At 59.1% G+C, this 41234-nt stretch carries 48 protein-coding genes; 32 read left to right on the forward strand and 16 right to left on the reverse strand.

Going from position 1 to position 41234, the window contains the following annotated elements; genetic code table 11:
- Positions 1–395: 395 nt before the first annotated feature.
- Positions 396–1616: a CaiB/BaiF CoA transferase family protein gene (locus KGA97_RS17055; RefSeq protein WP_223415762.1), complete on the reverse strand. Its 1221-nt coding sequence runs from the start codon at positions 1614–1616 to the stop codon at positions 396–398.
- A gap of 13 nt (positions 1617–1629) precedes the next feature.
- The gene (locus KGA97_RS17060) at positions 1630–2811 is read right to left on the reverse strand and encodes an acyl-CoA dehydrogenase (protein ID WP_207285030.1); all 1182 of its coding nucleotides are present in this window, start codon (positions 2809–2811) and stop codon (positions 1630–1632) included.
- Between the two features lie 158 nt (positions 2812–2969).
- Here KGA97_RS17060 and KGA97_RS17065 point away from each other — a divergent pair, with 158 nt between their 5' ends.
- The 11 genes from KGA97_RS17065 (at position 2970) to KGA97_RS17115 (ending at position 13061) form a co-directional block, all read left to right on the forward strand.
- A complete protein-coding gene (locus KGA97_RS17065) occupies positions 2970–3869 on the forward strand; it encodes a LysR family transcriptional regulator (protein ID WP_192228097.1) in 900 nt (299 codons plus the stop codon).
- Positions 3870–4304: 435 nt separating this feature from the next.
- The gene (locus KGA97_RS17070) at positions 4305–5426 is read left to right on the forward strand and encodes a Re/Si-specific NAD(P)(+) transhydrogenase subunit alpha (protein WP_008027764.1); all 1122 of its coding nucleotides are present in this window, start codon (positions 4305–4307) and stop codon (positions 5424–5426) included.
- Positions 5427–5441: 15 nt separating this feature from the next.
- Entirely contained in the window at positions 5442–5765 is a 324-nt protein-coding gene (locus KGA97_RS17075; protein WP_003187010.1) for an NAD(P) transhydrogenase subunit alpha, read from the forward strand.
- Positions 5765–7198 (forward strand): NAD(P)(+) transhydrogenase (Re/Si-specific) subunit beta, encoded by a 1434-nt coding sequence (locus KGA97_RS17080; protein WP_223481139.1) that lies wholly within the window; start codon positions 5765–5767, stop codon positions 7196–7198. Before KGA97_RS17075 ends, KGA97_RS17080 begins: the two co-directional genes overlap by 1 nt.
- A gap of 180 nt (positions 7199–7378) precedes the next feature.
- Complete coding sequence (locus KGA97_RS17085) at positions 7379–8872, forward strand: acetyl-CoA hydrolase/transferase family protein (protein ID WP_223481140.1); 1494 nt, start codon at positions 7379–7381, stop codon at positions 8870–8872.
- A 319-nt stretch (positions 8873–9191) separates the two neighbouring features.
- Positions 9192–9407 carry a DUF1127 domain-containing protein gene (locus tag KGA97_RS17090; RefSeq protein ID WP_007947887.1) on the forward strand — a complete coding sequence of 72 codons (216 nt, stop codon included), beginning with the start codon at positions 9192–9194 and terminating at the stop codon, positions 9405–9407.
- Between the two features lie 257 nt (positions 9408–9664).
- Positions 9665–9874 (forward strand): DUF1127 domain-containing protein, encoded by a 210-nt coding sequence (locus KGA97_RS17095; RefSeq protein WP_207285029.1) that lies wholly within the window; start codon positions 9665–9667, stop codon positions 9872–9874.
- 144 nt (positions 9875–10018) lie between these two features.
- Positions 10019–10336, forward strand: coding sequence for a DUF2388 domain-containing protein (locus tag KGA97_RS17100; RefSeq protein WP_008044656.1), 318 nt, complete (start codon positions 10019–10021; stop codon positions 10334–10336).
- A 110-nt stretch (positions 10337–10446) separates the two neighbouring features.
- A complete protein-coding gene (locus KGA97_RS17105) occupies positions 10447–10755 on the forward strand; it encodes a DUF2388 domain-containing protein (protein ID WP_223434196.1) in 309 nt (102 codons plus the stop codon).
- Positions 10756–10782: 27 nt separating this feature from the next.
- Positions 10783–11103 carry a DUF2388 domain-containing protein gene (locus tag KGA97_RS17110; protein ID WP_008027752.1) on the forward strand — a complete coding sequence of 107 codons (321 nt, stop codon included), beginning with the start codon at positions 10783–10785 and terminating at the stop codon, positions 11101–11103.
- Entirely contained in the window at positions 11100–13061 is a 1962-nt protein-coding gene (locus tag KGA97_RS17115) for a DUF4105 domain-containing protein (protein WP_223481141.1), read from the forward strand. The genes KGA97_RS17110 and KGA97_RS17115 overlap by 4 nt, the downstream gene beginning before the upstream one ends.
- 125 nt (positions 13062–13186) lie before the next feature.
- Here KGA97_RS17115 and KGA97_RS17120 read toward each other — a convergent pair whose 3' ends face one another.
- The 3 genes from KGA97_RS17120 to trpB all read right to left on the reverse strand — a co-directional run bounded on the left by KGA97_RS17120 (position 13187) and on the right by trpB (position 15799).
- The gene (locus KGA97_RS17120; RefSeq protein WP_207285027.1) at positions 13187–13630 is read right to left on the reverse strand and encodes an anti-virulence regulator CigR family protein; all 444 of its coding nucleotides are present in this window, start codon (positions 13628–13630) and stop codon (positions 13187–13189) included.
- Positions 13631–13751: 121 nt separating this feature from the next.
- Positions 13752–14564, reverse strand: a complete 813-nt coding sequence (trpA, locus tag KGA97_RS17125; RefSeq protein ID WP_008027744.1) for a tryptophan synthase subunit alpha — start codon at positions 14562–14564, stop codon at positions 13752–13754.
- Positions 14564–15799, reverse strand: a complete 1236-nt coding sequence (gene trpB / locus KGA97_RS17130; protein ID WP_008027742.1) for a tryptophan synthase subunit beta — start codon at positions 15797–15799, stop codon at positions 14564–14566. The genes trpA and trpB overlap by 1 nt, the downstream gene beginning before the upstream one ends.
- A gap of 126 nt (positions 15800–15925) precedes the next feature.
- On the opposite strand from trpB, the gene KGA97_RS17135 reads away from it, so the two are divergent.
- Positions 15926–16819 carry a LysR family transcriptional regulator gene (locus KGA97_RS17135; protein ID WP_008027740.1) on the forward strand — a complete coding sequence of 298 codons (894 nt, stop codon included), beginning with the start codon at positions 15926–15928 and terminating at the stop codon, positions 16817–16819.
- Here the strand turns inward: KGA97_RS17135 and KGA97_RS17140 are convergent.
- Positions 16816–17142 carry a YqjD family protein gene (locus KGA97_RS17140; protein WP_008027738.1) on the reverse strand — a complete coding sequence of 109 codons (327 nt, stop codon included), beginning with the start codon at positions 17140–17142 and terminating at the stop codon, positions 16816–16818. The two genes, KGA97_RS17135 and KGA97_RS17140, sit on opposite strands and share 4 nt — an antisense overlap.
- A gap of 158 nt (positions 17143–17300) precedes the next feature.
- Here KGA97_RS17140 and KGA97_RS17145 point away from each other — a divergent pair, with 158 nt between their 5' ends.
- Both KGA97_RS17145 and KGA97_RS17150 read left to right on the forward strand, forming a co-directional pair.
- Positions 17301–17516, forward strand: a complete 216-nt coding sequence (locus KGA97_RS17145) for a dodecin (RefSeq protein WP_008027736.1) — start codon at positions 17301–17303, stop codon at positions 17514–17516.
- A 122-nt stretch (positions 17517–17638) separates the two neighbouring features.
- Positions 17639–17860: a DUF1161 domain-containing protein gene (locus KGA97_RS17150; RefSeq protein WP_008044661.1), complete on the forward strand. Its 222-nt coding sequence runs from the start codon at positions 17639–17641 to the stop codon at positions 17858–17860.
- 69 nt (positions 17861–17929) lie between these two features.
- Here the strand turns inward: KGA97_RS17150 and KGA97_RS17155 are convergent, their stop codons facing one another.
- Positions 17930–18931: an LLM class flavin-dependent oxidoreductase gene (locus KGA97_RS17155; protein ID WP_008027732.1), complete on the reverse strand. Its 1002-nt coding sequence runs from the start codon at positions 18929–18931 to the stop codon at positions 17930–17932.
- A gap of 243 nt (positions 18932–19174) precedes the next feature.
- Between KGA97_RS17155 and KGA97_RS17160 the strand changes: the two genes are divergently transcribed.
- Positions 19175–19603, forward strand: coding sequence for an OsmC family protein (locus KGA97_RS17160; protein ID WP_008044663.1), 429 nt, complete (start codon positions 19175–19177; stop codon positions 19601–19603).
- Positions 19604–19753: 150 nt separating this feature from the next.
- Complete coding sequence (locus tag KGA97_RS17165; protein WP_223481142.1) at positions 19754–19993, forward strand: DUF1161 domain-containing protein; 240 nt, start codon at positions 19754–19756, stop codon at positions 19991–19993.
- A 6-nt stretch (positions 19994–19999) separates the two neighbouring features.
- Here the strand turns inward: KGA97_RS17165 and KGA97_RS17170 are convergent, their stop codons facing one another.
- Both KGA97_RS17170 and KGA97_RS17175 read right to left on the reverse strand, forming a co-directional pair.
- Positions 20000–20422 (reverse strand): hypothetical protein, encoded by a 423-nt coding sequence (locus KGA97_RS17170; RefSeq protein ID WP_223481143.1) that lies wholly within the window; start codon positions 20420–20422, stop codon positions 20000–20002.
- Positions 20423–20462: 40 nt separating this feature from the next.
- Positions 20463–20885 (reverse strand): hypothetical protein, encoded by a 423-nt coding sequence (locus tag KGA97_RS17175; RefSeq protein ID WP_008027723.1) that lies wholly within the window; start codon positions 20883–20885, stop codon positions 20463–20465.
- 60 nt (positions 20886–20945) lie between these two features.
- Here KGA97_RS17175 and KGA97_RS17180 point away from each other — a divergent pair, with 60 nt between their 5' ends.
- Positions 20946–22037: an aminopeptidase gene (locus tag KGA97_RS17180; protein ID WP_223481144.1), complete on the forward strand. Its 1092-nt coding sequence runs from the start codon at positions 20946–20948 to the stop codon at positions 22035–22037.
- Between the two features lie 88 nt (positions 22038–22125).
- Here the strand turns inward: KGA97_RS17180 and KGA97_RS17185 are convergent, their stop codons facing one another.
- From KGA97_RS17185 to KGA97_RS17195, 3 genes are all read right to left on the reverse strand, one after another.
- Positions 22126–22584, reverse strand: coding sequence for an REP-associated tyrosine transposase (locus KGA97_RS17185; RefSeq protein WP_223481145.1), 459 nt, complete (start codon positions 22582–22584; stop codon positions 22126–22128).
- 173 nt (positions 22585–22757) lie between these two features.
- Positions 22758–23408: an HAD family hydrolase gene (locus tag KGA97_RS17190; protein WP_008044671.1), complete on the reverse strand. Its 651-nt coding sequence runs from the start codon at positions 23406–23408 to the stop codon at positions 22758–22760.
- A gap of 26 nt (positions 23409–23434) precedes the next feature.
- Positions 23435–23980 carry a gamma carbonic anhydrase family protein gene (locus KGA97_RS17195; protein ID WP_207285022.1) on the reverse strand — a complete coding sequence of 182 codons (546 nt, stop codon included), beginning with the start codon at positions 23978–23980 and terminating at the stop codon, positions 23435–23437.
- A gap of 62 nt (positions 23981–24042) precedes the next feature.
- On the opposite strand from KGA97_RS17195, the gene prlC reads away from it, so the two are divergent.
- Entirely contained in the window at positions 24043–26121 is a 2079-nt protein-coding gene (prlC, locus tag KGA97_RS17200; protein ID WP_177318198.1) for an oligopeptidase A, read from the forward strand.
- Positions 26118–26402 carry a YheV family putative zinc ribbon protein gene (locus KGA97_RS17205; RefSeq protein ID WP_008027712.1) on the forward strand — a complete coding sequence of 95 codons (285 nt, stop codon included), beginning with the start codon at positions 26118–26120 and terminating at the stop codon, positions 26400–26402. Before prlC ends, KGA97_RS17205 begins: the two co-directional genes overlap by 4 nt.
- A gap of 44 nt (positions 26403–26446) precedes the next feature.
- Here the strand turns inward: KGA97_RS17205 and KGA97_RS17210 are convergent, their stop codons facing one another.
- Entirely contained in the window at positions 26447–27088 is a 642-nt protein-coding gene (locus tag KGA97_RS17210) for a dual specificity protein phosphatase family protein (RefSeq protein ID WP_008027710.1), read from the reverse strand.
- 198 nt (positions 27089–27286) lie between these two features.
- On the reverse strand, positions 27287–27592 hold the full coding sequence (locus tag KGA97_RS17215) for a hypothetical protein (protein ID WP_223481146.1): 306 nt from the start codon (positions 27590–27592) through the stop codon (positions 27287–27289).
- A 231-nt stretch (positions 27593–27823) separates the two neighbouring features.
- Here KGA97_RS17215 and KGA97_RS17220 point away from each other — a divergent pair, with 231 nt between their 5' ends.
- The 3 genes from KGA97_RS17220 (at position 27824) to KGA97_RS17230 (ending at position 31474) form a co-directional block, all read left to right on the forward strand.
- Positions 27824–28882, forward strand: a complete 1059-nt coding sequence (locus tag KGA97_RS17220) for a PA0069 family radical SAM protein (RefSeq protein ID WP_008027708.1) — start codon at positions 27824–27826, stop codon at positions 28880–28882.
- A gap of 243 nt (positions 28883–29125) precedes the next feature.
- A complete protein-coding gene (locus KGA97_RS17225; protein WP_008027706.1) occupies positions 29126–29857 on the forward strand; it encodes a carbonic anhydrase in 732 nt (243 codons plus the stop codon).
- A gap of 90 nt (positions 29858–29947) precedes the next feature.
- A complete protein-coding gene (locus KGA97_RS17230) occupies positions 29948–31474 on the forward strand; it encodes a SulP family inorganic anion transporter (RefSeq protein ID WP_008027704.1) in 1527 nt (508 codons plus the stop codon).
- Between the two features lie 95 nt (positions 31475–31569).
- Here KGA97_RS17230 and KGA97_RS17235 read toward each other — a convergent pair whose 3' ends face one another.
- The gene (locus tag KGA97_RS17235; RefSeq protein WP_008027703.1) at positions 31570–32220 is read right to left on the reverse strand and encodes a hypothetical protein; all 651 of its coding nucleotides are present in this window, start codon (positions 32218–32220) and stop codon (positions 31570–31572) included.
- Between the two features lie 371 nt (positions 32221–32591).
- On the opposite strand from KGA97_RS17235, the gene coxB reads away from it, so the two are divergent.
- The 5 genes from coxB (at position 32592) to KGA97_RS17260 (ending at position 36985) form a co-directional block, all read left to right on the forward strand.
- The gene (gene coxB / locus KGA97_RS17240; RefSeq protein WP_008027701.1) at positions 32592–33719 is read left to right on the forward strand and encodes a cytochrome c oxidase subunit II; all 1128 of its coding nucleotides are present in this window, start codon (positions 32592–32594) and stop codon (positions 33717–33719) included.
- Between the two features lie 82 nt (positions 33720–33801).
- Positions 33802–35394 carry a cytochrome c oxidase subunit I gene (ctaD, locus tag KGA97_RS17245; protein WP_008044690.1) on the forward strand — a complete coding sequence of 531 codons (1593 nt, stop codon included), beginning with the start codon at positions 33802–33804 and terminating at the stop codon, positions 35392–35394.
- On the forward strand, positions 35391–35528 hold the full coding sequence (locus KGA97_RS17250; protein WP_223481147.1) for a hypothetical protein: 138 nt from the start codon (positions 35391–35393) through the stop codon (positions 35526–35528). The genes ctaD and KGA97_RS17250 overlap by 4 nt, the downstream gene beginning before the upstream one ends.
- Positions 35521–36072, forward strand: coding sequence for a cytochrome c oxidase assembly protein (locus KGA97_RS17255; RefSeq protein ID WP_008027696.1), 552 nt, complete (start codon positions 35521–35523; stop codon positions 36070–36072). Before KGA97_RS17250 ends, KGA97_RS17255 begins: the two co-directional genes overlap by 8 nt.
- Before the next feature lie 25 nt (positions 36073–36097).
- Entirely contained in the window at positions 36098–36985 is an 888-nt protein-coding gene (locus tag KGA97_RS17260; RefSeq protein ID WP_008027694.1) for a cytochrome c oxidase subunit 3, read from the forward strand.
- A 25-nt stretch (positions 36986–37010) separates the two neighbouring features.
- On the opposite strand, the gene KGA97_RS17265 is transcribed toward KGA97_RS17260, so the two are convergent.
- On the reverse strand, positions 37011–37214 hold the full coding sequence (locus tag KGA97_RS17265) for a twin transmembrane helix small protein (RefSeq protein ID WP_008027692.1): 204 nt from the start codon (positions 37212–37214) through the stop codon (positions 37011–37013).
- Positions 37215–37284: 70 nt separating this feature from the next.
- Here KGA97_RS17265 and KGA97_RS17270 point away from each other — a divergent pair, with 70 nt between their 5' ends.
- The 5 genes from KGA97_RS17270 to KGA97_RS17290 are packed head-to-tail and all read left to right on the forward strand — an operon-like array spanning position 37285 to position 41187.
- Positions 37285–38025, forward strand: coding sequence for an SURF1 family protein (locus KGA97_RS17270; RefSeq protein WP_223481148.1), 741 nt, complete (start codon positions 37285–37287; stop codon positions 38023–38025).
- Positions 37991–38584 (forward strand): hypothetical protein, encoded by a 594-nt coding sequence (locus tag KGA97_RS17275; RefSeq protein ID WP_008027689.1) that lies wholly within the window; start codon positions 37991–37993, stop codon positions 38582–38584. The genes KGA97_RS17270 and KGA97_RS17275 overlap by 35 nt, the downstream gene beginning before the upstream one ends.
- A gap of 10 nt (positions 38585–38594) precedes the next feature.
- The gene (locus KGA97_RS17280) at positions 38595–39668 is read left to right on the forward strand and encodes a COX15/CtaA family protein (protein ID WP_192417858.1); all 1074 of its coding nucleotides are present in this window, start codon (positions 38595–38597) and stop codon (positions 39666–39668) included.
- Positions 39656–40555, forward strand: coding sequence for a heme o synthase (gene cyoE, locus KGA97_RS17285; protein WP_008027686.1), 900 nt, complete (start codon positions 39656–39658; stop codon positions 40553–40555). The genes KGA97_RS17280 and cyoE overlap by 13 nt, the downstream gene beginning before the upstream one ends.
- Complete coding sequence (locus KGA97_RS17290) at positions 40552–41187, forward strand: SCO family protein (protein ID WP_008027684.1); 636 nt, start codon at positions 40552–40554, stop codon at positions 41185–41187. The genes cyoE and KGA97_RS17290 overlap by 4 nt, the downstream gene beginning before the upstream one ends.
- The last annotated feature ends 47 nt before the right edge of the window (positions 41188–41234 follow it).

Here is a 41234-nt window from a genome sequence, read left to right on the forward strand (position 1 = left end):
CAAAGTTTCCTTTGCAACTTCAACCACTTGCGCTTCCGATCTCTCGTTAGCGGGAGGCGAATTCTACAGCGTTACTCGCTGCTGTCAACACCTCTTTTTCTCCGCTTTCGACCGAGAAGATCGAACCATCAAAAGAGCCACACAACACCGCTCTTTCAACTCCTTCTGGGCTTCGATGAACTGAAGCAACTCGCTGCCGAAAACTGCGTAACTCTTTGTTTACCAAGGAGTTTTCCGTTTCGACTGCGCCGGAAGTGGGGCGAATTATAGACTTCCAGAATCTGCCGTCAACCCCTAATTTAGCCTTTCTATCAATAACTTGCAGAAAGCCTGAAAACAGCGCGCTTCCCTCTATATAGAAGAGCAAAACCACGCCCTCTATATAGAAGGACTCCTCAAAGCACTCCAGCGTCCTTTAATGCAGTCACCGCACAAGCGTCCAGGCCCAACACCCGCTGCAGCACCGCCATCGTATGCTCGCCCAATAAAGGAGGCGCATTGCGGTACTCCACCGGTGTCTCGGACAGACGAATCGGGCTCGCCACCTGCGGCACCATCCCTGCCAAGGCGTGAGGCAGCTCAATCGCCAAACCGCGCGCCTTTACCTGAGGGTCGGCAAACACCTGAGCCAGATCATTGATCGGACCACACGGTACGCCTGCCCGCTCCAACTGCGACACCCACTCAGCAGTGGTCTTGAACACCGTAGCCTGGCGAATCAACGGAATCAGCACCGCACGGTTCGCCACCCGCAGCTTGTTGGTGGCAAAGCGCGGATCATCCGCCCACTGCGGCTGCCCGGCCACTTCCGCAAACTTGCGGAACTGCCCATCGTTACCCACTGTGAGGATGAAATCGCCATCTGCTGTAGGAAAGTCCTGATACGGCACGATGTTCGGATGTGCATTACCCAGCCGCTTCGGCGCATTGCCTGTCGTCAGGTAGTTCATCGCCTGGTTAGCCAGACACGCCACCTGGACATCCAGCAACGCCATATCGATATGTTGACCACCACCGTCATGATCCCGATGCGCAAGCGCCGCGAGAATCGCCACAGTCGAGTAAAGCCCGGTCAAAATGTCCGTCAGCGCCACGCCGACTTTCACCGGCCCGGCACCATCATCACCTTCTGGTCGCCCCGTCAGACTCATCAGGCCGCCCAAGCCCTGGATCATGAAGTCATAACCCGCGCGCTTGGCGTAAGGACCCGTCTGACCAAATCCGGTGATCGAGCAGTAGATCAGATTCGGATTGGCCTCTTTGAGCGACTCATAATCCAATCCATAAGCCGCCAGACCACCGACCTTGAAGTTCTCGATCAGGATGTCTGACTTCGCCGCCAGCTCACGCACCAACTTCTGCCCCTCCGGGCGAGTGAAGTCGATGGTCACCGATTGCTTGTTGCGATTGGCCGACAAGTAATAGGCGGCCTCGCTGGTGTTCTCGCCATAGGCGTCCTTCAGAAAAGGAGGCCCCCAGGCGCGCGTGTCATCGCCATTGCCCGGACGCTCGACCTTGATCACCTCGGCGCCAAGGTCCGCCAGTATCTGACCGGACCACGGCCCGGCCAGCACCCGCGACAAATCCAGTACCCGTAGATGCGAAAGCGCGCCCATGGCCGTTCTCCTATTAATAGAACGCCTGGAGGCCAGTCTGCGCACGACCAAGGATCAGCGCGTGGACGTCATGCGTACCTTCATAGGTATTCACCACTTCCAGGTTGACCAAGTGACGCGCCACGCCGAATTCATCGGAGATACCGTTACCACCCAACATGTCACGCGCCATACGAGCAATATCCAGGGACTTGCCGCAAGAGTTGCGCTTCATCATCGACGTGATTTCGACCGCAGCGGTGCCTTCATCTTTCATGCGACCCAGACGCAGGCAGCCTTGCAGAGCCAAGGTGATTTCGGTCTGCATGTCAGCCAGTTTCTTCTGGATCAATTGAGTAGCAGCCAATGGACGACCGAACTGCTGACGATCCAGGGTGTATTGGCGAGCGGTGTGCCAGCAGAACTCGGCCGCGCCCAGCGCACCCCAGGAAATGCCATAACGTGCCGAGTTCAGGCAAGTAAACGGGCCTTTCAAACCACGGACGTCAGGGAAGATGTTCTCTTCAGGGACAAACACGTTGTCCATGACGATCTCACCAGTGATGGATGCACGCAGCCCCACTTTGCCGTGAATGGCCGGCGCGCTCAGGCCTTTCCAGCCTTTCTCCAGAACGAAGCCACGGATGTCGCCCTCGTCGTCCTTGCCCCAGACCACGAATACATCGGCGATCGGGCTGTTGGTGATCCACATCTTGCTGCCGGTCAGGCTGTAGCCGCCTTCCACTTTGCGTGCACGGGTAATCATCGCGCCCGGGTCGGAACCGTGGTTAGGCTCGGTCAGACCGAAACAGCCAATCCACTCGCCCGAGGCCAGTTTCGGCAGATACTTCTGCTTCTGGGCCTCAGTACCGAATTCATTGATCGGCACCATCACCAAAGAGGACTGCACGCTCATCATCGAGCGATAACCCGAATCGACGCGCTCAACTTCACGAGCAATCAGACCGTAGCTGACATAGTTCAGACCGCTGCCGCCATATTGCTCAGGGATAGTTGCACCCAGCAGGCCGACTTCACCCATTTCACGAAAGATCGCCGGGTCGGTCTTTTCATGACGGAAAGCTTCAAGAACACGTGGCGCGAGCTTCTGCTGAGCGAATTGCTCGGCAGTGTCGCGAATCATGCGCTCTTCTTCGGTGAGCTGTTGATCCAGCAGCAGGGGATCGATCCAGTTGAAGCTAACTTTACCGCCCATGAGTGTGTCCTCTCGAATCGGGTCAAATAATGTGGACTGATCCTAGGCCGGGTTCGGCGTTACGACAAACGAGGATTTTGCATACTGTTGTGCTAATTTCTCACTCCGAAACATCGCGAAGCAGTTTTTTGTACGATGTATTAGTGAGGTTGACGTACATGCGCAGGAAGATCCCCAGCACAACCGCTCTGGTCAGCTTTGAAGCAGCGGCACGCCACGAGAGCTTTACCAAGGCAGCCCAGGAACTTTCCCTCACTCAGGGAGCGATCTGCCGACAGATCGCCAGCCTTGAGGAGTTCTTGAGTGTGGAATTGTTCCGACGTTCGCGACGCGGAGTGAAGCTGACTGAAGCCGGGCTTTCCTACAGCCGTCGGGTAGCAACACAGCTGGACGCCGTAGAGCGCGACACCCTGTCAGTGATGGGCCAGCAGGGTACCAACGTGATTGAACTGGCGGTCGTGCCAACCTTCGGCACCCAGTGGCTGCTGCCAAGACTCAAGGACTTCCAGCAAAAACACCCCGAAGTGACAGTCAACCTCACTAACCGCACACGCCCGTTCCTGTTTGCCGACACAGACTTCGATGCCGCCATTTACTTTGGCGATGCAGACTGGTCAGGCACTGAATCCCACAGGCTGATGGGCGAAAATCCCATGCCTGTATGCAGCCCCAACCTACTGGGCAAAAGGACAAGCCTCACACCCGCTGAAATCGCCGAACTGCCCTTGCTGCAACAGACCACCCGCCCCTATGCCTGGCGCCAATGGTTCAACTCGCAAAACCTTAATATCCCGCGCGACATGACAGGGCCGCGCTACGAGCTATTCTCCATGCTTGCCCAAGCGGCGATGCATGACATGGGGATCGCCTTGATCCCGCCGTTCCTGATTCAGCGCGAACTGGCGGAGAAGCGGCTGGTGATTGCAAACGTTCAGGCACTGTCCAGCATCAAGGCGTATTACCTGATGATTCCTGATCGAAAGGTCGAATCTGCGTCTTTGAAGGCATTTCGCGACTGGCTGGTAAATCAGGCACAAAGCTACAGCCTAGAAGGATAAAGGCTCTGCGCTATTAGCTGACCCCGTAGTCAATAAACTGAAAGCCCTACAGATATAAGTATTTGTCGCATATTCGCAGACTGTACCTAGAAGCTGTACAAACGTCCCACAAGCGCCTGAAAACGTGGCCTTGAGCCGCTATTGGATGGCAATAACGCTGCATTCACCGTACCGATGTGTAATTTCTTGAATTTTGGCGAAAAACCTTACAAGGCACGGCCTGCAAGGGATTGAAGCGGTTGGTTGCGACATTCGGTCACGGGGTGACTTGTAGTTAATTTTCCGTCACCCGTCATAATCCCTTGAAGGGCACAAAGTTCGCCTGCAAAATGCCGCGCCCCGCCCTGATTTGGCGGGATCGTGCTGATCGGCCGCCCCAGCCGCACCATCCGAAGTGCCTGGGTTTACTCAATAAGATCACGCAGGAGATTTGACGTGCACATTGGTGTTCCTCTCGAAACCCAGACGGGTGAAACACGGGTTGCTGCAACCCCGGAAACCATCAAGAAGCTGATCGGCCAGGGTCATAAGGTCACTGTGCAAAGCGGCGCCGGCATTAACGCCAGCGTTGTCGACAGTGCTTATGAAGCGGCAGGCGCAACCATTGGCAGCGCCAACGATGCGTTTGGTGCCGAGCTGATTCTCAAGGTGGTCGCACCCAGCGACAGCGAACTCGCTCTGATCAAGAGCGGCACCGTTGTGGTGGGCATGCTCAACCCGTTCAGCAATGAAACCATCGCCAAACTGGCCGAGTGCGGAATCACCGCGTTTGCGCTGGAAGCCGCGCCACGCACCTCCCGCGCCCAGAGCCTGGATGTGCTGTCTTCGCAAGCCAACATCGCCGGCTATAAAGCCGTGTTGCTGGCCGCTCACCATTACCCTCGCTTCATGCCGATGCTGATGACCGCTGCGGGCACCGTGAAAGCGGCGCGCGTGCTGATTCTTGGCGCCGGGGTAGCCGGTTTGCAGGCGATCGCTACGGCGAAACGTCTGGGTGCGGTGATTGAAGCGTCTGACGTGCGACCTGCGGTTAAAGAGCAGATCGAATCCCTCGGTGCCAAATTCGTCGACGTGCCTTATGAGACCGATGAAGAGCGCGAATGCGCCGTCGGTGTCGGCGGTTACGCACGCCCAATGCCGGCGAGCTGGATGCAGCGTCAGGCCCTGGCCGTGCACGAGCGCGCCAAGCAGGCTGACATTGTCATCACCACGGCACTGATTCCGGGCCGCAAGGCACCGACGCTGTTGAGCGCGGAAACCGTGGCGCAGATGAAGCCTGGCTCGGTGGTCATCGACCTCGCCGCAGCCCAGGGCGGCAACTGCCCGCTGACCGTGGCCGATCAGGTTGTGGTCGAGAATGGCGTGACCATTTGCGGTCCTACCAATCTGGCCGGCGCAGTCGCGGCAGACGCTTCGGCCCTGTACGCACGCAACCTGCTGGACTTCCTGAAGCTGGTCTTCAACAAAGAAGGCCAGTTCGAAGTGAACCTAGAAGACGACATCGTCGCCGCGTGCCTGATGTGCCGCGACGGCCAAGTCATCCGCAAAAACGCCTAAGCAGGGATTCAGACGATGGAAGAGCTTATCTCCCCCGGTATCTACAACCTGATCATCTTCGTGCTGGCGATTTATGTCGGTTATCACGTGGTCTGGAACGTTACACCTGCGCTGCACACGCCGTTGATGGCGGTCACCAACGCCATTTCGGCGATCGTGATCGTCGGCGCCATGCTCGCCGCGGCGCTGACCGTTACGCCACTGGGCAAAACCATGGGCACGCTGGCCGTGGCCCTGGCGGCAGTGAACGTATTCGGTGGCTTCCTGGTGACCCGCAGGATGCTTGAGATGTTCAAGAAAAAAGCCCCGAAAGCCGTAAAAGAAGAGGCGCCTAAGTAATGAGCATGAACCTCGTAACGACGCTCTACTTGATCGCGTCCATCTGCTTCATCCAGGCCCTGAAAGGCCTGTCGCACCCGACCACGTCGCGTCGCGGCAACCTGTACGGCATGCTCGGCATGGCGTTGGCGATCCTCACCACCGTAGGCCTCATCTATAAGCTGGGCACTGAGCTGGCCACCGCCGGTATCGGTTACGTCATCGTCGGCCTGCTGGTCGGCGGCACCGCCGGCTCGATCATGGCCAAGCGCGTTGAAATGACCAAGATGCCGGAACTGGTCGCCTTCATGCACAGCATGATCGGTATGGCCGCGGTGTTCATCGCGATCGCCGCTGTTGTTGAGCCGCAATCGCTGGGCATCGTCAAGCAATTGGGTGATTCGATTCCTGCGGGCAACCGTCTGGAGCTGTTCCTGGGTGCTGCCATCGGTGCAATCACCTTCTCCGGTTCGGTGATCGCGTTCGGCAAGCTCTCGGGCAAGTACAAGTTCCGCCTGTTCCAGGGTGCACCGGTACAGTTCGGCGGCCAACACAAGCTGAACCTGCTGCTGGGTCTGGCGACACTGGCGCTGGGCATCACCTTCATGCTGACCGGCAATCTCAGTGCCTTCGCGCTGATGCTGGTGCTGGCCTTCGTGATGGGCGTCCTGATCATCATCCCGATTGGCGGCGCAGACATGCCGGTTGTAGTGTCGATGCTTAACAGTTACTCCGGTTGGGCAGCAGCGGGTATCGGCTTCTCGCTGAACAACTCGATGCTGATCATCGCGGGCTCGCTGGTAGGTTCGTCCGGTGCGATCCTCTCGTACATCATGTGCAAGGCGATGAACCGTTCCTTCTTTAATGTGCTGCTCGGTGGTTTCGGCAATACGGCCGATGCCGGCCCGGCTGGCGCCAAGGAAGCCCGCCCGGTGAAATCCGGTTCGGCCGACGACGCGACCTTCCTGCTGACCAACGCCGATACCGTGATCATCGTTCCAGGCTACGGCCTGGCGGTAGCACGGGCGCAGCACGCGCTGAAAGAGCTGACCGAGAAGCTGAGCCATCGTGGCGTGACCGTGAAATACGCGATCCACCCGGTGGCGGGTCGTATGCCTGGTCACATGAACGTACTGCTGGCCGAGGCTGAAGTGCCTTACGACCAGGTGTTCGAGATGGAAGACATCAACTCCGAGTTCGGTCAGGCCGACGTGGTGCTGGTGCTCGGCGCCAACGACGTGGTCAACCCGGCGGCGAAGAACGATCCGAAATCGCCGATTGCCGGGATGCCGATTCTCGAAGCGTTCAAGGCCAAGACGATCATCGTCAACAAACGTTCGATGGCCAGCGGTTATGCCGGCCTGGACAACGAACTGTTCTACCTCGACAAAACCATGATGGTCTTCGGCGACGCCAAGAAAGTCATCGAAGACATGGTCAAAGCCGTCGAGTAAAAACTGCTCCAGCGCAATACCCAAAACCTCAGCCTTTAGTAGGCTGGGGTTTTTTTATTCCCCGTGAAACCCGACCAAAGGCTCTAAATCAGGGGTCTGCATTCGACCATGGTAGCGGGAGGATTTTTTTTGAAATCACTAGACTGCACACCTTGCTTCCGTTGCCCGAGATAACAATCCATGTACCGTGATCGTATTCGCTTGCCTTCGTTGTTGGATAAGGTGATGAGCGCCGCTGACGCTGCCGCTCTGATTGAGGACGGCATGACCGTCGGCATGAGTGGTTTCACGCGCGCCGGCGAAGCCAAAGCCGTGCCTCATGCATTGGCCGAACGCGCCAAAGTCACCCCGCTGAAAATCACGCTGATGACCGGCGCCAGCCTGGGCAACGACCTTGATAAACAGCTCACCGAAGCCGGCGTCCTGTCGCGACGCATGCCGTTCCAGGTCGACAGCACATTGCGCAAGGCGATCAACGCCGGCGAAGTGATGTTTATTGACCAGCATCTTTCAGAAACCGTGGAGTCGCTGCGCAACCAGCAGCTGAAACTGCCGGACATCGCCGTCATCGAGGCCGTGGCGATCACTGAGCAAGGCCACATCGTGCCGACCACTTCGGTGGGCAACTCGGCCAGCTTCGCGATTTTCGCCAAACAGGTGATCGTCGAGATCAACCTGGCGCATAACCCGAACCTCGAGGGTTTGCACGACATCTATATCCCGACGTATCGCCCGACCCGCACGCCGATTCCGCTGGTGAAGGTCGACGATCGCATTGGCAGCACCGCCATTCCGATCCCGCCTGAAAAGATCGTCGCGATCGTCGTCACCAATCAGTCCGACTCGCCGTCGACGGTGCTGCCACCAGACGTTGATACCCAGGCCATTGCCGACCACCTGATCGACTTCTTCAAGCAGGAAGTGGCGGCTGGGCGCATGACTAACAAGCTCGGCCCATTGCAGGCCGGCATCGGCACCATTGCCAACTCGGTGATGTGCGGACTGATCGATTCTCCGTTCGAAGACCTGACCATGTATTCCGAGGTGTTGCAGGACTCGACCTTCGACCTGATCGACGCCGGCAAGCTGAGCTTTGCGTCTGGTAGTTCGATCACCTTGTCGAGCCGCCGCAACGCTGATGTGTTCGGCAACCTGGAGCGTTACAAGGACAAACTGGTCCTGCGTCCGCAGGAAATCTCCAACCACCCGGAAGTGGTGCGCCGCCTTGGGATCATCGGCATCAACACTGCGCTGGAGTTCGACCTGTACGGCAACGTCAACTCTACCCACGTCTGCGGCACGCGAATGATGAACGGCATCGGTGGCTCGGGCGACTTCGCGCGCAACGCGCACCTGGCGATCTTCGTCACCAAGTCGATTGCCAAGGGCGGCGCGATCTCCAGCGTGGTGCCGATGGTCAGCCACGTCGATCACACGGAACATGACGTCGACATCCTCGTGACCGAGGTCGGCCTGGCGGACTTGCGCGGGCTGGCACCGCGGGAGCGGGCTCGCGTCATCATCGATAACTGCGTACACCCGGACTATCGCCAGGCGCTGGATGACTACTTCACCGCCGCTTGCGCCATCGGCGGGCACACGCCACATATCCTGCGTGACGCCCTGAGCTGGCACATCAACCTGGAAGAAACCGGTCGAATGCTGACGGTGTAATTGATACAGATAGCCGCTGTCGCAAACACAGTTTCGACAGCGGACTATTGCCAGGCAGAAATGTGTTTAAAACTGTACTGCTGTACTGGTCATTTCCTACCGTAACGCCCTACCTTTTCGACCTGAATCACCAAAAACGCACCATAACAGTGCTGATAGGTACAGTTGCCTCAATTTAGACCAGTACACCACCCTTTAACAGTTAACTGGTCCCTCACAATACAGGTGAACTGTATCTAGAGAGACTGGCCAAACGAGAGGATCATTGGCATCAGTTAAACCACTACCTAATCCCGCCACAAGCGGAAGGATGAAAACCATGGAACGTACACTCAGTTCCGATCTGTTCTTCGAAGACACCGCTGCAAAAACCCAGGCTTCCATGCCTCTGCGCGTTATCGCCAACCTGATGCTGTGGCAGCGCCGCATCTCCAGCCGCCACCAACTGGCTCGCCTGGATTCGCGTCTGCTGGCTGACGCCGGGATTAGCGAAGCACAACGCTACGAAGAGCTGAGCAAGCCGTTCTGGCGCTAAGTTAGCGTCGCTGGCTCTGATCTTTAAGGTCAACCGCCAGCACCCGAATTGAACAAACAAGACCCGTCGTGGGAAACCACGACGGGTTTTGTCGTTTTGGGGTGATGAAATCCTCAAAACAATAAGTACACTCAACTACAGGTACAGTTTGATTTTATTCAAAACTGAACCAGTACAATTTCAAGCGTGTGTGTCTGTCTTGGCGAACCGGGCGGGATCATCATGAAATCCCGACCTGCCAGCAAAAGGACTGCACCATGGATCATCCACTGGATCTCCCCGCGACCACTTCGCAATCCAAGCCTCGGTTTACCTGGCTTGGAAGAGTGTTCAGAGGCCTCGCCAACAGCCTCGAAAGGGCCAGAACCCGGCGTTTACTGGCGCAACTCGACGGCAGGCAGCTGTCTGACCTGGGTATCAGTCATTCAGATCGTGTCAAAGAATTGGATAAGCCGTTCTGGCGCTGATGTCCGCCTGAACAGACGGGACTGTGCGAATCGACACCTACAGGCCTAATATCAAGCCAGAACGTGGCGATGACTGCGCGACAGGCGTCTGACTCAACAGACACCGCGCCACCTCTCAATCGGTTTACCAAAAGGAGTTACACCATGTCCCGTCTTCGTCTGCTCAGCGCTGCAGCCCTGCTTGCCGTGGCTGCCAATTCCCATGCCACCAGCTTCATCGTGACCACCGATGCCGTCGTCGGTGCACTCAAGGCTACGTCCGATGCCACTTCCGATGTCACCTCGTCCTTTCGCGATGACAAGATCGTACGCGCGGCCCGTGACGACGCCGCCAGCTTCGTCGCCAGCGAAGGCGCCATTCGTGGCGTGAAACTGGAAAGTGCACTCGACCACATTCGCCACCAGGCTCCTCAACTGAACGCGACTGACGCACAACTGGCTCAGGCCATCCTGACGATCTAACCAGGCGTCATCCATATCCGGGACACGCCCGACGTGTCCCGATGTTTCGGCGCTGGCTCTAAACCGGGCGTTGCGCTAGCCTTGGGACTCGCTTTCAACTGTCGAGTCTCATGCGTTTTCTTACCTGTCTGTTGATCACTCCGGTTCTCATGGCGGCCAGTTGGGCAAGCCAGGCCCATGCCTTCGACCTGACGACGCAAGGCGTCGTAGCTACGGGCTACGCCACAAGCATGGTGACCTCCGCACCCTTCGACCGTAAGCTTCTGTTCGCCGCCAGGGATGACGCCGCTTCATTTATCGCCAGTGACGGCCAACTGCGAGGCGCACAACTGGAGTCGGCCCTGATTTACCTGCGCCAGACCCAGCCAAAACTTCATGCAAGCGACCTTGAACTGGCACACGCTATTCTCGTCCAATAGTTATCCTCGTTCCTCCGGAGTCGTTCCATGCGTAGCCCGCTGATTGTCGCCACCCTTGGCCTGCTGCTGTTGGCCGATGTAACCCAGGCGCACACCCTGGTTGCCACCAGCAACATCCTCATCAACGCCACTCGCCGGACCCTTGATTTCACTTCCGATACCACGACGTCCATCCGTGACGCGAAAATCGTTCGAGAAGCCCATGACGATGCCGCCAGTTTCGTCGCCAGTGATGGCGATATCCGAGGCGCGCACCTGGAAGCAGCGCTCAACCTATTGCGCACCCGCGTGCCGGAAGCTCGGGACGCCAGTGATCAGGTCATCGCCGAAGCCATCCTCGCACTGTGAGGTCGCTAAATGCCTGGCTTCTGATGGGGGCCATGTTGCTGCTCGGCAACACGGCTCAGGCCGGACTGCAATTACAGCTCAAGACCGAAGGCCTGAGTCCCGCGCAACAGCAGGCCAGCCAGGCGCTGCTTGATGAAGCCATGCAGGCGTTGCCGCCACGGTTCATCGAGCAACTCGACCGGCGCATCGACGTTGGCTGGACCGATGACATGCCGAGCAATGCCTACGGCCAGGCGTCGCTGGTGTCCGAACTCGACCTGAACCGCAACCTGCTCGCCAGCCTCACCGACGGCAGCGCCGCGACCAAGAAGACTTATCGCCCCCACGGCACCGTGCGCAGGGAAATGCTGGCCACGGTGCTGCACGAACTCACCCACATCTATGACCGCTCGCGTTTTTGGCCAGCCGCCGAACGCACGCTGATCCAGCGCTGCACCCGGCGCACCAACAGCTCCGGCCTGATCGGTATCCCGGATGAATGCCGTGGCCAGTCCGACCGACGCTTTACCCTCAGCGATGACCCGCGCCTGCTCGACCTCGCAGGCTGGCCGCAATACGTGGGCCGTCGCGGCGAGCGCGAACAGTACAACCGCCAGATCGCCCGCAGCCCGGACATCTACGAGACCAGCAGTCCCAAAGAGTTCGTCGCGGTGAACATGGAGTACTTCCTCCTCGACCCGAGCTACGCCTGTCGCCGCCCTGCGCTCTACCGCTACTACAAAGAACATTTCGGCTGGGCTCCCGCCGCCAAAGACACCTGCGGCAAATCGTTCGCCTTCCTCAATGCCGGTAACGACTTCGCCAAACAACCTCTGGGCCAGGTCGATCCGGAGCGGGTGTATGCCGTGGATTATCTGTTGGCCGAAGCCAACCAGAACTGGGTCAGCCGCTGGGGCCACAGCATGTTGCGCCTGGTGATCTGTGCTCCCGGCCGGCCACGAGGGCCGGATTGCCGGCTGGATCTGGATCAACACCTGGTGTTGTCCTACCGCGCCTTCGTCGGTGATGTACAGCTGTCGAGCTGGGATGGATTGGTCGGCAAATACCCGTCGCGCCTGTTCGTCCTGCCGCTGGCCCAGGTCATCGATGAGTACACCAAGACCGAATTGCGCAGCCTCGCCTCGGTGCCGCTGAACCTGTCGCGCAACGAGATCGAAGACGTGGTGGAACACGCCGCCGAGATGCACTGGAGCTACGACGGCAATTACTTCTTCCTGTCCAACAACTGCGCGGTAGAAGGCCTGAAGTTGCTGCGCAGCGGCACCAACAACGCAAAGCTGGTCGGGCTGGACAACATCATGCCCAACGGCTTGCTGGAAGTGCTCAAGGGTCGCGGCCTGGCGGATACCAGCGTGCTGGACGATCCTCGCGAAGCGCTGCGTCTGGGCTATCGCTTCGACTCTTTCCGCGATCGCTATCAAGCGATGTTCGAGGTGCTGAAAAAGCACCTGCCGATCAAACAGGACAAGGTCGAAGACTGGCTGGCCTTAAAGGCTGAAGAGCGTCGTCAATGGATTGATCAGGCTGACCTGCGCACCAGCGCGGCTTTGCTGCTACTGGAACAGGCCGCTTTCCGACAACAACTGGTGCTGGCCCAGGACGAAGTGAAGCAACGCTATCTCGGTGCCCGGGAATTGCAGAACGGCGGTATGGACAAGGCCAATGCGACGTTGAAGCAGATTCTCGCCAACAGCGGCTTCCTCAGTCGTCCGGCGGAGCTGCTCGGTACCGGCGGTTATGGCTTGCCGCAACCCAGCGAGTGGCAACGCCTGGAGTCGGAAAGCAGCCTGAGGCAAAAGCAGCTCCAGGCGCTGACCGGCGACCTGGACAAGGAAGTGAGAGCGCTGCTCGACCCGAGTCGTGCGGCGGAGATGGCTGCCAACGAAGCCAACCTGAAGCAGGTTGGCGAGCATTTGCGTAAATTGCACAAAGCGGCGGGAGGGTTGGAGTTGCCGTAGTAATTGCTGCCCACTGTAGGAGCGAGCCTGCTCGCGATGGACTTGAAAGCGCCGGGTTCCGTCGGGAAACACGCGTTATCGTTAACGACCATCGCGAGCAGGCTCGCTCCTACAGTTTCATCACGTCAGAGCACCCCTTCCAGAATTTCATAGACGATCCCGGTACCCACGGCGATCAGCACAATGTCGCCCCCCGCGCGGCGCCATTCGTAACCCTGGTAATACGGCAGCCGACTCAGCGCGCGGTTGTCCAGGCGTTCGCCGTAATAACCGTGCGGCAATGGCCGACCACGCTCCAGATGAATGCCTGGAGGTGGCGGCGCACCCCGTACGAAGTAGCCATGATTGTCATGAATCGTCTGGCGCACCGGACCAAAGTCCCGTGGCGGAGGGCCACCGCGATGGTTGTCCTGCGGGCCGCGATGGTCATCGCCATGGTTATCGTAATGGCCCTGTTGCTGACCGCCGCGGTCGTGATCGTCGCGCTGATCGGCGCTGGCGTGCAGCAACGGGGTGGCACTGAGCATCAGCACACCCAGGCTGGCAATCAGACGTTTCGGCATTTTCATCGGGTCTTTCCTCACGGCACACACAGCAAAAAGGGCTTCAGAACGTAGTCCTGAAGCCCTCGGTCTTGCTGTTTAGTCTGTACCGCGAGGCTCTAATTCCTCTGTATCAGGAACTTTACCTTCAGCTGACGCGGGCCTGACGCACGCCATCGGCCAATGCCGCGCAAAGACTCAACACGCCATCCACCGCCTGATCCGGCGTCGAGGCATTGGCGATGTGATCGATCAACGCCGAACCCACCACCACACCGTCGGCCAGACGTGCGATGGACGCTGCTTGCTCCGGTGTACGAATACCGAAACCGATGCTGATCGGCAGATCAGTGTGGCGGCGCAGACGGGCCACCGCTTCTTCAACGTGCTCCAGCGTCGCCGCGCCGGCACCGGTCACACCGGCCACAGACACGTAGTAAACGAAACCGGAGCTACCGTTCAAGACCGTCGGCAAACGCACATCATCGGTCGTCGGGGTAGTCAGGCGGATGAAGTCCAGACCGGCAGCCTGGGCCGGGTCGCACAGTTCGCCGTTGTGCTCGGGCGGCAGGTCGACAACGATCAGGCCATCCACGCCGGCCTCTTTGGCATCGGCGATGAAGCGCGGTACGCCGTACATGTGGATCGGGTTGAAGTAACCCATCAGCACCAGCGGCGTATCGCTGTTGCCTTCGCGGAACTCGCGAACCATTTGCAGGGTTTTCGCCAGGTTCTGTTTGGCGCCCAAGGCGCGGATGTTGGCCAGCTGGATCGCCGGGCCATCAGCCATTGGGTCGGTGAAAGGCATGCCCAACTCGATCACGTCGGCGCCGGCACCAGGCAAACCTTTGAGGATCGCCAGGGAAGTGTCATAGCTCGGGTCGCCGGCGGTGACGAAGGTCACCAGGGCGGCGCGGTTTTGTTCCTTGAGTTCGGCAAAACGCGTTTGCAGGCGGCTCATCAGTGTTTCTCCTGCTGGGACTGCACTTGTTGAGAGTTTTCCATGTGGTGCATCACGGTTTGCATGTCTTTGTCCCCGCGACCGGACAGGTTGACCACCATCAGGTGATCTTTCGGCAGGGTCGGTGCGCGTTTGAACACTTCGGCCAGGGCATGGGCGCTTTCCAGTGCAGGAATAATCCCTTCCAGACGGCAGCACTTGTGGAACGCGTCGAGGGCTTCGTCGTCGGTCACCGAGGTGTATTGAACGCGACCGATGTCATGCAACCAGGCGTGTTCAGGGCCGATGCCTGGATAGTCGAGGCCGGCGGAGATCGAGTGGGCGTCGATGATCTGGCCGTCGTCATCCTGCAGCAGGAAGGTCCGGTTGCCGTGCAACACGCCCGGTACGCCGCCATTCAGGCTGGCCGCGTGCTTGCCGGTCTCGATGCCGTAACCGGCCGCTTCGACACCAATGATTTCGACGCTCTTGTCGTCGAGGAACGGGTGGAACAGGCCCATGGCGTTGGAGCCACCGCCGATGCATGCGACCAGGCTGTCTGGCAGACGACCTTCCTGGGCTTGCAGTTGGTCACGGGTTTCCTTGCCGATGACGGCCTGGAAGTCGCGAACCATCGCAGGGTAAGGGTGCGGACCGGCCACGGTGCCGATCAGGTAGAAGGTGCTGTCGACGTTGGTCACCCAGTCACGCAGCGCTTCGTTCATCGCGTCTTTCAGAGTGCCGGTGCCGGCCACGACCGGGATCACCTCGGCGCCCAGCAGTTTCATGCGGAACACGTTGGCTTGCTGACGCTCGATGTCGGTGGTGCCCATGTAGATCACGCAGTCGAGGCCAAAACGCGCGGCCACGGTGGCCGTCGCCACGCCGTGCATGCCCGCGCCGGTCTCGGCGATGATGCGTTTCTTGCCCATGCGCCGCGCCAGCAGGATCTGGCCGATGCAGTTGTTGATCTTGTGCGCGCCGGTGTGGTTCAGCTCTTCACGCTTGAGATAAATCTTCGCGCCGCCACAGAACTCGGTCAGGCGTTCAGCGAAATAGAGTGGGCTTGGACGTCCGACATAGTCGCGCTGGAAGTAGGCCAATTCTTCTTTGAATGCCGGATCTTCCTTGGCCGCTTCGTACTCGCGGGCCAGATCGAGGATCAACGGCATCAGGGTTTCGGCGACGTAGCGGCCGCCGAACGAGCCAAACAGGCCGTTGGCGTCGGGGCCGTTGCGCAGATTAGTCTGGGTCATGGGTCGCTCCGGTTGAATGGGTGAGATGAAGCTTTTGAAAAGAGAGTGGGCTTAACTCTACCCCTGACGCCTCAGGCTGAAAACCGATAAGATCGCCGCAACCTGTCAGGAAAACTCACAGATCCCATGAGCCACGACCTTCCCCCGCTGAACGCGCTTCGCGCCTTCGAAGCCACTGCCCGCCTGAACAGCGTCAGCCAGGCCGCCGAACAGCTGCACGTCACCCATGGTGCCGTCAGCCGGCAATTGAAAGTGCTCGAAGAGCATCTCGGGGTGAGTCTGTTCATCAAGGAGGGTCGCGGCCTTAAACTCACAGATGCCGGCGTACGATTACGCGATGCCAGCGCTGAAGCCTTTGAGCGCTTGCGCACCGTCTGCGCCGAGCTGACCCAAAGCACCGCCGACGCGCCGTTCGTGCTCGGCTGTTCAGGCAGCCTACTGGCGCGCTGGTTTATTCCGCGACTGGGGCGGTTGAATGCTGACCTACCGGACCTGCGCTTGCACTTGTCCGCCGGAGAAGGCGATCTCGATCCCCGTCGTCCGGGGCTGGACGCCTTGCTGGTGTTCGCCGAGCCGCCATGGCCTGCGGACATGCAGGTTTACGAATTGGCCAGCGAACGCATCGGCCCGGTCATGAGCCCACGCTTCGCCGATTACGAACTGCTTCAACAGGCGCCAGCAAGCGCGCTGTTGAAGCAGCCGTTGCTGCACACCACTTCCCGTCCGCAGGCCTGGCCAAGCTGGGCGCAGCAAAGCGGCCTCGACGCCAAAGCGTTGAAGTACGGGCAGGGCTTCGAGCATTTGTATTATTTGTTGGAGGCAGCAGTGGCCGGTCTCGGTGTCGCGATTGCCCCTGAACCTTTAGTCGCCGAGGACTTGAAGGCAGGGCGCCTGGTTGCGCCGTGGGGTTTCAGCGAAACCCCGGCGCAACTGGCGTTGTGGCTACCCAAACGCGCCGCGGACGGGCGCGCTCGGCAACTGGCGCAGTGGCTCAAAAACGAACTGCGCCAAACAGATTAGTCACCGCGTTTGCACAGCAAGTAAGCCGCAAGCAGACCCAGTGCGCCCACCGCGACACCGGCTGTAGTCCAAGGGTGTTCCTGGGCGTAGTCCCGAGTGGCGATCCCGGTTTCACGGGTTTTGACTTTGACTTCTTCGTACGCATCGCTGAGCAAATGTCGCGAATGCTTGAGGGCGCTCTCCGCGTTGGCTTTCAACGCCTTGAGGGTTTTACGCGACTCGTCCGAGGCGTCGTCCTTCAGGTTCTCCAAAGACTTCAACAGACTCTCGATCTCGGCTTCCATGCTTTGCAATGAGGCTTTACGTAAAGAGGTATTGGCCATGGTGGCTCTCCTGCATTGATGATGAGTGGCGTGTGTTGGTTGGGACTTCAGAGGTTCAAGAAAGTGCAGTAAATCTGAACTTCTGCCTCTTGAAGGCCGGCAGAAGTAATACGAAAAATCACTGCTAGGCTGTATTTCACACCCTGAGGAGAACGCCCATGACTGACCATCACACTTACAAGAAAGTCGAACTTGTCGGCTCATCCACCAGCAGCATTGAAGACGCCATCAACAACGCGCTGGCCGAAGCCAGTAAAAGTCTCAAGTACATGGAATGGTTCGAAGTGACCGAAACCCGCGGGCACATCAAGGACGGCAAGGCAGCGCACTTCCAGGTGACGCTCAAGGTCGGGTTCCGGATTGCCAGCAGCTAAGATTGAGCTAGTCTTCTGAACTTGCGCGCTGGCCGAGTGCCATAGGGAATGGCAAAGCGCTACATGAGTGCATCCGGCTGATGGCTGGATGCTCCCTTTGATCCGACCAGGGAATGCGACCGATGAAGAAGTTTATGTTGGCGGTAGGTTTGTTGAGCCTTGCGGGCGCGGCGTTTGCTGACGGCAAGGCATGCGAAGAGCTGAAAGCCGAAATCGCAGCGAAGCTGGATGCCAAAGGCGTTTCTGGCTACTCACTGGAAATCGTTGATAAGGGCACCGCTGCTGGCGGAAAAGTCGTCGGCACCTGTGAGAAAGGCACCAAGGAAATCGTCTACAAACGCTAGGCCGATTCCATCGTTAAACGAAAAAGCCGACGCAATGGCGTCGGCTTTTTTATGCGCGCTGTTTAAGCGTCAGCCCTTCATGACTTGCGCCAGCAGCTCATAGGAATGCACGCGATCGGCATGTTCATACAGGTCGCAGGTAAAAATCAGCTCGTCTGCCTGGGTCTGCTCGATCAATACGTCCAGCTTGGCGCGGATTTTCTGCGGGCTGCCCACCATCGCCAGTCCCAGGAAATCATGCACCGCGTCTTTCTCATGGGGCAGCCACAGGCCATCCATGGTTTTCACCGGCGGACGCTGGACCAGGCTTTGCCCACGCATCAACGCGAGGATGCGCTGGTAAACCGATGTCGCCAGATACTCGGCCTGCTCGTCGGTGTCAGCCGCTACCAGCGGAACGCCAAGCATCACGTAGGGCTTGTCCAATACCGCTGAAGGCTTGAAGTGATTGCGATAGACGCGAATCGCCTCATGCATGAAGCGCGGTGCGAAATGGGAAGCGAACGCGTAGGGCAAACCGCGCTCACCTGCCAGTTGTGCACTGAACAGGCTCGACCCCAACAACCAGACCGGGACGTTGGTGCCGGTGCCCGGCATGGCGATGATTCGCTGGTCTGGCGTGCGTGGACCGAGGTAGCGCACCAGCTCCGCCACATCTTCAGGGAAATCATCGGCACTGCCGGAACGCTCACGACGCAAGGCGCGTGCAGTCATCTGATCGGAACCGGGTGCGCGGCCCAGGCCCAGGTCGATCCGGCCCGGATACAGGCTTTCGAGGGTGCCGAACTGCTCGGCAATCACCAATGGCGCGTGGTTGGGCAACATCACGCCACCTGAACCGACCCGAATGGTCGACGTGCCGCCGGCCAGATAGCCCAGCAACACCGAGGTCGCGGAGCTGGCGATGCCGTCCATGTTGTGGTGTTCGGCCACCCAGAAGCGGTTGTAGCCAAATTTTTCGACGTGCTGCGCCAGGTCCAGGGAATTGCGCAGCGACTGGGCCGCGCTGCCGTTCTCGCGCACGGGCACCAGATCAAGGGTCGAGAACTTGATATCGGACAGTCGTTTCATAAACCTGCTTCTCCAGTTGAGGTCGCAGGTTTTTTCTTGCAAACGAAAACCTGCCGAATCCATAAGCGTGCTTCATGCAATGAGGGCATATACCCGAGTTTCAATAGCCGAGACAAAAAAACCTACGAAAACGGTAGGACTAATGAATTCAGGTGAACTTTGCACCGCCGTCTATCCTCAGAACCCTGGCAACCGAAAACCACGAAGGCGCGACGCTTCGCGCCGGATCTTGAGGAGGCAGACATGGCTATTACCAAGAAAGCATCGGCGCATTGGGAAGGTGACCTGAAAACCGGCATCGGCTCGATTTCCACCGAAACCGGTGTTCTCAGAGAAGCGCCCTACGGCTTCAAGGCACGTTTCGAAGGCGGTAAAGGCACCAATCCGGAAGAGCTGATCGGCGCGGCCCACGCCGGTTGTTTCTCCATGGCTTTTTCGATGATTCTCGGCGACGCCGGTCTCAAGGCTGACAGCATCGATACGAATGCCGAAGTCACGCTGGACCAGGTCGACGGAGGGTTTGCGATCACTGCGGTGAAGTTGATCCTGAAGGCGAAAATCCCTGGGGCGACCCAGGCGCAGTTCGAGGAACTGAGCAATAAAGCCAAAGAAGGCTGCCCGGTGTCCAAAGTGCTGAATGCGAAAATCAGCCTGGATGCGACGCTGCTCTAGACCCGTCTTATCGGGCAAAAAAAATCGCAGCCTTCGACAGGCTGCGATTTTTTTGCGCTGAAACAAAACCCGGCTGGCGTCCCTGTGGTCGAATAAATGACAGCAGTGAAAACGCATCAACCTGCGTGCTGCCTCAAAGGAGCTTCAACCATGAAACGTTTTGCCCTGGCGATTATCTGCAGTGTGCTGGCCACTTCGGCACTCGGTGCGCCCAAGGATTGCGAAGAACTCAAGAATGAGATCGAAGTGAAGATTCAGGCGAATGCCGTGCCCTCCTACACGCTGGAAATCGTGTCGAAGGAAGAGGCCGCCCAGCATGACGCCGCGATGGTCGTCGGCACTTGCGACAACGGCACCAAAGCCATCATTTACCAGAAGAACGACAGTTGATCCGCCTCACATGAGGCAATAGGACTCTCGGTCTTCAGCGACGATTTCCCGCTTGGCGTTGTACAAACGAGCGCCGGGAGTGAACGCTATCGAACGGCCTTCCAGCACATAACGCTGGCCTGCTTCGAAATGATCGTAGTTGATGGTCAGGTAGCACAACCGTTCCGTGGGACCGCTCATCACACCAAAGCCCCCGCCACCGGGCACTTCAAAGTCGAATCGAACGACCAGCTCATGGCTGCCGGGCGTCACCTGGAAGAAACGCCCATCGCGCAGTCGCTGCTTGTCCAGTCGTTCCGCCATCAGCAACTTATCGTTCGGGAATGGCGTAGAAAACTCGACCCAGGCCATCTGTGGATCGACCGCCGGTAACGGGCTCTGGCAACCGGCAAAGGCGCTTGCCGCGAGCAATAGCAATAACCTGCGCATGACGAATGTCCCGAGGATTGGACATTCAGCATAACGCCGATCAGGTCCGTTGACAGCCTGCCGGAGTGCCTTGGCCTATCACTTTTCGTTGTTGGTCATAGAGCTTGGCCCACGGCCGAAAACCGATATTCCCTGCTTGCAGCTGATATTTCTCACCCGCGTTGAAATTGTTGAATTTCACATTCAGTTGGCAATCGCGCCATAGCGGCTCGGCGTCCGGCCCGATGTTGCTCGGATCGACCGGGAACAGATAACGCACCGTCAATTCATGACTGCCGGGCTGGACCTCGAAGTAGCGCTTGTCGGTGGAGGCCTTGTCATCGACTTCCAGCGCTTGCAGTGCGGTGTCTTCCTGCGGTGTATCGAGATCGATCCACGCTTGAGACGGATCATGGTGGGGTAATCCGAATCCTGCACAGCCTGTCAGCAACAACAGGCCTCCCGTCAGCATCATCTTGCGCATAGCGGAGCTCCAGTCAGGCGGGATAGTCTTGCGGGAAGACTCTCCAGGGATGATTTTATTTTGATCAGGCCGCTTCCAAGCCTTGGGTTACTTGATCGCGTTTTGCGTGTTTTGTTTCCGGGTGTGTTGTTTTTGTTGCTCAACGGTTGCGCCAGCGTCAGCTATTACAGCCAATTGGCCAGTGGCCAGCTGAAATTGCTGCGGGCTCGGGAGCCGGTTTCCGACGTGATTGCCGACCCCATCCGCGATCAAAAGCTGCGTGCGCATCTGGCCCAGTCGCAAAAGGCCCGGGCGTTTGCCAGCCAGCAGCTGCATCTGCCGGATAACCAGAGCTACCGTTTGTACGCCGACATTGGCCGACCGTTCGTAGTCTGGAACGTGTTCGCCACGCCGGAATTTTCCCTTACGCCGCAAAACCACTGCTTTCCCGTCGCCGGTTGCGTCGCCTACCGCGGCTATTACAACCAGAGCGCGGCCCGTGGTGAGGCGGCGTTGCTGCGACTGCAAGGTATGGACGTGTCGATCGGCGGCGTCGAGGCCTATTCGACGCTCGGCTGGTTCAACGATCCGATTATCAGTTCGATGATGGGTTGGGGCGATGAACGGTTGGCAACGCTGATCTTCCATGAACTGGCGCATCAGCGCTTTTATGTGAAGGACGACACGGAGTTCAACGAGTCTTTCGCCACGTTCGTTGAACAGGAAGGCACTCGGCAGTGGCGCGCCCATCGCGGGTTGGCGCCGGACAACGGCGCCCAGGCGCAGCGGCGGGATCAGTTCATTCAGCTGGTTCTGGATACGCGCTCGCGACTGGAAAAACTCTACGCCCTGCCGCTGCCAACCGAGCAGATGAGGCAACAAAAAGCCGCTGAGTTCGAGCGGCTACGAGCCGAATACCGGCAGATACGCGACAGCCAGTGGGCTGGAGATAAACGCTATGACGCGTGGATCAATGCGCCGATGAACAATGCGCGGTTGTTGCCGTTTGGTTTGTACGATCAGTGGGTGCCGGCGTTTGCGGCGTTGTTCCGGCAATCGGGTGGGGATTGGGTGAAGTTTTATGCGGCGGTGGAGAAGCTTGGCGCTTTGGAGGTTACTGAGCGCAAGGCGGCATTAAAGACGTTGGCGGAATCAAAAATTTCCGGTGGCTGAATAGGCCTCTTCGCGGGCAAGCCTCGCTCCTACAGGACTGATGAACATCCGTAGGAGCGAGGCTTGCCCGCGAAGGCGCCCTTAAAGGTCACAACCAGATTGCATCCCACAGTGGATAATTCCCTACCTTCTCAACCAAACCCGCACGCAACGGGTTAGCGACGATGTAGCGAGCAACCGCCTGCAAGTCCTCTTCCTTTCGAATGGCGCGATCATGATAGCCGTGTTGCCAAGCCGGACCTTGACGGCCAACTGAACGATTAAGCGTCACTGCAATGCGTGATTTGGTCCGAGCCATCAACTTGGGTAGCTGAGTATTTTTTAGCTCGATCAACCAATGGAAATGATCGGGCATGACGACCCAGGCTAGCGACGTCGCAAACTCTTCTCGCTCTGCCGTTCGAAAAGCATCAACCACCAAACGCCCATTGTAGAAGTCGCGGAACAACGGTTCTCGATTCAAAAGCACCGCTGTCAGTAGGTAAATCTGTCCGGACTCCGAATATCGTCCTGTGCGCAATCGGTGAGCGTGTTTTAACTCCGGCAATGATGATCCTCCTTGATCGTGGCCCGCCTCTTCAGGCTAGAACGACAAGAAGGGTTTTGAGTGAGAACAGTTGATCCGGATGTGTATCGGCGGACGCCTTCGCGGGCAAGCCTCGCTCCTACAGCACTGATGAAGATCCGTAGGAGCGAGGCTTGCCCGCGAAGGCGTACTTATCAGCGCTGCAAAAACGCCTGATGCATCTCATCCAGCGTTTCAAAATGATAGGTCGGCGCTTCAGCACTCAATTCCTCGCGGCTGCCGAAACCATACCCAACCGCTGCCGCATCCAGCCCATTGCTGCGTGCGCCGATCAGGTCGTGTTTGCGGTCGCCGATCATCAAGGTGTTGGCCGGGTCCAGGCCTTCTTCCGCCATCAGGTGGGCGATCAACTCGACTTTGTTGGTCCGCGTGCCATCCAGCTCGCTGCCGTAAATCACCTTGAAGTGTTTGGCGAAATCGAAGTGCCGGGCGATTTCCCGGGCGAAGATCCACGGCTTGGAGGTCGCGATGTACAGCTGGCGCCCTTGCCCGCCGAGGGTTTCGAGCAGCGGCGTGACACCATCGAACACGCGGTTTTCGTACAGACCGGTGACCTTGAAGCGCTCGCGGTAGAAATTCACCGCCTCCCACGCCTTGGGCTCGTCGAAGTCGTAGAACTGCATGAACGCCTGCAACAACGGCGGGCCGATGAAGTGTTCAAGCTTGGTCAGGTCGGGTTCTTCGATACCGAGTTTGCTCAGGGCGAACTGGATCGAACGGGTGATGCCCTCGCGCGGGTCGGTCAGGGTGCCATCGAGGTCGAACAAAACGGTTTGGTAATGCATGTTGAATCCTGAATAAGGGCGCGGGGTCAGAGCTGATCGTAGCCTTCAGCCAGATGCAGGTCCTTGAGCTTCACGTAATTCGCCGCGCTGTAGCTGAAAAAGGCTTTTTCCTTGTCCGTCAGCGGGCGGATCTGTTTCACCGGACTCCCCACATACAGAAAACCACTGTCCAGGCGCTTGCCCGGTGGCACCAGGCTACCGGCGCCGATGATCACATCATCCGCGACCACCGCACCGTCCATGACGATGCTGCCCATGCCGATCAATACGCGGTTGCCCACGCTGCATCCATGAAGCATGACTTTGTGCGCGATGGTCACGTCGTCGCCGATCAGCAACGGAAAGCCATCGGGGTTGAACGGCCCGGCGTGGGTGATGTGCAGCACACAGCCGTCCTGCACGCTGGTGCGCGCACCGATGCGGATGCGGTGCATGTCGCCGCGGATCACCGTCAGCGGCCAAACGGAGCTGTCATCGCCGATTTCGACGTCGCCGATCACCACCGCCGAACTGTCGACAAAAGCGCCTTTGCCCAGCAGCGGCGTGTGGTTCTGATACTTGCGAAGGGTCACGATAGGGTTTCTCTCTGTTGCCGATAGCTGCGGTGAGCGTCGATTGTAATTAAGATGGCCGCATGTTTCTTCCAGCCAAGGTGCCAAACGTGAGCGTGAACAACCCTCTTTTGCAGTCCTACGACCTGCCGCCGTTCTCGGCGATCCGGGCCGAACACGTGCAACCGGCCATTGAACAGATCCTGGCTGACAACCGCGCCGCGATTATCGAGATCCTCAAAACCCAGGGCAAACAACCGACCTGGGCCGGCCTGGTGCTGGCGATGGACGAACTCAACGATCGCCTCGGCGCTGCCTGGAGCCCGGTCAGTCACCTGAACGCCGTGTGCAACAGCCCCGAATTGCGCGAAGCCTACGAGTCCTGCCTGCCAGCGCTCAGCGCCTACTCCACCGAGCTGGGCCAGAACCGCGAACTGTTCGAGGCCTTCGAAGCCTTGGCCAACAGCCCTGAAGCCGCCGGTTTCGACGTCGCGCAGAAAACTATCCTGGAACACTCCCTGCGTGACTTCCGCCTGTCGGGTATCGACCTGCCAGAAGCCGAGCAGAAGCGTTACGCCGAAGTACAAAGCAAGCTCTCCGAACTGGGCAGCCGCTTCTCCAACCAACTGCTCGACGCGACTCAAGCCTGGACCAAGCACGTTACCGACGAAGCCGCCCTCGCCGGCCTGACCGATTCGGCCAAGGCACAAATGGCTGCGGCTGCGCAGGCCAAGGATCTGGAAGGCTTCCTGATCACCCTGGAATTCCCGAGCTACTACGCGGTGATGACCTACGCCCAGGACCGTGCCCTGCGCGAGGAAGTCTACGCCGCCTACTGCACCCGTGCGTCGGACCAGGGCCCGAATGCCGGCCAGAACGATAACGGGCCGGTGATGGAAGAAATCCTCGACCTGCGTCAGGAGCTGGCAAAACTGCTGGGTTTCGCCAGTTTCTCGGAGCTGAGCCTGGCCACCAAGATGGCCGAATCCAGCGATCAGGTGCTCAGCTTCCTGCGCGATCTGGCCAAACGCAGCAAGCCATTCGCCGCTCAGGATCTGGAACAGCTCAAGGCTTACGCTGCCGAACAAGGCTGCCCGGACCTGCAAAGCTGGGACAGCGGTTTCTACGGTGAAAAACTCCGTGAACAACGTTACAGCGTTGCCCAGGAAGCCCTGCGCGCTTACTTCCCGATCGACAAAGTGCTGGGCGGTCTGTTCGCCATCGTTCAACGTCTGTACGGCATCGAGATCGCCGAACAGAAAGGCTTCGACACCTGGCACCCGGACGTTCGCCTGTTCGAGATCAAGGAAAACGGCCAGCACGTCGGCCGCTTCTTCTTCGACCTCTACGCCCGCGCCAACAAGCGCGGTGGCGCATGGATGGACGGCGCCCGCGACCGTCGTCGCACGGCTGAGGGCGTGCTGCAAAGCCCGGTGGCCAACCTGGTGTGCAACTTCACCCCGGCCGACAGCGGCAAACCGGCGCTGCTGACCCACGACGAAGTGACCACCCTGTTCCACGAATTCGGTCACGGCCTGCATCACCTGCTGACCCGCGTCGAACACGCCGGCGTATCCGGCATCAACGGCGTGGCGTGGGACGCGGTCGAGTTGCCAAGCCAGTTCATGGAAAACTGGTGCTGGGAGCCGGAAGGCCTGGCGCTGATCTCCGGTCACTACGAAACCGGTGAGCCACTGCCGCAGGACCTGCTGGGCAAAATGCTCGCCGCGAAGAACTTCCAGTCCGGCCTGATGATGGTGCGTCAGCTCGAGTTCTCGCTGTTCGACTTCGAACTGCACGCCACCCACGGCGATGGCCGCAGCGTGCTGCAAGTGCTCGAAGGCATACGCGACGAGGTCTCGGTCATGCGCCCGCCGGCTTACAACCGCTTCCCGAACAGCTTTGCGCACATCTTCGCTGGCGGTTATGCGGCGGGTTACTACAGCTACAAATGGGCTGAAGTACTCTCGGCAGACGCCTTCTCGAAATTCGAAGAGGACGGCGTGCTCAACGCCGAAACCGGTCGCGCCTTCCGCGAAGCGATCCTCGCGCGCGGTGGTTCGCAGGAGCCGATGGTGCTGTTCGTCGACTTCCGTGGCCGTGCCCCGTCGATTGACGCACTCTTGCGCCACAGCGGCCTGAGTGAGGACGCAGCAGCATGAGCGAGGGACCTGTGAAGACGAAAAAACGCTTTATCGCCGGGGCGGTCTGCCCGGCCTGCAGCGAGCCGGACAAATTGATGATGTGGAGCGAAGACGATGTCCCGCATCGCGAGTGCGTGGGCTGCGGTTATTCCGACACGTTGAATGAACAGGGCCTGTCCGTGCCCAAGGAATTGGGCACACGGGTCAACACATCGGCGCTGAAGGCGCCGGACGCCAAGGTTCAGGCCGTGCAGTTTTTCCCGAACCCGAAGCTGAAGAAAAAGCCTGACGAACACTGAGTGCGGCAATGACCTCCCGCAGCGCAATGCTGTGGGAGGTGCTGTTACTCGACGTGGGCCGACTTGAACCAGCTCTTCATCGAGCAGGCCGCGAACGGGCTTGTACTGCATTCCCCATTGGCCAGCGCCGTGCGCAGCTTCTCGGCATCCGCCTGCATCATGTAACGAATACCGTCCTTGAAGTGGGTGCTGTCGCCAAAGCCACCTTGAGTCATCTCGTTCAGGGCGTCTTCCTTGCTCCAGCCTTGCACCACCACCCGGTACATGGCGGCCATCAGGCCGGTCCGGTCCGAACCATGCTTGCAGTGCATCAACACCGGGCCCTTGGCTTCGGCGGCCTGAATGGTGCGAAGGGCCTTGAGCACATCCGCGTCATCCACGTGGTTGGTGCGATAGGGCAACTGCACCTGGTCTATACCGGGCGTGGCCAGCCAGCTTGAATCCGACTCGGGCAGGAAGTTGATCACGGTGGCGACCTTGAGTTTTTCCAGCAACGGGACGGCTCCGCGGTCAGGCAATGCACTGCGGTAGAGCGTTGGAGACATCTGGAAGAGGTTGTACTGCACCTCGACCGATTGAGCCCACTCCGCAGGACGGGGTGCGACCGCATCGTCAGCGTGGGCGAGCGTCAGATTGAGGAATGCGACCAGCGACAGGCACATCGCAGGGATAAGACGTAGGGACATGCTCGGCGACCGTATGCAAAGAGGCGGGATGACGACGCCAGATTGAGCCCTGATCAGTCAAAGACCTGTGAGCCGTCTGTCAAAGAATCGTGAATCATCCATTTATATACGATTGATCAACCATGGACGACGGTAGTTTCATGCCCCATTGCAACTAAGCCTGTATGAATCTCACACCGGCTTAGTTAAATAACAGGCTTAAGGATTGACGATACTGGAATACGCTTTCGCCAAGGCCAACAGTTTCTCCTTGTCATCACTGTCGATATCGCCGTCACCGTCCACATCGCTATTGACTACTTTGATAGTGAAGGACCGGCCACCATCATTGGAGACCGCCGTCACGTAGGCTGAATCCACCAAGGCCTCGGTCGACAGCTCATTCACGGCGTCCCACCCCAGCTCCTTGCGAGCCAGTTGCATCGATACCTGCGCTTCCCGCGGGTTGGCAATACTCGGCGCCAGCAATTGTAAAAAGATACCGCGTTGATTAAATAACGACATTTATTAATTCCATTTAATAAGTAAATACAAGAAACTTCGTGCGAAGCGAATACTACTTATCAAGTTAGCATCGGGGCTATTCGATATTTGTTTCCCGGCGTTGCGCCAAGTTGTACTTATCAATCAATTCCACAATAAATGGTCATCCTGCTTTGCCGGAGCGCCAAACGGCACTGGCTGGGTCGCTCAACCTTCGATACTGTATGCACATACAGCTACGAGTATTGTCCGATGAGCACTCCCTTGCCACCCCGCGGTCGCGGCACCGCCACCAACCCGCACAACCGCTTCGCGCCAAACCGCTCGGTAGCGGAGGACGATGGCTGGTATCAGGAGGCGCCGATGACCCAGGGCACCGAGGTGCGCATCGAGACCGCTAAAACCATCATCACCCGCAACAACTCGCCAGACTTGCCCTTCGATCGCTCGATCAATCCCTATCGCGGTTGCGAGCATGGCTGCATTTACTGCTACGCACGGCCCAGCCACGCCTATTGGGACATGTCGCCGGGGCTGGATTTCGAAACCCGATTGATCGCCAAGACCAACGCCGCCGATGTGCTGGAAGAACAGCTGTCCAAACGCGGCTATCAATGCGCGCCGATCAACCTGGGCTCCAACACGGATCCTTATCAACCGATCGAACGCGAACACAAAATCACCCGCAAAACCCTGGAGGTGCTGCTGCGTTACCGTCACCCGGTGACCATCATCACCAAAGGCTCGCTGATTCTTCGCGACCTGGACCTGCTGGCCGAACTTGCCGAGCAAAGGCTGGTGGCGGTGATGATCAGCCTCACCACGCTGGACGATGAACTCAAACGCATCCTCGAACCGCGTGCCGCAGCGCCCAAGGCCCGTCTCCGGGCGATCCGGGTGATGCGTGAAGCCGGGATTCCGGTGGGGGTGCTGTGTTCGCCGATGATTCCGATGATCAACGACAGCGAGCTCGAAAGCCTGTTGACCGAGGCACAGGCGGCCGGCGCACAAAGTGCGGCCTACATGATGCTGCGCCTGCCACTGGAGGTGGCGCCGCTGTTCGAAGAATGGCTGGCGGCCCACTATCCTCAGCGGGCGGCCCATGTGTTGAGCCTGATCCGCCAGAGCCGTGGTGGCGAGCTCTACGACAGTCGGTTTGGCAGCCGGATGCGAGGCGAAGGTCCATTTGCCGACCTGCTGGCGCAACGCTTTGCCAAAACCATCAAACGCCTGGGGCTCAATCAGCGGGAAGGTTTCAATCTGGATTGCGAAGCCTTCTGTCCGCCGGGTCGCCAGATGTCGCTGATTTAAGGACAATTGGCCTATGGTGAGTAATGGAAAACGTGCGACGCATTTAGGCTGGTCACGTTTTTTGTGATCTGGAACACACGTTCTAGAGCGGTTCATTCAGTTTCAGTTAAGATTCGGCCGCTACCTTGTTCATCGAGTGACTGACGGGTCGAAATTTCCGGCCTGGATGTTTTTTATACAGCCACTGGCTTCACACCGGACAAAACGGGAAAATTCCCTGACTCCGCCAATGAGGATGAATTCATGAGTGACAAGGATAAACAGCCGTTGGCTGCGTCGGCTTCAGCCCAATCCGAGGCAGAAACCGCCGATGCAGCGTTGAAGCATATTGTTGACGGCTTTTTGCATTTTCATCATGAGATCTTTCCGCAGCAGGAAGAGCTCTTCAAAAAACTCGCCACGGCTCAACAGCCAAGGGCGATGTTCATTACCTGCGCCGACTCACGCATCGTGCCCGAGCTGATCACCCACAGTTCGCCTGGCGATCTGTTCGTGACCCGTAACGTCGGCAACGTCGTACCGCCTTACGGCCAGATGAACGGTGGCGTATCCACGGCCATCGAGTACGCGGTGCTGGCGCTGGGCGTGCAACACATCATCATCTGCGGCCACTCCGATTGTGGCGCGATGCGTGCGGTGCTCAATCCCGACAGCCTGGAAAAGATGCCCACGGTCAAAGCCTGGCTGCGGCATGCTGAAGTCGCGAAAACCATGGTGCACGACAACTGCAACTGCACCGATGAAAACGAGACCATGCACATCCTCACCGAAGAGAATGTCATCGCCCAATTGCAACACTTGCGTACCCACCCCTCGGTAGCCTCGCGCATGGCGAACGGTCATCTGTTCATCCATGGCTGGGTCTACGACATCGAGACCAGCGCCATCAAAGCTTATGACGCCGATCAGGGTCGTTTCCTGCCGCTCGATGGCAGCCATCCGATTCCAGTGGCGACGCCCAAAGCGCGCTTCTAAATCTTCCTAAAAATCTGTGTGGTTTGACCCCGGCCGCTGTTTCAGCGGTCCGGCCTTGCCATGCCTGAAGAAAACTTCGGGAGAATCACCATGCGTGCAGCGCAACTCAAAGCTGTTCTGCCACGGGAGCTGCTCGCTTCAGTGGTCGTGTTTCTGGTCGCCCTGCCCTTGTGCATGGGCATCGCCATCGCCTCGGGCCTGCCACCCGCCAAAGGCCTGATCACCGGGATCGTTGGCGGCCTGGTGGTGGGCTGGCTTGCCGGTTCGCCACTGCAAGTCAGTGGCCCGGCGGCCGGGTTGGCCGTTCTGGTATTCGAACTGGTGCGCCAGCACGGCATCGCTATGCTTGGGCCGATCCTGCTACTGGCGGGTTTCCTGCAACTGGTGGCCGGGCGCTTGAAGCTGGGCTGCTGGTTTCGAGTGACGGCGCCGGCGGTGGTCTACGGCATGCTGGCCGGGATTGGCGTGTTGATCGTGTTGTCACAGGTGCATGTGATGCTCGACTCGGTGCCGAAACCTTCCGGGCTGGATAACCTGGCCGCCTTCCCCGCTGCCGTGGCTCAAGCCCTGCCTTCTTTTGGATGGCAAGCCGGTTTGCTCGGGCTCGCAACCATAGCGGTGATGTGGTTGTGGGAAAAACTCCGCCCACATTCCCTGCGTTTCATTCCGGGAGCGCTACTGGGCGTAGGTCTGGCGACTGTTGCCAGCCTGATGCTCGCCTTGCAGGTCAAACGCGTGGAAGTCCCGGCCAATCTGGCGGAAGCCATCGACTGGCTGAAACCCGAAGACTTGCTCAACCTGGCCGACCCGACCTTGCTGATCGCCGCTTTCGCCGTGGCCTTCATCGCCAGTGCCGAAACCCTGCTGTCGGCCGCAGCGGTAGACCGCATGCACAGCGGTCAACGCTCGGACTTTGACCGGGAATTGTCGGCTCAGGGTGTCGGCAACATGCTCTGCGGCCTGCTCGGTGCACTGCCGATGACCGGCGTGATCGTGCGCAGTTCGGCCAACGTGCAGGCCGGCGCCACCACCCGAATGTCGACGATATTCCATGGCCTGTGGCTGCTGGCGTTCGTGTTGCTGCTGTCGAGCGTGCTGCAAAGCATTCCCGTGGCGAGCCTGGCGGGTGTGTTGGTTTACACCGGTTTCAAATTGGTGGACCTGAAAGCCTTTCGCAGCCTGGGCCGATACGGCCGGATGCCGATGTTCACTTACGCGGCCACAGCGCTGGCGATCATCTTTACCGATCTGTTGACGGGCGTGCTGATCGGCTTCGGTCTGACGCTGGCGAAACTGGCGTGGAAGGCCTCACGGTTGAAAATCAGCCTGATCGATCTGCCCAAGGACGGTGAAATGGAGTTGCGACTGATCGGGGCGGCGACCTTTCTCAAGGTGCCAGCACTGACTCAGGTGCTGGGGACCATCCCCGCCGGCGCGACGGTGCATGTGCCGCTCAATAACCTGAGCTACATCGATCATTCGTGCCTGGAATTGCTTGAGGAATGGGGGCGGGCCAATGCGGCCAAGGGTTCAACGCTGTTGATTGAGGCGCGGGGGTTGAAGCGCAGGCTGGAAGGGCGGTTGCGGACCACCACCGGAGTAGGCTCCACCGCCTAAAACACCCCTGTAGGAGCGAGGCTTGCCCGCGAAGCTTTTGGCGTATTCAAAGACGCCTTCGCGGGCAAGCCTCGCTCCTACAGGGAGCATTGGGGTTATGCGGCGGGTTGGTCCAGCTCAAGACCTACGCCCAGCCGGCGCGACATGCATGGCCAGCGTTTCCACGCAGCGCCGGTATCCGGGCTGCTGAGCTTCGCGCGGTAGGCTTCGACCGATTCCAGCGCAAAGCTTTCATCGTCGAGCATGTTATCCACCGCGTGGTGCACCACTTCATCCAGTTGGTTGGCAAATTCCTCACCGATCAGTTGGTGAGCGATCAGGTTGGCGACAGTCATGTCCAAGGGGATCAGTGGCTGGCCAAAATGCTTGATGTACAGGTCGTTGACCTCTTCGACAAACCGATGCGCCAGATAGGCCTCGTCCAGCAGGCTGTCCAGTCCGACGTGCCCTGCCATGATTTCTGGCGGCTGAAGGAAGTATTGCTCGGCAATTTTCAGCACCGGTTTGATCTGTGACTCGATACCCGCTTCCCTGGCGACTTCATTGGCTGCATCCAGCAGATCAGGAACTTCATCGATATAGGCGGCTACAAAACGCGTCAGCACGCCATTGGCATCCGCCTCCGGCAGTTGGATCGATGGGTGTAGATGAGGCAGTTTGCTTTCCAGCTGACGTGTCAGCAGGCCGGTCTCGGCTTCATGTTGTTGGGCTTTTTGGATCTGCTCGCGCAATGCGGCGGTGTTCATGAAAACTCCAGGAAACAAAGGCAATGAAATAGGGAAGACATAACTTAGCTGGCATCCAAAATCTGCTAAGACGCATTTGTCATAAATATTTCATCCTTGAGACGTCAAAGTTATATCGATGTGCCACCACTCCTCTGCATCCTTCTCCATTCGTGACCTAGAACGCAAGTCCCAGCTGTTTCAGATGATTTACGCCCTCACATTGCGAGGTAGCAGTCGCTGTCTATACTCGGGTTGGAATGGAGTTAGCTGATGACGTCCGACTGCACACGCAGCAAGACCCGGCGATTCAAGTTCGTAGTCTGAAAAAGCCGCTCCCTTGCCGCAGGTGAAAGCCGGCGGGATAACAAGAACGATAAGGGGAACCCGCAATGATGCGACATCCACACGTCTGGATGGGCCTCCTGTTGTGGTCGATTTTCAGTCAGGCACAAGCGGCCTGGACTGTGAATATGGCGCCGGGAGCGACTGAAATCAGTCACGCAGTATTTGACCTGCACATGACCATTTTCTGGATCTGTGTAGTGATCGGCATCATCGTCTTCGGCGCCATGTTCTGGTCGATGATCCTCCACCGCCGCTCGACCGGGCAGGTGGCCGCCAAGTTTCATGAAAGCACTACCGTCGAAATCCTCTGGACCATCGTGCCCTTCATCATTTTGGTGGCCATGGCGGTACCGGCGACAGCGACCCTGATCAAGATGTACGACGCCAGTGAGCCGGATATCGATATCCAGGTCACCGGCTATCAGTGGAAGTGGCACTACAAATACCTGGGCCAGGACGTCGAGTTCTTCAGCAACCTGGCCACTCCCGCCGACCAGATCCACAACAAAGAAGCCAAGGGCGAGCACTACTTGCTCGAGGTCGACAAGCCGCTGGTGCTGCCGATCGGCGCCAAGGTGCGCTTCCTGGTGACCTCCGCCGACGTCATCCACTCCTGGTGGGTGCCAGCCTTCGCGGTCAAGCGCGATGCGATCCCGGGGTTCGTCAACGAAGCCTGGACCCGCGTCGACAAGCCCGGCCTCTATCGTGGCCAATGCGCCGAGTTGTGCGGCAAGGACCACGGCTTCATGCCGATCGTGGTCGAGGTCAAGGAAAAGGCCGATTACGAAAAATGGCTGGGCGAGCGCAAGGCCGAGGCTGCGCAACTCAAAGAACTGACCAGCAAGGAATGGACCCTCGACGAGCTCAAGGAGCGCGGCGACAAGGTCTATCACACCACTTGCGTGGCCTGTCACCAGGCCGAAGGCCAGGGCCTGCCGCCGATGTTCCCGGCGCTCAAGGGCTCGAAAATCGCCACCGGACCGATCAAGGATCACTTGGGCATTGTCTTCCACGGCAAGCCTGGCACCGCCATGGCGGCGTTCGGCAAGCAGCTGTCGGAAGTCGATATCGCAGCGGTCGTGACCTACGAACGTAACGCCTGGGGCAATAACAAAGGCGACATGGTCACGCCTAAAGAAGTGCTGGAGCTGAAACAGGCGGAAAGCAAATGACCCGGTCTATTGCGTACACCAGCAACCGGTCGGGGCTCTGCGCCCCGGCCCGCCCAGCCTCTCTGTTTGCAGGAGACATGAAATGACGGCTGTCATCGATGACCCTGTCCATACCCATACCGAGCACGCCCATGGCCCTGCCAAAGGCCTGATGCGCTGGGTGCTGACCACCAACCACAAGGATATCGGCACGCTGTACCTGTGGTTCGCGTTCTCCATGTTCCTCTTGGGCGGTTCGTTCGCGATGGTGATTCGCGCCGAACTGTTCCAGCCGGGGTTGCAGATCGTCCAGCCAGAGTTCTTCAACCAGATGACCACCATGCACGGTCTGGTGATGGTCTTCGGTGCGGTGATGCCGGCCTTCGTCGGCCTCGCCAACTGGATGGTCCCGCTGATGATCGGCGCGCCAGACATGGCGCTGCCACGGATGAACAACTTCAGCTTCTGGCTGTTGCCGGCGGCGTTCCTGCTGTTGGTGTCGACCCTGTTCACCCCCGGTGGCGGGCCGAACTTCGGCTGGACGTTCTACGCGCCGCTATCCACGACCTATGCGCCGGAAAGCGTGACGTTCTTCATCTTTGCCATCCACTTGATGGGGATCAGTTCGATCATGGGCGCGATCAACGTGATCGCCACCATCCTCAACCTGCGCGCCCCCGGCATGACGTTGATGAAAATGCCGCTGTTCGTCTGGACCTGGCTGATCACCGCGTTCCTGCTGATTGCAGTAATGCCGGTGCTGGCCGGTTGCGTGACGATGATGCTGATGGACATCCACTTCGGCACCAGCTTCTTCAGTGCTGCCGGTGGCGGTGATCCGGTGTTGTTCCAGCATGTGTTCTGGTTCTTCGGTCACCCGGAGGTGTACATCATGATCCTGCCGGCCTTCGGTGCCGTCAGCTCGATCATCCCGGCATTTTCGCGCAAGCCGCTGTTCGGCTACACCTCGATGGTCTATGCCACGGCATCTATTGCGTTCCTGTCCTTTATCGTCTGGGCACACCACATGTTCGTGGTGGGCATTCCGCTGGTGGGCGAGCTGTTCTTCATGTACGCCACGCTGCTGATCGCGGTGCCGACCGGGGTGAAGGTGTTCAACTGGGCCAGCACCATGTGGCAAGGCTCGCTGACCTTCGAGACACCGATGCTGTTTGCCGTGGCGTTCGTGATCCTGTTCTCCATCGGCGGCTTCTCCGGGTTGATGCTGGCCATCGCCCCGGCGGACTTCCAGTACCAGGACACCTACTTCGTGGTCGCGCACTTCCACTACGTACTGGTGCCGGGGGCGATCTTCGGGATCTTCGCGTCGGCCTACTACTGGATGCCGAAATGGACCGGCCACATGTACGACGAAACCCTCGGCAAGCTGCACTTCTGGCTGTCGTTCATCGGCATGAACATGGCCTTCTTCCCGATGCACTTCGTGGGGCTGGCAGGCATGCCGCGACGGATTCCGGACTACAACCTGCAATTCGCCGACTTCAACATGGTGTCGTCGATCGGTGCGTTCATGTTCGGCGCCACGCAGATCTTCTTCCTGTTCATCGTGATCAAGACCATCCGTGGCGGCCCGCCAGCACCGGCCAAACCGTGGGATGGCGCGGAAGGCCTGGAGTGGAGCATCCCGTCACCGGCGCCGTATCACACGTTCACCACGCCGCCGGAAGTGAAATGAAACACCTCGGTCCTGTAGGAGCCGGCTTGCTGGCGATGAACGATTACGCGGTGCGCCTGACGCACCGCGGTGTTTGCATCGCCAGCAAGCCGGCTCCTACAGGGTTCGGTGTTGAGGGTTTGAATCATGGCTGATTCTGTTTCGATGAAAAAACTGGTCACCCGCCTGTTGCTGGTGGTGGTGGCGATGTTTGTCTTCGGCTTTGCCCTGGTGCCGATCTACGACGTGATGTGCAAGGCGTTCGGCATCAACGGCAAGACCGCCGGGCAATACGAAGGCGAACAAACCGTCGATACCTCGCGGCAAGTCCGCGTGCAGTTCCTGTCGACCAACTCTGCTGACATGTCCTGGGATTTCTACCCCAAGAGCGATGAGTTGACGGCCAACCCAGGGGCGGTCAACGAGATGATCTTCATCGCCCACAACCCGACCGACCGGCCGATGAGCGCGCAAGCGGTGCCGAGCATCGCGCCGAGCAACGCGGCGGCGTATTTCCACAAGACCGAATGTTTCTGCTTTACCCAGCAAGTGCTGCAGCCCGGTCAACGGATCGAGATGCCGGTACGTTTCATCGTTGACCGCGACATGCCCAAGGAAGTGAAGCACCTGACGCTGTCCTACACGCTGTTCGATATCACCGCCCGACATCCACCGGTGGCTGTAAATACTGGCGGCTGAGCGTGCCCGATAAGGAGAACAATAAATGGCAACTCATGAGCACTATTACGTACCGGCCCAAAGCAAATGGCCGATCATCGCCACGGTCGGGATGTTCATCACCGTGTATGGCCTGGCCACCTGGTTCAACGATCTGAAAGCGGCGCGGCCGGAGTCCCACGGCCCGTTGATCTTTTTCGTCGGCGGCCTGCTGCTGGCGTACATGCTGTTCGGCTGGTTCGGCACGGTGATCAAGGAAAGTCGCAGCGGTTTGTACAGCGCGCAGATGGATCGCTCGTTCCGCTGGGGCATGAGCTGGTTCATTTTCTCGGAGGTGATGTTCTTCATCGCCTTTTTCGGTGCGCTGTTTTACGTGCGCCACGTGTCCGGACCGGCACTTGGTGGCGAAGGCACCAAAGGCCTCGCCCACATGCTGTGGCCTGCCTTCCAGTGGACCTGGCCGCTGCTGAACAACCCGGACTCCAAACTCTTTGTGCCCCCGAAGGAAGTCATCAGCCCCTGGGGCCTGCCGTTGCTCAATACCGTGTTGCTGGTGAGTTCCAGCGTCACGATAACCATCGCCCACCACGCCTTGAGAAAGGGCCATCGCGGCGCGTTGAAAATCTGGCTGGCGATCACCGTGTTGCTGGGCTGCGCATTCCTCGGTTTCCAGGCCGAAGAGTACATCCACGCCTATCACGAACTGGGCCTGACCCTGGGTTCGGGCATCTATGGCGCGACGTTCTTCATGCTCACCGGATTCCACGGCGCCCACGTAACCATCGGCACCATCATTTTGTTTGTGATGCTGATGCGAATCCTGCGCGGACACTTCGATAACGAGCACCAATTCGGCTTCGAGGCAGCGAGTTGGTATTGGCACTTCGTGGATGTCGTGTGGATCGGGTTGTTCATTTTCGTCTACGTGTTGTAGGAGCCAGCAAGCTGGCTCCTACAAGTTACCAAGGCGCAGTAGAGACTAACTGGCCGCTGAAAAAACCCCAGGCGATCAAGCCGACGGTAACAGCGGCCAGGGCAACACGGACACTCAAGGCAATGACGAGGCGGTTCGAGCTGCTGTCGTCCTTGACCAGAAAAAACAGGCCGCTGAACAGGCTGACAACCGTGGCAATCAGCATCAGGACGATGGCTGCTTTGAGCATGGTGGGACTCCGGGGGACAGGCGATGCACTTGAGTATAGCTATCGCGACCAATGACTTTCTGGCGACGCCATGAAGCGCTTTCGGCCGGGCATCGTGCCGACGCTGGTGGTCGCCCTCCTGCTGCCGCTGCTGGTGTCGCTCGGCTTCTGGCAACTGGGCCGTGGCGCAGAGAAAAGCGCGCTGCTGCACACCTACGCCGAACGCCGTGCCGCCGAACCGATGGCCAGCACCGAACTGCCACACACCGAGGATCCGGCCTTTCGCCGGGTTCGCCTGCACGGCCAGTTCGACGCCGCGCACAGCCTGCTGCTGGATAACCGTCAGCGCGACGGCAAGGTTGGCGTCGAGCTGCTGCAACCGTTTCAGGATCAGGCGACCGGGCTCTGGCTGCTGGTCAATCGCGGCTGGCTGCCGTGGCCGGACCGGCGCACACCGCCGCAATTCAGTACACCCGCCCAGGCATTGAGTCTCGATGCCTGGGTCTACGTTTCCCCCGGCGCGACGTTTCAATTACACGCTGACCCGGACAGCACAACCTGGCCGCAGCTGATCACAGCGGTGGAACCGACCAGGCTCTGGTCAGCTCTGGGCCGTGAAGGTCTTGCCTACGAATTACGCGCAGAAAACGGCCTTGCGACCTACCGGGCCGACTGGCCGATCGTTGCCACAGGGCCGGAAAAACACATCGCTTATGCCGTGCAGTGGTTCGCCATGTCGATCGCCCTGCTCGGCCTTTTTATCTACCTCGGCTGGCACAACGCAAAGGAGAAACACCATGGGAGCGGCCATGAATCCACCCAGCATGTCTGAAGCGAAAACGCCGGCGAACCGGCGCAAGGGTCGCTTGCAGCTGTTACTGATCCTGCTCGTGGTGATCGGCCCGATGATCCTCGCCACCGGCATGTACAAACTGAATTTCTGGGTGCCGGAAGGCCGCAGCTATCACGGCGAACTGATCGGCAACGGCCAGACCCGCGCCGACCTTGGCGTGCAGGCGCAGGAAGAGCGCTGGCAACTACTGGTCACGGCACCGAAGGCGTGTGCAGTGGACTGCCAGCAACTGGTGTATCTGGCACGGCAAATCCAGATCGGCCTCGGTCGCGATGCGTCCCGCGCCAGTCATGCCATCGCCACCGCGCAGCCGCTGAACAGCGATTACGAGACTAAACTTCAACGCGAGTACCCGCAGTTGCAGCGGTATTCCCTGGACCTGCCGACCTACACCAAAGGCGCTCAGAGCAATGACACGCCGCACCTGTGGATCATCGACCCCCACGGCAATCTGGTGCTGCGCTACGACCCGACGGTGAAGGGCAAGGACTTGCTCAACGACCTGCGCCATCTGCTGAAACTGTCGAACATCGGATAAGGGCATCGTCATGGCCAAACCTGGATTTCGCCTCGCGCTGTTTGCCACCTTGCTGGCACTGATTGTGGTGCTGCTCGGCGCCTACACCCGCCTGACCCACGCCGGTCTCGGCTGCCCGGACTGGCCGGGCTGCTACGGCTTTATCAGCGTGCCGAAAAGCGAAGCCCAGCTGGCGCATGCCGAACTGCACTTTCCCGATGCGCCCGTCGAAGCGCACAAGGGCTGGAACGAGATGGTCCACCGTTACTTCGCCGGCACGCTGGGGCTGTTGATCTCGGTGCTGGCCGGTCGCGCGTGGGTGCATCGTCGTCATCCGGGGCAACCGGTGAAGCTGCCGTTGTTTCTGTTGGCGGTGGTGATTGCCCAAGCGGCGTTCGGCATGTGGACGGTGACGCTCAAGCTTTGGCCGCAAGTGGTGACGGGGCATTTGCTCGGTGGGTTCGCGACGTTGAGCCTGTTGTTTCTGCTGACCCTGCGCCTGTCCGGCGTGCTGCCTGCGCTGACTGTGCCCCGGCGTTTGCAGTACTGGGCGACGGCCGGGTTGTTGCTGGTCATCCTGCAAATCGCCCTCGGCGGATGGGTCAGCTCCAACTACGCGGCGGTGGCCTGCATCGACTTCCCGACCTGCCACGGGCAATGGCTGCCACCGGCGGACTTCGCCAACGGCTTTCACCTGACCCAGCACATCGGCCCCAATTATCTCGGTGGGCAGCTCGACAGCGATGCTCGCACGGCGATTCACCTGACTCACCGTATCGGCGCGCTGTTGGTGACAGTGGTGCTGCTCGGCCTCGCATGGCAACTGAAAGTCGTCGGCATGACGCGCCTGGCCGGGCTGGTGCTGATTGCCCTCGCCGCACAAATCACCCTCGGTATCAGCAACGTGCTGTTCCACCTGCCGCTGCCGGTGGCCGTCGCGCATAACGCCGGTGGTGCAGCGCTGCTGCTGACGATGGTGCTGGTCAATTATCACGCGCGAACCAGTCTGGTTCGGGTCAAGCAACCGACACGCTGGCGGTTCAGCCCGCGTAAACATTCAGCCGGGCCCATAACAATAAAAGGAGAGATGCCATGGCGACTCTGATCGGCGCACGTCACAACCAGGCAATCTGGCGTGACTACCTGGAGCTGACCAAGCCGAAAGTGGTGGTGCTGATGCTCATCACCTCGCTGGTCGGCATGTTCCTCGCGACCCGCGCCGGGGTGCCATGGACCGTGCTGGTGTTCGGTAATCTGGGGATCGCCTTGTGTGCCGGCGGTGCGGCGGCGGTGAATCATGTAGTGGACAGACGCATCGACGCGGTGATGGCCCGAACCCACAAACGCCCCTTGGCCGAAGGCCGGGTCTCACCGACGGCGGCGCTGACGTTCGCATTGGTGCTGGCGGTGCTGGGCCAGGCGTTGCTGCTGGCCTTCACCAACCCGCTGACCGCTTGGCTGACCCTCGCCTCCTTGCTCGGTTACGCGGTGGTCTACACCGGTTTCCTCAAACGCGCGACGCCGCAGAACATTGTCATCGGCGGCCTCGCCGGTGCCGCCCCGCCGCTGCTCGGCTGGACCGCCGCCACCGGCCACATCAGCGCCGAACCGTTGTTGCTGGTGCTGATCATCTTCGCCTGGACCCCGCCGCACTTCTGGGCGCTGGCGATTCACCGCAAAGAGGAATACGCCAAGGCCGACATTCCGATGCTGCCGGTAACCCACGGCGAGCACTACACCAAGATTCACATCCTGCTCTATACCTTCGCGCTGCTGGCCGTGAGCCTGATGCCGTATGTAATCCACATGAGCGGCATGCTTTACCTGATTTGTGCGTTGGGACTGGGCGCAAGGTTTCTGCAATGGGCCGTGGTGCTGTACCGTGGCACTCGACCGCACGCGGCGATCAACACGTTCAAGTACTCTATTTACTACTTGTTCCTGTTGTTTATCGCGCTGCTCGTAGACCACTACCTACTGTTGAACCTATGACTCGAACCCAGAAAACCGTCTTCATCCTTGTTGCCCTGATCGCACTGGTTCTGGGCCTGACCATCAATAAAGTGCTGTCCGGCAAAGGCCAGGGCGACCCGACCGCGTTGATCGACGCCGGGATCATCCTGTTGCCACAAAGCCGTAATCTGCCGGACGTGACGATGACCGATCAGGACGGCAAACCGGTGGCGGTCAACGCGCTGAAAGACAAGTGGAGCCTGCTGTTCTTCGGCTACACCTTCTGCCCGGACATCTGCCCCACCACCCTCGCCCAACTGCGCCAGATCAAGAGCGAACTGCCGCCTGAGGCTGTGGATAAATTGCAGATCGTGCTGGTCAGCGTCGACCCGAACCGCGACACGCCAAAGCAGCTCAAGCAATACCTGGGCTACTTTGATCCGCAGTTCCAGGGCCTGACGGCGACGTCGGTGGAAGACATTCAGAAACTGGCCAACGCGGTGAGCATTCCGTTTATTCCGGCGGACACCAGCAAGCCCAATTACACGGTTGATCACAGCGGCAACCTGGCGGTGATCGGGCCGGACGGGACACAGCGCGGGTTTATCCGGGCGCCGTTGAACAACGCGAAGCTGGTGGCGCAGTTGCCGGTGATGCTCAACCGTAAATAAACCCCTTGTAGGAGCCGGCTTGCCGGCGATGGCGATCTCACGGACGT

This window comes from Pseudomonas sp. BF-B-15 (genome assembly GCF_019946675.1).
Taxonomy (GTDB): Bacteria; Pseudomonadota; Gammaproteobacteria; order Pseudomonadales; family Pseudomonadaceae; genus Aquipseudomonas; species Aquipseudomonas migulae.

Coding starts and splice junctions, on each gene's coding strand:
- KGA97_RS17205 (WP_008027712.1), top strand. CDS start 26,118: ATGAGCGAGGGACCTGTGAAGACGAAAAAACGCTTTATCGCCGGGGCG.
- KGA97_RS17135 (WP_008027740.1), top strand. CDS start 15,926: ATGAGCCACGACCTTCCCCCGCTGAACGCGCTTCGCGCCTTCGAAGCC.
- KGA97_RS17065 (WP_192228097.1), top strand. CDS start 2,970: ATGCGCAGGAAGATCCCCAGCACAACCGCTCTGGTCAGCTTTGAAGCA.
- KGA97_RS17080 (WP_223481139.1), top strand. CDS start 5,765: ATGAGCATGAACCTCGTAACGACGCTCTACTTGATCGCGTCCATCTGC.
- KGA97_RS17225 (WP_008027706.1), top strand. CDS start 29,126: ATGAGTGACAAGGATAAACAGCCGTTGGCTGCGTCGGCTTCAGCCCAA.
- trpA (WP_008027744.1), bottom strand. CDS start 14,564: ATGAGCCGCCTGCAAACGCGTTTTGCCGAACTCAAGGAACAAAACCGC.
- KGA97_RS17095 (WP_207285029.1), top strand. CDS start 9,665: ATGGATCATCCACTGGATCTCCCCGCGACCACTTCGCAATCCAAGCCT.
- KGA97_RS17250 (WP_223481147.1), top strand. CDS start 35,391: ATGAAACACCTCGGTCCTGTAGGAGCCGGCTTGCTGGCGATGAACGAT.
- KGA97_RS17140 (WP_008027738.1), bottom strand. CDS start 17,142: ATGGCCAATACCTCTTTACGTAAAGCCTCATTGCAAAGCATGGAAGCC.
- KGA97_RS17190 (WP_008044671.1), bottom strand. CDS start 23,408: ATGCATTACCAAACCGTTTTGTTCGACCTCGATGGCACCCTGACCGAC.
- KGA97_RS17290 (WP_008027684.1), top strand. CDS start 40,552: ATGACTCGAACCCAGAAAACCGTCTTCATCCTTGTTGCCCTGATCGCA.
- KGA97_RS17155 (WP_008027732.1), bottom strand. CDS start 18,931: ATGAAACGACTGTCCGATATCAAGTTCTCGACCCTTGATCTGGTGCCC.
- KGA97_RS17270 (WP_223481148.1), top strand. CDS start 37,285: ATGAAGCGCTTTCGGCCGGGCATCGTGCCGACGCTGGTGGTCGCCCTC.
- KGA97_RS17170 (WP_223481143.1), bottom strand. CDS start 20,422: ATGCGCAGGTTATTGCTATTGCTCGCGGCAAGCGCCTTTGCCGGTTGC.
- KGA97_RS17165 (WP_223481142.1), top strand. CDS start 19,754: ATGAAACGTTTTGCCCTGGCGATTATCTGCAGTGTGCTGGCCACTTCG.
- KGA97_RS17075 (WP_003187010.1), top strand. CDS start 5,442: ATGGAAGAGCTTATCTCCCCCGGTATCTACAACCTGATCATCTTCGTG.
- coxB (WP_008027701.1), top strand. CDS start 32,592: ATGATGCGACATCCACACGTCTGGATGGGCCTCCTGTTGTGGTCGATT.
- cyoE (WP_008027686.1), top strand. CDS start 39,656: ATGGCGACTCTGATCGGCGCACGTCACAACCAGGCAATCTGGCGTGAC.
- KGA97_RS17060 (WP_207285030.1), bottom strand. CDS start 2,811: ATGGGCGGTAAAGTTAGCTTCAACTGGATCGATCCCCTGCTGCTGGAT.
- KGA97_RS17055 (WP_223415762.1), bottom strand. CDS start 1,616: ATGGGCGCGCTTTCGCATCTACGGGTACTGGATTTGTCGCGGGTGCTG.
- KGA97_RS17150 (WP_008044661.1), top strand. CDS start 17,639: ATGAAGAAGTTTATGTTGGCGGTAGGTTTGTTGAGCCTTGCGGGCGCG.
- KGA97_RS17100 (WP_008044656.1), top strand. CDS start 10,019: ATGTCCCGTCTTCGTCTGCTCAGCGCTGCAGCCCTGCTTGCCGTGGCT.
- KGA97_RS17210 (WP_008027710.1), bottom strand. CDS start 27,088: ATGTCCCTACGTCTTATCCCTGCGATGTGCCTGTCGCTGGTCGCATTC.
- KGA97_RS17175 (WP_008027723.1), bottom strand. CDS start 20,885: ATGCGCAAGATGATGCTGACGGGAGGCCTGTTGTTGCTGACAGGCTGT.
- KGA97_RS17230 (WP_008027704.1), top strand. CDS start 29,948: ATGCGTGCAGCGCAACTCAAAGCTGTTCTGCCACGGGAGCTGCTCGCT.
- KGA97_RS17160 (WP_008044663.1), top strand. CDS start 19,175: ATGGCTATTACCAAGAAAGCATCGGCGCATTGGGAAGGTGACCTGAAA.
- trpB (WP_008027742.1), bottom strand. CDS start 15,799: ATGACCCAGACTAATCTGCGCAACGGCCCCGACGCCAACGGCCTGTTT.
- KGA97_RS17215 (WP_223481146.1), bottom strand. CDS start 27,592: ATGTCGTTATTTAATCAACGCGGTATCTTTTTACAATTGCTGGCGCCG.
- KGA97_RS17275 (WP_008027689.1), top strand. CDS start 37,991: ATGGGAGCGGCCATGAATCCACCCAGCATGTCTGAAGCGAAAACGCCG.
- KGA97_RS17220 (WP_008027708.1), top strand. CDS start 27,824: ATGAGCACTCCCTTGCCACCCCGCGGTCGCGGCACCGCCACCAACCCG.
- KGA97_RS17145 (WP_008027736.1), top strand. CDS start 17,301: ATGACTGACCATCACACTTACAAGAAAGTCGAACTTGTCGGCTCATCC.
- KGA97_RS17085 (WP_223481140.1), top strand. CDS start 7,379: ATGTACCGTGATCGTATTCGCTTGCCTTCGTTGTTGGATAAGGTGATG.
- KGA97_RS17260 (WP_008027694.1), top strand. CDS start 36,098: ATGGCAACTCATGAGCACTATTACGTACCGGCCCAAAGCAAATGGCCG.
- KGA97_RS17265 (WP_008027692.1), bottom strand. CDS start 37,214: ATGCTCAAAGCAGCCATCGTCCTGATGCTGATTGCCACGGTTGTCAGC.
- KGA97_RS17120 (WP_207285027.1), bottom strand. CDS start 13,630: ATGAAAATGCCGAAACGTCTGATTGCCAGCCTGGGTGTGCTGATGCTC.
- KGA97_RS17255 (WP_008027696.1), top strand. CDS start 35,521: ATGGCTGATTCTGTTTCGATGAAAAAACTGGTCACCCGCCTGTTGCTG.
- prlC (WP_177318198.1), top strand. CDS start 24,043: ATGTTTCTTCCAGCCAAGGTGCCAAACGTGAGCGTGAACAACCCTCTT.
- KGA97_RS17235 (WP_008027703.1), bottom strand. CDS start 32,220: ATGAACACCGCCGCATTGCGCGAGCAGATCCAAAAAGCCCAACAACAT.
- KGA97_RS17105 (WP_223434196.1), top strand. CDS start 10,447: ATGCGTTTTCTTACCTGTCTGTTGATCACTCCGGTTCTCATGGCGGCC.
- ctaD (WP_008044690.1), top strand. CDS start 33,802: ATGACGGCTGTCATCGATGACCCTGTCCATACCCATACCGAGCACGCC.
- KGA97_RS17280 (WP_192417858.1), top strand. CDS start 38,595: ATGGCCAAACCTGGATTTCGCCTCGCGCTGTTTGCCACCTTGCTGGCA.
- KGA97_RS17090 (WP_007947887.1), top strand. CDS start 9,192: ATGGAACGTACACTCAGTTCCGATCTGTTCTTCGAAGACACCGCTGCA.
- KGA97_RS17110 (WP_008027752.1), top strand. CDS start 10,783: ATGCGTAGCCCGCTGATTGTCGCCACCCTTGGCCTGCTGCTGTTGGCC.